At 52.0% G+C, this 51,896-nt stretch carries 53 protein-coding genes, 3 tRNA genes and 1 rRNA gene; 1 reads left to right on the forward strand and 56 read right to left on the reverse strand.

The window, feature by feature from the left end; translation table 11 throughout:
* Positions 1-52 precede the first annotated feature (52 nt).
* From GZ1_RS08585 to metG, 48 genes are all read right to left on the reverse strand, one after another.
* Positions 53-128 (reverse strand) — tRNA-Val (locus GZ1_RS08585).
* Between the two features lie 8 nt (positions 129-136).
* Positions 137-253: ribosomal RNA gene (gene rrf / locus GZ1_RS08590) — 5S ribosomal RNA — on the reverse strand.
* Positions 254-473: 220 nt separating this feature from the next.
* On the reverse strand, positions 474-1,958 hold the full coding sequence (lysS, locus tag GZ1_RS08595; protein WP_015373717.1) for a lysine--tRNA ligase: 1,485 nt from the start codon (positions 1,956-1,958) through the stop codon (positions 474-476).
* Between the two features lie 329 nt (positions 1,959-2,287).
* Positions 2,288-3,289, reverse strand: coding sequence for a tRNA dihydrouridine synthase DusB (gene dusB / locus GZ1_RS08600; protein ID WP_011229588.1), 1,002 nt, complete (start codon positions 3,287-3,289; stop codon positions 2,288-2,290).
* 16 nt (positions 3,290-3,305) lie between these two features.
* Positions 3,306-3,527, reverse strand: coding sequence for a helix-turn-helix domain-containing protein (locus tag GZ1_RS08605; protein ID WP_011229587.1), 222 nt, complete (start codon positions 3,525-3,527; stop codon positions 3,306-3,308).
* A complete protein-coding gene (gene folK / locus GZ1_RS08610; protein WP_025950929.1) occupies positions 3,479-4,006 on the reverse strand; it encodes a 2-amino-4-hydroxy-6-hydroxymethyldihydropteridine diphosphokinase in 528 nt (175 codons plus the stop codon). The genes GZ1_RS08605 and folK overlap by 49 nt, the downstream gene beginning before the upstream one ends.
* Positions 4,007-4,387 carry a dihydroneopterin aldolase gene (gene folB, locus GZ1_RS08615; RefSeq protein WP_013143971.1) on the reverse strand — a complete coding sequence of 127 codons (381 nt, stop codon included), beginning with the start codon at positions 4,385-4,387 and terminating at the stop codon, positions 4,007-4,009.
* On the reverse strand, positions 4,359-5,210 hold the full coding sequence (folP, locus tag GZ1_RS08620; protein WP_015373714.1) for a dihydropteroate synthase: 852 nt from the start codon (positions 5,208-5,210) through the stop codon (positions 4,359-4,361). The genes folB and folP overlap by 29 nt, the downstream gene beginning before the upstream one ends.
* Complete coding sequence (pabC, locus tag GZ1_RS08625; RefSeq protein WP_060788330.1) at positions 5,210-6,085, reverse strand: aminodeoxychorismate lyase; 876 nt, start codon at positions 6,083-6,085, stop codon at positions 5,210-5,212. Before pabC ends, folP begins: the two co-directional genes overlap by 1 nt.
* A 5-nt stretch (positions 6,086-6,090) precedes the next feature.
* Entirely contained in the window at positions 6,091-6,666 is a 576-nt protein-coding gene (gene pabA, locus GZ1_RS08630) for an aminodeoxychorismate/anthranilate synthase component II (RefSeq protein ID WP_015373712.1), read from the reverse strand.
* A gap of 5 nt (positions 6,667-6,671) precedes the next feature.
* Positions 6,672-8,093 (reverse strand): aminodeoxychorismate synthase component I, encoded by a 1,422-nt coding sequence (gene pabB, locus GZ1_RS08635; RefSeq protein ID WP_015373711.1) that lies wholly within the window; start codon positions 8,091-8,093, stop codon positions 6,672-6,674.
* Positions 8,094-8,208: 115 nt separating this feature from the next.
* Complete coding sequence (gene cysK / locus GZ1_RS08640) at positions 8,209-9,135, reverse strand: cysteine synthase A (protein WP_011229580.1); 927 nt, start codon at positions 9,133-9,135, stop codon at positions 8,209-8,211.
* Positions 9,136-9,221: 86 nt separating this feature from the next.
* Positions 9,222-10,112 carry an Hsp33 family molecular chaperone HslO gene (gene hslO / locus GZ1_RS08645; protein WP_015373710.1) on the reverse strand — a complete coding sequence of 297 codons (891 nt, stop codon included), beginning with the start codon at positions 10,110-10,112 and terminating at the stop codon, positions 9,222-9,224.
* A gap of 8 nt (positions 10,113-10,120) precedes the next feature.
* Positions 10,121-10,897 carry a type III pantothenate kinase gene (locus tag GZ1_RS08650; protein WP_011229578.1) on the reverse strand — a complete coding sequence of 259 codons (777 nt, stop codon included), beginning with the start codon at positions 10,895-10,897 and terminating at the stop codon, positions 10,121-10,123.
* A 126-nt stretch (positions 10,898-11,023) separates the two neighbouring features.
* Positions 11,024-12,922, reverse strand: coding sequence for an ATP-dependent zinc metalloprotease FtsH (ftsH, locus tag GZ1_RS08655; RefSeq protein ID WP_011229577.1), 1,899 nt, complete (start codon positions 12,920-12,922; stop codon positions 11,024-11,026).
* Positions 12,923-13,016: 94 nt separating this feature from the next.
* Positions 13,017-13,562 carry a hypoxanthine phosphoribosyltransferase gene (hpt, locus tag GZ1_RS08660; RefSeq protein ID WP_012820458.1) on the reverse strand — a complete coding sequence of 182 codons (546 nt, stop codon included), beginning with the start codon at positions 13,560-13,562 and terminating at the stop codon, positions 13,017-13,019.
* 11 nt (positions 13,563-13,573) lie between these two features.
* A complete protein-coding gene (tilS, locus tag GZ1_RS08665) occupies positions 13,574-14,968 on the reverse strand; it encodes a tRNA lysidine(34) synthetase TilS (RefSeq protein ID WP_015373708.1) in 1,395 nt (464 codons plus the stop codon).
* A gap of 67 nt (positions 14,969-15,035) precedes the next feature.
* Positions 15,036-16,010: a serine/threonine protein kinase PrkT gene (gene prkT, locus GZ1_RS08670; protein WP_015373707.1), complete on the reverse strand. Its 975-nt coding sequence runs from the start codon at positions 16,008-16,010 to the stop codon at positions 15,036-15,038.
* Positions 15,973-16,749: a vWA domain-containing protein gene (locus GZ1_RS08675; protein WP_020754013.1), complete on the reverse strand. Its 777-nt coding sequence runs from the start codon at positions 16,747-16,749 to the stop codon at positions 15,973-15,975. Before GZ1_RS08675 ends, prkT begins: the two co-directional genes overlap by 38 nt.
* A 29-nt stretch (positions 16,750-16,778) precedes the next feature.
* A complete protein-coding gene (gene spoIIE, locus GZ1_RS08680) occupies positions 16,779-19,259 on the reverse strand; it encodes a stage II sporulation protein E (protein ID WP_012820456.1) in 2,481 nt (826 codons plus the stop codon).
* Between the two features lie 197 nt (positions 19,260-19,456).
* Positions 19,457-19,528, reverse strand: a tRNA-Glu gene (locus GZ1_RS08685).
* A 12-nt stretch (positions 19,529-19,540) separates the two neighbouring features.
* Positions 19,541-19,617: transfer RNA gene (locus GZ1_RS08690), tRNA-Met, on the reverse strand.
* A gap of 173 nt (positions 19,618-19,790) precedes the next feature.
* Positions 19,791-20,189: a S1 domain-containing RNA-binding protein gene (locus tag GZ1_RS08695; RefSeq protein ID WP_011229571.1), complete on the reverse strand. Its 399-nt coding sequence runs from the start codon at positions 20,187-20,189 to the stop codon at positions 19,791-19,793.
* Positions 20,190-20,308: 119 nt separating this feature from the next.
* Positions 20,309-20,680 carry an FtsB family cell division protein gene (locus GZ1_RS08700; RefSeq protein WP_012820454.1) on the reverse strand — a complete coding sequence of 124 codons (372 nt, stop codon included), beginning with the start codon at positions 20,678-20,680 and terminating at the stop codon, positions 20,309-20,311.
* 16 nt (positions 20,681-20,696) lie between these two features.
* Positions 20,697-21,329 (reverse strand): spore cortex biosynthesis protein YabQ, encoded by a 633-nt coding sequence (gene yabQ / locus GZ1_RS08705; protein ID WP_012820453.1) that lies wholly within the window; start codon positions 21,327-21,329, stop codon positions 20,697-20,699.
* A complete protein-coding gene (gene yabP, locus GZ1_RS08710) occupies positions 21,326-21,631 on the reverse strand; it encodes a sporulation protein YabP (RefSeq protein WP_012820452.1) in 306 nt (101 codons plus the stop codon). Before yabP ends, yabQ begins: the two co-directional genes overlap by 4 nt.
* A 122-nt stretch (positions 21,632-21,753) precedes the next feature.
* Positions 21,754-22,035 carry an RNA-binding S4 domain-containing protein gene (locus GZ1_RS08715; protein ID WP_012820451.1) on the reverse strand — a complete coding sequence of 94 codons (282 nt, stop codon included), beginning with the start codon at positions 22,033-22,035 and terminating at the stop codon, positions 21,754-21,756.
* 13 nt (positions 22,036-22,048) lie between these two features.
* Positions 22,049-23,509 (reverse strand): bifunctional methyltransferase/pyrophosphohydrolase YabN, encoded by a 1,461-nt coding sequence (gene yabN, locus GZ1_RS08720; protein ID WP_011229566.1) that lies wholly within the window; start codon positions 23,507-23,509, stop codon positions 22,049-22,051.
* Positions 23,510-23,515: 6 nt separating this feature from the next.
* Positions 23,516-25,066, reverse strand: coding sequence for a putative polysaccharide biosynthesis protein (locus GZ1_RS08725; protein ID WP_015373705.1), 1,551 nt, complete (start codon positions 25,064-25,066; stop codon positions 23,516-23,518).
* A gap of 275 nt (positions 25,067-25,341) precedes the next feature.
* Positions 25,342-25,878 carry a stage V sporulation protein T gene (gene spoVT, locus GZ1_RS08730; protein WP_011229564.1) on the reverse strand — a complete coding sequence of 179 codons (537 nt, stop codon included), beginning with the start codon at positions 25,876-25,878 and terminating at the stop codon, positions 25,342-25,344.
* A gap of 208 nt (positions 25,879-26,086) precedes the next feature.
* Positions 26,087-29,620 (reverse strand): transcription-repair coupling factor, encoded by a 3,534-nt coding sequence (gene mfd / locus GZ1_RS08735; protein WP_060788331.1) that lies wholly within the window; start codon positions 29,618-29,620, stop codon positions 26,087-26,089.
* 89 nt (positions 29,621-29,709) lie between these two features.
* On the reverse strand, positions 29,710-29,940 hold the full coding sequence (gene fin / locus GZ1_RS08740; RefSeq protein ID WP_011229562.1) for an anti-sigma-F factor Fin: 231 nt from the start codon (positions 29,938-29,940) through the stop codon (positions 29,710-29,712).
* A 110-nt stretch (positions 29,941-30,050) separates the two neighbouring features.
* Positions 30,051-30,611 carry an aminoacyl-tRNA hydrolase gene (gene pth, locus GZ1_RS08745; RefSeq protein ID WP_011229561.1) on the reverse strand — a complete coding sequence of 187 codons (561 nt, stop codon included), beginning with the start codon at positions 30,609-30,611 and terminating at the stop codon, positions 30,051-30,053.
* Between the two features lie 60 nt (positions 30,612-30,671).
* On the reverse strand, positions 30,672-31,304 hold the full coding sequence (locus GZ1_RS08750) for a 50S ribosomal protein L25/general stress protein Ctc (RefSeq protein WP_020754006.1): 633 nt from the start codon (positions 31,302-31,304) through the stop codon (positions 30,672-30,674).
* A gap of 77 nt (positions 31,305-31,381) precedes the next feature.
* Positions 31,382-32,329, reverse strand: coding sequence for a ribose-phosphate diphosphokinase (locus GZ1_RS08755; RefSeq protein ID WP_011229559.1), 948 nt, complete (start codon positions 32,327-32,329; stop codon positions 31,382-31,384).
* Between the two features lie 12 nt (positions 32,330-32,341).
* The gene (gene glmU, locus GZ1_RS08760) at positions 32,342-33,718 is read right to left on the reverse strand and encodes a bifunctional UDP-N-acetylglucosamine diphosphorylase/glucosamine-1-phosphate N-acetyltransferase GlmU (RefSeq protein ID WP_011229558.1); all 1,377 of its coding nucleotides are present in this window, start codon (positions 33,716-33,718) and stop codon (positions 32,342-32,344) included.
* Between the two features lie 132 nt (positions 33,719-33,850).
* Positions 33,851-34,141, reverse strand: coding sequence for a septation regulator SpoVG (spoVG, locus tag GZ1_RS08765; protein WP_003247437.1), 291 nt, complete (start codon positions 34,139-34,141; stop codon positions 33,851-33,853).
* Positions 34,142-34,266: 125 nt separating this feature from the next.
* Positions 34,267-34,641 (reverse strand): RidA family protein, encoded by a 375-nt coding sequence (locus tag GZ1_RS08770; RefSeq protein ID WP_011229557.1) that lies wholly within the window; start codon positions 34,639-34,641, stop codon positions 34,267-34,269.
* Between the two features lie 43 nt (positions 34,642-34,684).
* Entirely contained in the window at positions 34,685-35,506 is an 822-nt protein-coding gene (gene purR, locus GZ1_RS08775) for a pur operon repressor (protein WP_015373702.1), read from the reverse strand.
* 55 nt (positions 35,507-35,561) lie between these two features.
* Positions 35,562-36,434: a 4-(cytidine 5'-diphospho)-2-C-methyl-D-erythritol kinase gene (gene ispE, locus GZ1_RS08780; protein ID WP_015373701.1), complete on the reverse strand. Its 873-nt coding sequence runs from the start codon at positions 36,432-36,434 to the stop codon at positions 35,562-35,564.
* A 222-nt stretch (positions 36,435-36,656) separates the two neighbouring features.
* On the reverse strand, positions 36,657-36,836 hold the full coding sequence (locus tag GZ1_RS08790) for a small, acid-soluble spore protein, alpha/beta type (protein WP_013143961.1): 180 nt from the start codon (positions 36,834-36,836) through the stop codon (positions 36,657-36,659).
* A 258-nt stretch (positions 36,837-37,094) separates the two neighbouring features.
* Positions 37,095-37,352, reverse strand: a complete 258-nt coding sequence (gene veg / locus GZ1_RS08795) for a biofilm formation stimulator Veg (protein WP_011229553.1) — start codon at positions 37,350-37,352, stop codon at positions 37,095-37,097.
* A gap of 182 nt (positions 37,353-37,534) precedes the next feature.
* Complete coding sequence (gene yabG, locus GZ1_RS08800; protein ID WP_011229552.1) at positions 37,535-38,434, reverse strand: sporulation peptidase YabG; 900 nt, start codon at positions 38,432-38,434, stop codon at positions 37,535-37,537.
* Positions 38,435-38,573: 139 nt separating this feature from the next.
* A complete protein-coding gene (rsmA, locus tag GZ1_RS08805) occupies positions 38,574-39,455 on the reverse strand; it encodes a 16S rRNA (adenine(1518)-N(6)/adenine(1519)-N(6))-dimethyltransferase RsmA (protein ID WP_011229551.1) in 882 nt (293 codons plus the stop codon).
* Positions 39,448-40,011 (reverse strand): ribonuclease M5, encoded by a 564-nt coding sequence (gene rnmV / locus GZ1_RS08810; RefSeq protein ID WP_014194568.1) that lies wholly within the window; start codon positions 40,009-40,011, stop codon positions 39,448-39,450. Before rnmV ends, rsmA begins: the two co-directional genes overlap by 8 nt.
* A gap of 256 nt (positions 40,012-40,267) precedes the next feature.
* On the reverse strand, positions 40,268-41,473 hold the full coding sequence (locus GZ1_RS08815; protein WP_015373700.1) for a G5 and 3D domain-containing protein: 1,206 nt from the start codon (positions 41,471-41,473) through the stop codon (positions 40,268-40,270).
* A gap of 200 nt (positions 41,474-41,673) precedes the next feature.
* Positions 41,674-42,444 (reverse strand): TatD family hydrolase, encoded by a 771-nt coding sequence (locus GZ1_RS08820; RefSeq protein ID WP_011229548.1) that lies wholly within the window; start codon positions 42,442-42,444, stop codon positions 41,674-41,676.
* Between the two features lie 136 nt (positions 42,445-42,580).
* The gene (metG, locus tag GZ1_RS08825; RefSeq protein ID WP_015373699.1) at positions 42,581-44,533 is read right to left on the reverse strand and encodes a methionine--tRNA ligase; all 1,953 of its coding nucleotides are present in this window, start codon (positions 44,531-44,533) and stop codon (positions 42,581-42,583) included.
* Positions 44,534-44,929: 396 nt separating this feature from the next.
* On the opposite strand from metG, the gene abrB reads away from it, so the two are divergent.
* Positions 44,930-45,229 (forward strand): transition state genes transcriptional regulator AbrB, encoded by a 300-nt coding sequence (abrB, locus tag GZ1_RS08830; protein WP_011229546.1) that lies wholly within the window; start codon positions 44,930-44,932, stop codon positions 45,227-45,229.
* Positions 45,230-45,245: 16 nt separating this feature from the next.
* On the opposite strand, the gene rsmI is transcribed toward abrB, so the two are convergent.
* The 8 genes from rsmI to GZ1_RS08870 all read right to left on the reverse strand — a co-directional run bounded on the left by rsmI (position 45,246) and on the right by GZ1_RS08870 (position 51,744).
* Positions 45,246-46,157: a 16S rRNA (cytidine(1402)-2'-O)-methyltransferase gene (gene rsmI, locus GZ1_RS08835; protein WP_060788332.1), complete on the reverse strand. Its 912-nt coding sequence runs from the start codon at positions 46,155-46,157 to the stop codon at positions 45,246-45,248.
* Between the two features lie 15 nt (positions 46,158-46,172).
* Positions 46,173-46,922 (reverse strand): tRNA1(Val) (adenine(37)-N6)-methyltransferase, encoded by a 750-nt coding sequence (locus GZ1_RS08840; RefSeq protein ID WP_012820433.1) that lies wholly within the window; start codon positions 46,920-46,922, stop codon positions 46,173-46,175.
* Between the two features lie 60 nt (positions 46,923-46,982).
* The gene (gene yabA, locus GZ1_RS08845) at positions 46,983-47,345 is read right to left on the reverse strand and encodes a DNA replication initiation control protein YabA (protein WP_011229543.1); all 363 of its coding nucleotides are present in this window, start codon (positions 47,343-47,345) and stop codon (positions 46,983-46,985) included.
* 15 nt (positions 47,346-47,360) lie between these two features.
* Positions 47,361-48,188, reverse strand: a complete 828-nt coding sequence (locus GZ1_RS08850) for a PSP1 domain-containing protein (RefSeq protein WP_011229542.1) — start codon at positions 48,186-48,188, stop codon at positions 47,361-47,363.
* A gap of 14 nt (positions 48,189-48,202) precedes the next feature.
* Positions 48,203-49,195, reverse strand: a complete 993-nt coding sequence (holB, locus tag GZ1_RS08855) for a DNA polymerase III subunit delta' (RefSeq protein ID WP_012820431.1) — start codon at positions 49,193-49,195, stop codon at positions 48,203-48,205.
* Between the two features lie 79 nt (positions 49,196-49,274).
* Positions 49,275-49,907, reverse strand: a complete 633-nt coding sequence (gene tmk / locus GZ1_RS08860) for a dTMP kinase (RefSeq protein ID WP_033006941.1) — start codon at positions 49,905-49,907, stop codon at positions 49,275-49,277.
* A gap of 26 nt (positions 49,908-49,933) precedes the next feature.
* Positions 49,934-51,367 carry an aminotransferase class I/II-fold pyridoxal phosphate-dependent enzyme gene (locus GZ1_RS08865; RefSeq protein ID WP_060788333.1) on the reverse strand — a complete coding sequence of 478 codons (1,434 nt, stop codon included), beginning with the start codon at positions 51,365-51,367 and terminating at the stop codon, positions 49,934-49,936.
* A 170-nt stretch (positions 51,368-51,537) separates the two neighbouring features.
* Complete coding sequence (locus GZ1_RS08870; RefSeq protein ID WP_011229538.1) at positions 51,538-51,744, reverse strand: sigma factor G inhibitor Gin; 207 nt, start codon at positions 51,742-51,744, stop codon at positions 51,538-51,540.
* Between the last annotated feature and the right edge of the window lie 152 nt (positions 51,745-51,896).

Here is a 51,896-nt window from a genome sequence, read left to right on the forward strand (position 1 = left end):
TAGATTCAAAGATGTAATACTCGTCACTGAACTAATGGCTCATAATAGGTGATGGTGGAGGATGACGGGATCGAACCGCCGACCCCTTGCTTGTAAGGCAAGTGCTCTCCCAGCTGAGCTAATCCTCCACGGGATTGCCTAGCGACGACCTACTCTTGCAGGGGCGCTGGCCCCAACTACCATCGGCGCTGGAGGGCTTAACTTCCGTGTTCGGGATGGGAACGGGTGTTTCCCCTCCGCTATCATCACTAGACAATCAACAGACAAGTCATATTATAATTAAATTTATTTATTTGTCAATAGGTCCTTGTTTTTGATTAGTGCTGTCATTTCAACGTGCTATCATAATATAACACGTTGGGAGTGGTTTGTCAACTCGACTTCCTGTGTTTGTTTTTCAACAAAACAACGACGACTATTTTTACATAAATGAAAAGCCCCCTGCTGCTTGTCTTTGCAGGGAGCGATCAAATTTATTTATGACGCATTTGCGGGAAAAGCAACACGTCGCGGATCGACGGCGAGTTCGTCAGCAGCATGACCAGACGGTCGACGCCGATGCCAAGCCCGCCTGTTGGCGGCATGCCGTACTCGAGCGCTTCAAGGAAGTCTTCGTCCATTTCATGTGCTTCATCGTTTCCTTGTTCACGCTCTTTCAGCTGCGCCTCAAAGCGTTGGCGCTGATCGATCGGATCATTCAATTCGGTAAAGGCGTTGGCATGTTCGCGCCCGACGATAAACAGCTCAAATCGGTCGGTAAAACGCGGGTCGTCCGGATTTTTCTTGGCCAACGGTGAAATTTCAACCGGATGGCCATAAATGAACGTCGGCTGAATGAGGTGAGACTCGACTTTTTGTTCAAAAAATTCGTTGACAATATGGCCAAACGTCATATGTGGAGCAACTTCCACTCCATGTTCTTTCGCCAGCTCCCGCGCCTCTTCGTCGCTCATCTGCCGCCAGAAGTCGACGCCGACATATTCCTTGATCGCATCGACCATATGGAGGCGCCGCCACTCGGGCGTTAAGTCGACGACATGCTCGCCGTATTGAATTTTCGTCGTTCCAAGCACTTCAGTGGCAATGTGGGCGATCAAGTTTTCCGTTAGTTCCATGATGTCACGGAAATCGGCGTACGCCTCGTACAATTCGAGCATCGTAAACTCCGGATTATGGCGGGTGGAAATGCCTTCGTTCCGGAAAACGCGGCCGATTTCATACACTTTTTCCAAACCACCGACGATGAGCCGTTTTAAATGGAGCTCGATGGCGATTCGCATATAAAGGGTCATATCCAATGCGTTATGATGCGTAATGAACGGGCGCGCCGCAGCGCCGCCAGCAACGGCGTGCATCATCGGCGTTTCAACTTCCAAATAGCCACGGCTGTCGAGATACCGCCGCATCGATTGGATGATGAAACTGCGGGTGATGAACGTCTTTTTGCTCTCCGGATTCATAATTAAATCGAGATAACGCTGGCGATAGCGTTGCTCTATGTCTTTCAAACCATGGTATTTTTCCGGCAGCGGACGCAACGCTTTCGTCAAAAATTCGTACGACGACACTTTGATGGAAAGTTCACCAACTTTTGTTTTAAACATTGTGCCGCGCACGCCGACGATATCGCCAAGGTCAGAGATTTTAAACAGTTCGTACTGCTGTTCGCCAACATCGTCTTGACGGACGTAAATTTGAATCTGCCCGGTGACATCCTGGATATGGGCGAACCCGGCTTTTCCTTTGCCGCGCTTTGTCATGATGCGGCCGGCGACGGCGACTTCAATTTGCTTTTCTTCAAGTTCCTCTTTCGACAAATCGCCGTACAGTTCGAACAGTTCTTGCGCTTTATGAGTGCGCTCGAACCGTTTGCCAAACGGGTCGACACCCAATTCCTCAATTTTTTTCAGCTTTTCCCTGCGGACGCGCAGTTGGTCGTTCAATTCTTCATGACTCATACCTCATTCACTCCATTTAGCGATTTTTTACGAAAAATACTGCCAGCGCTCGCTGGCAGTCCTCCGCTGCATGAACGTCATCTCCGTTGTGTGAACTACCCACACCTACGCTTCGCTTAGAGGTGGAGGCTTCAAGCGACTTGTGCGTGTTCGCCGAACGGTAAGCCACACACAAGAACCCTTTACGCTTCCCTTCGTTCCGAAGGTGTCCGTTCTAGCCATATTCTATCCTATTCGTTGGCTAACGCCAACCGACATTCATCTCCCACCTACTCACTGGGTTACACCCTTCGCGTTCCTTGAGGTGGGAGACTTCTTTCGGAAATCCGTTAAACGGCTTCGGCGTTCGCCGCTGCTTGGACTTCCGCTTCCTCCGCCACGCGAAGCAACAGTGCGGCCAGTTCGTCCCGCGTTTCACATTCATTGATGGCGTTCCGGATTTTCGCTGCGCCGCGAATGCCTTTTAAATACCAAGCAGCGTGTTTACGCATTTCTTTGACGGCGATATACTCGCCTTTTAAGGCAATTAATCGGTCTAAATGCAGCAGGCAGACATCGATTTTTTCCCTCGGCGTCGGTTCCGGGATGAGCTCTCCAGTTTCTAAATAACGGACAGTGCGATAGATCATCCAAGGGTTTCCAAGCGCCGCCCGTCCGATCATGACGCCGTCGACCCCTGTTTCTTCAAGCATCCGCTTTGCATCTTGCGGCGTTTTGACATCTCCGTTGCCGATAACCGGGATGTTGACGGCTTCTTTCACTTGCTTGATGATGTTCCAGTCCGCTTTTCCTTCATACATTTGCACCCTTGTCCGTCCGTGGACGGCGACGGCCTTCCCGCCGGCGCGCTCAACGGCTTGAGCGTTTTCGACGGCGTAAATGTGCTTTTCATCCCAACCGATCCGCATTTTCACCGTGACCGGTTTTTCAACGGCATCGACGATCGCGGCAACGACATCATAGATTTTATTCGGGTCAAGCAGCCATTTCGCTCCAGCGTCGCAATTCGTAATTTTCGGCACTGGGCAACCCATGTTGATGTCGATGATATCTGCATTCGTATTTTTATCGACAAATTTCGCCGCTTTGACGAGCGTTTCTTTCTCGCCGCCGAAAATTTGCAAGCTGATCGGCTTTTCCCGTTCATCAATATATAACATGTTTAACGTCTTTTCGTTGTTGTATACGATTCCTTTGTCGCTTACCATCTCGGCGCATACAAGCCCGGCGCCGAATTCTTTGACGGTCAGGCGGAACGCGGAGTTGCATACGCCTGCCATCGGAGCGAGCACGACGCGGTTTTTAATTTCGACATCGCCAATGCGAAACATCGCAGATGCCTCCTTTCTACTTGTTCGATTCGAGTTTCGGCGGCGCCAGTTCTTCCACCGATATATTCAGCCGTTCGGCGATTTGTCCAACGAGCGAATCGGACGGCATCCGGTTCCCCCGTTCAATTTCACCAAGGATCGATACGGAAATGCCTAGTTCTTTCGCCAGTCTTTCTTGCGTATATCCTTTCAACTTTCGAAAAGCGCGAATACGTCTTCCCCATCTTTCCGCTTCCATACATGAACTCCTTTTTTGTCAGGTAGTCGGCCAATGATGTCGATTAACGGCTCGGAAAGGTTCGGTATTGCCACGTGGGAGTTGACTTCAAACAACGGGATGAGCACGAACGCCCGCTCCGCCATGCGCGGATGCGGGATCGTCAGCTGCTCTGTTTCAATATTTTCATGATTATACAGCAAAATGTCAAGGTCTAACGTCCGTGGTCCCCAGCGAATTTCCCTTTTTCTTCCAAGACGTCGTTCAATTTGCTGGGTCACGTCAAGCAAGGCAAACGGCGACAACGTCGTCGCCACCTCGATCACCATGTTTAAAAACTTGCCTTGGTTGACATAGCCGACCGGATCGGTTTCATAAATCGATGAGCTCGATGTGATCAAAATTTCCTGATGATGATGAAGCGCTTCAATGGCAGAACGCAAATAGAAAACACGATCTCCGAGGTTGGAGCCTAAAGCGAGATATGCGATGTTTTCCATTTAACGACCCCTATCAATTTCGACTGCGACATGTTGATAATGGCCGCGAATCGGCGGATTCGGCTTCGTCACTTTGACAATGCAGCGCTCGACAACAGGAAAGGCAGCGAGCAAGTCGGCGGCGATCGCTTCAGCGACCGCCTCGATCAAGGCGAACGTCCGCTCCTCAACGATCGCCCGGCAGCGCTCGTACACATCGGCGTAGTTGACGGTATACTCAAGACAATCGCTCCGCCCGGCAGGCTGCAAGTCGAGCTCCAACGTCACATCGACCAAAAATCGCTGGCCGAGGATGTTTTCTTCGCGAAACACCCCGTGGTAGCCGTAAAACTCCATGCCTTGCACATAAATTTTATCGATGACCGCTCTCTCCCTTCCCAAGCATAGCATCCATCATTTTGGCCATGCGGGCAATCGGCAATACATCATGGACTCGGACGATGTGCACCCCTTTCATGATGCCGAGACAAACGGTCGCTCCTGTTCCTTCGACCCGCTCCTCGACAGGCACGCCGAGCACATGGCCGATAAATCGTTTGCGCGACGTGCCAAGCAAAAGCGGATAGCCGAGAGCGGCAAATTCATCAAGGCGCCGCATCACCTCCAAGTTATGCTCGACCGTCTTGGCGAAGCCGATCCCTGGATCTAAAATAATGTTCTCATCTTTCACACCCGCCTCTTTGACAATGCGAATGCTTTCTTTCAAATCGGCGATCATGTCGGAAATCAAATCGCGATAGGCCATATCGCGGCGGTTGTGCATTAAAATGATCGGCGCGCCGTACGTGGCGGCAACACCGGCCATATCAGGGTCCGCCTTGGCTCCCCAAACGTCGTTGATGATGTGCGCCCCGGCTTCCATGGCTTGCCGCGCCACTTCCGCTTTGTACGTGTCAATTGAGATCGGTACACTCACCGCCTTAGCAATCGCTTTTACCGCCGGAATGACGCGGCGCAATTCTTCATCAAGCGGCACTGGATCCGCCCCCGGACGAGTTGATTCACCGCCGATGTCAATGATGTCTGCTCCTTCCGCCACGAGCCGCTTCGCGTGCTTGACCGCGTTTTCCACGTCGTAAAACCGGCCGCCGTCGGAAAACGAATCGGGCGTGACGTTGACAATGCCCATGATCAACGTTTTTTTGTTTAAGTCAAGCTCATGCCCGCGGCATTGAAGCCGAAGAGGGCGCATCGATGTTGTCATCAGTCGTTCATCCTTTCCGCCAATTCGTTCCTCGTCCATAACCGATGGGTCAAGCGTCGGTAATGGTGCTGCAAGGCCCGGACCACCGGACCATTTTTTCCTTGGTAAACGCAATGGCCAATGCGGCAAAGGGGTACAATTTCCTGCACAGAGTTGGTGATAAATGCTTCATCAGCCTGCAACAAATGGGACAGCGGATATACCCCTTCTTCAACTGGGATGCGCAACTGCTTGAGCAAAGCAATGATGAATTGTCTTGTGATGCCGTTTAATATGCCGACAGCCGGCGCTGGCGTGTAGACGATGCCGCCTTTCACCCAAAAAATATTGGAAACGATCCCCTCCGCTACCGCACCATCTGAATTCAAAAAAATTCCTTCCGCATGAGGTCGATGTCCGAGCTCCCATTTCCCAATCATATTGTTTAAATAATGGTGCGACTTTAGTCGCTCATTGCCTTCCGGGCTGTTTCGCCTTGCCGCGAGCACCACCCCTTCTTTTCCTTCCGGAGGGACGGACGGCGGAAGCGGCTTCATATAGACGATGACGGTCGGGTTTCGGTAACGTTCGATCGGCAAGCCGAGATCGCCGACCCCGGCCGATACATTGAAGCGCACATAAGCGTCGCGCAAGCCATTGGCCTCGAGCAACTGCTCGATGATCGCCACCACTTCGGCGCGGCCGAACTGCCTTTCGATGTGAAGCTCAGACAGCCCTTTGTTCAATCGGGCCAAATGATCGTCAAGCAAAAAAGGGTGGCCGCTATACGTGCGGAATGTTTCAAATAAGCCGAGCCCATATAAAAAGCCGTGATCAAACGCTGATAACTGCGCTTCTTCGCGCGGAACGACCGCGCCGTTGATATACACGTACATGACTGTCACGCCTTTTTATACGTGTTGATAAAGTTTTTCAACAGCTGCATCCCATGGCTTGTCATAATCGATTCCGGGTGAAACTGCACGCCTTCCACCGGCAGCGTTTTATGGCGAATCGCCATCACTTCACCCTCTTCCGTCCAAGCCGACACGACGAAACAGTCCGGAAGCGTCTCTTTCTCGACGATAAGGGAATGGTAGCGCGTTGCCGTAAACGGGTTCGGCACGCCGCGGAAAATCGTCTCCCCATCATGGTAGACGGACGATGTTTTCCCGTGCATCAGCCTTGGAGCGCGGACAACGCGGCCGCCGAACGCCTGGGCGATGGCTTGATGTCCGAGGCAGACGCCGAAAATCGGAATTTGGCCGGCAAAGCGATCGATGACTTCCAGGCTGACCCCTGCCTCATTCGGTGTGCATGGACCGGGGGAAATCATAATAAAATCAGGGCGGAGTCGTTCGATTTCAGCCACCGTAATTTCATCATTCCGTTTGACAATCAGCTCTTCTCCCAACACGCCCAAATATTGCACCAAATTGTACGTAAATGAATCGTAGTTATCAATCATGACGATCATCATTCTCACCTCATGCTCGGAAATAATGCCTCTGCTTCGCTCAGCTCTTTCGCTTTCCAAAGGGCAGCCGCTTTCTTTAAACATTCCTTGTACTCATGCTCTGGGTTGGAATCGATGACGATGCCCGCTCCTGCCTGTACATGCGCCAATCCGTCTTTGACGACCATCGTTCGAATGGCGATGTTTAGCTCCATGTTTCCTTGAAAATCGATCCAACCGATCGAGCCCGTGTACAAGCCGCGGCGGACCGGTTCCAACTCTTCAATAATCTCCATTGTTCGCACTTTCGGAGCGCCGGTGATCGTCCCGCCGGGAAACATGGCGCGAATGACGGAAAACGCATCGTGCTCCGTCGTCATGGTGCCAGATACGTGAGAAACGATATGCATCACATGAGAATACTTTTCGACGGTCATCCATTCGTCAACTCGAACCGTCCCGTATGCACAGACGCGCCCAAGGTCATTCCGTTCAAGATCAACGAGCATGGCGTGCTCGGCCCGCTCCTTTTCACTCGCAAGCAACTTGCGAGCAATTTGTTCATCCTCTGCCGCCGTCCGACCGCGCGAACGTGTGCCGGCAATCGGCCGCGTCTCAAGACGCCATCCCCGCTTGCGGACGAGCAACTCCGGCGAGCCGCTGACGACTTGAAATTCCGGGGTATGCAAATACGCCATGTAAGGGGACGGGTTCAGCATCCGCAACTGCTTGTAGACGGCAAATGGATGCGTCACCAGCGGCTGCGACTGACGCACCGATAAGTTGACTTGAAACACATCGCCCGCCGCAATATAGCGTTGCACGCGGCGAACCGCATCCATAAACCTCTCTTTTGTCATGGAAACAGACGGCGCAGCTGTCGAGGCAGCAAGCGGCCAGACCAGCGCTTCATTCCGATCCTCGAGCCACATCCGTGCTTGCCGCGCAAGCCGCCGGTTTGCTTCGCTTTCCTCCCCTTCATTCGCGTAGGCAAGCAAATGAAGCTGTTCAGTTTGGTGATCATAAATCGCTACGTCGTCAAAGAGGAAAAAATACATGAGCGGCAGCCGCAAATCATCTTGCGCGAGCACCGGGAGCCGTTCCAGATAGCGAACCGCATCATAGCTAATGAAACCGATCAGCCCGCCTTGGCAAGGCAACGACTCCCCCTCATCCGGCACGGCGAAACACCGAAGCCATTGCCGGAGCCCTTCGAGCGGCGAGCCATCCAGCACCGTTTCAACCCCGCGCTGCTTGATGATGAGCCGCCGCTCGTCAGCGCGGATCACTCCGATCGGGTCAAGGCCGATCATGCTGTACCTTCCCCCTTGGCCGCTCTCAAGCAACACATGATGAGGCCGGCTATAGGCCAGCTGTTCGTACTGGCGGAACCAATCCCGTCCGCGATAATCGATAGTTCGTTTCAGTCGCCTGCGCCGCTGTTCCATCCTCGTCAGCTCCTTACGATGTCCATAGTTACTTTTATTGTACAATGATTGTCCGTCTGGGTCACCATCCTCGTAAAAAAAATTCGACAGGGTTGCCCCTGCCGAAAAAGTCTGCTTAGTCTTCAAATTGGTAAAGAGGCGTGCTCAAATAACGTTCGCCGTTGCTCGGGATGATGGCGAGCACTTTTTTCCCTTTGCCGAGCTCTTTCGCCACTTTCAATGCCGCATGAATCGCAGCGCCGGACGAAATGCCGCCGAGAATGCCTTCCTCGCGAGCCGCGCGGCGGGCCGCCGCAAACGCTTCTTCCGTCGTTACCGTAATAACCCCATCGTAAATGCTCGTATCCAAAATATCTGGAACAAAGCCAGCGCCGATCCCTTGGATTTTGTGCGGGCCCGGTTTTCCTCCCGACAAGACTGGGGAATCGGCCGGTTCAACGGCGTAAATTTTAATGTTTGGGTAAGCTTCGCGCAACACTTTGCCTGCTCCGGTGATCGTTCCGCCCGTGCCAACGCCGGCAACAAACGCATCAAGCTGGTCGCCCATTTGCTCCACGATCTCTTTCCCGGTCGTCAAGCGATGGATTTCCGGGTTCGCCTCGTTTTTAAATTGCTGTGGCATAAAGTAGCCGTGCTCGCGGACGAGCTCTTCCGCCTTTGCGATTGCTCCGCGCATCCCTTGTGCACCCGGTGTGAGCACAAGCTCGGCTCCATACGCCCGCAGCAGGTTGCGGCGCTCCAAGCTCATCGTATCCGGCATGACTAATACCGCCTTATATCCTTTCGCCGCCGCGACCATCGCCAATCCGATCCCAGTGTTGCCGCTTGTCGGCTCAACGATCGTGTCGCCCGGCTTCAGCTTGCCCGCTTTTTCCGCCGCTTCAATCATCGCCAACGCAATCCGGTCTTTGACGCTGCTGCCCGGGTTCATAAATTCCAGTTTCAAATACACATCCGCGCTGTCTTCATCAACGATGCGGTTCAGTTTCACGGCCGGCGTATCGCCGATCAATTCGGTTATCGAGTTGACTGTGCGTGCCATTGTTCCACCTCTAATCCCCATTAATTTTATCGACTTTGTCTCCAATGTATCAACTATTGGCGTAATTGTCAATCATTTTACTGTTTTCATTCTTTTTTTGCGAGTTGTTTCAACTGTTCCAGCTCCGCTTTGTCGAAATGGTACGTTTCATTGCAAAAATGGCACGAAGCTTCCGCCTGCCCTTCTTTGTCGATGATGTCTTGGATTTCCTCGGGCCCTAGGCTGATAAGGGCATCAGCGATCCGCTCGCGCGAACAGCGGCAGACGAATGACACCGGCATCGTCTCGAGCACACGGACGCCTCCATCTCCCAACAGTTGTTCGAGCAGCTGTTCCGGGCTGAGCCCTCTTTCGATCATGCGCGACACGGGCGGAATTTGTTTCAGCCGCTCTTCAATGCGAGTGATCGTGTTCTCCTCCGTCCCGGGCATCAACTGGATCATAAATCCTCCGGCGGCTCGGATGGTATGGTCGGGATTGACGAGCACCCCGACGCCAACCGATGACGGAATTTGTTCGGACGAAGCAAAATAATACGTAAAATCATCGCCAAGCTCCCCGGAGATAAGCGGCACTTGTCCGGTGAAAAAGTCGCGCAGCCCAAGATCCTTCACAACCGTCAACATCCCATTTTTGCCAACCGCCCGTGCCACATCAAGTTTCCCGTGCTCGTTCAGTTCAAAATGCACATGCGGATTCGTTACATAGCCACGCACTTCCCCTCTGGCGTTGCTGTCGACTAAAATGACGCCGATCGGGCCGCCGCCGTCAATTTTAATCGTCAACGTTTCCTCGCCTTTCAGCATCGCTCCCATCATAACACCGGCGGTCAACGCCCGGCCGAGAGCCGCTGAGGCGGTCGGCCATGTTTGGTGGCGGCGTTGCGCCTCGGCGACAGTTTCCGTCGTTCTTGCGGCATACGCTCTCACTTGTCCATTGTAAGCGAGTGCTTTGACTAAGTAGTCTCCCATCTTCATCAAGCCTTTCATCCTTTTTTCTCGGTGTTTTTCTCGTACAACAATTTTAAGCCAGTCAGCGTCAAAAACGGATCAACGACATCGATGATGTCCGATTCGCTGGCAATGAGCGGAGCCAAACCGCCAGTAGCAATCACCTTCGGCGGGATTTTGCTTTTCGCCTTCATTCGCGACACGATGCCTTCCACTTGTCCGACATAACCGTATAAAATACCGGCTTGCATGGCGCTGACCGTATTTTTGCCGATGATATCATCCGGGCGGGCGATTTCAATGCGCGGCAATTTCGCCGCCCGCGCAAACAGAGCCTCTGTCGAGATCATAATTCCCGGGGCAATGGCCCCTCCCATATATTGTTTATGTTCATTAATATAACAATACGTCGTCGCCGTGCCAAAATCGACGATAATCAGCGGACTGCCGTACAAATGGATGCCGGCGACCGCGTTGACAATCCGGTCGGCGCCCACCTCACGCGGATTGTCATATTTGATGTCGAGCCCGGTTTTAATACCCGGACCGACGATGAGCGGTTTGATATGGAAATATTTTAGACACATGCGTTCAAGAGCAAACATAATCGGCGGCACGACCGAGGAAATGATGATGCCTCGAATGTCGGAAAACTGCAAGCCGACATGGTTCAAGAGCGCTTTGATCATCATGCCGTATTCGTCTTCCGTTTTCGAGCGGCTTGTTTCAATGCGCCAATGATGTTTCAGTTCGTCCCCGTCATACACCCCTAACACCGTGTTTGTATTGCCGACGTCCAATACAAAAATCATCGCTTCATTCCTCGCTTTTCCTCGATAAATTCCCATTCTTTATCATATCATACTTACGGGAAAAAAACTGTCCTTCTTTCCCTGGGCCGCCGGCAAAAAAAAGATGCCTCCGAACAGAGACATCGATTACTCCTCTTTCTTTTGGATGTTGATTTTCACATCGCCGTCGCTTTTGCCGGACTCCTCGCGCCCGTTCCGGTCTTTGGGCAGCGTGCCATGTTCGAACAAATGTTTAATTTGCTCCGCATCGAGCGTCTCGACTTCTAACAGCGTGTTGGCGATCAAATCCAATTTGTCCCGATGTTGGGTCAAAATTTGTTTCGCTTTTTCATAGCACTCTTTAATGATGCGCTGAATCTCTAAGTCAATTTCATAGGCGATTTTGTCGCTGTAGTTTTGCTCGTTGTGTAAGTCACGTCCTAAAAACACTTGCCCGCTCGGTTGGCCGAATTGAAGCGGACCAAGCTTTTCGCTCATGCCAAACTCCGTCACCATCCGGCGCGCGATGTTTGTCGCCCGTTGAAAATCGTTGTGGGCCCCTGTACTCACTTCATTGAACACGATTTCCTCGGCAACGCGCCCGCCGAGCAGTCCGGTGATTTTATCCATCAGTTCGGCTTTCGTCATAAAGTAGCGGTCTTCTTTCGGCAGCATGACCGCATAGCCTCCGGCTTGGCCGCGCGGCACAATCGTCACTTTATGCACCATTTCCGCATCGGCGAGCACCATGCCGATGACCGTATGCCCAGCTTCGTGAAACGCGACGATGCGCCGTTCTTTTTCCGAAATGACGCGGCTTTTTTTCGCCGGTCCGGCAATCACCCGGTCCGTCGCCTCGTCGATGTCGCTCATATCAATTTTCTTTTTGTTGCGGCGCGCTGCAACGAGCGCCGCCTCATTCAGCAAGTTTTCCAAGTCGGCGCCGGAAAATCCAGGCGTCCGCATCGCGATCGTCTTCAAGTCAACCGATTCATCGAGCGGCTTGTTGCGGGCATGCACGCGCAGCACCGCTTCGCGCCCTTTGACGTCCGGGCGGTCGACGGTAATCTGCCGGTCGAAGCGCCCCGGGCGCAACAGCGCCGGGTCTAAAATGTCCGGCCGGTTGGTGGCCGCGATAATAATGATCCCTTCGTTGCCGTTAAAGCCGTCCATTTCGACAAGCAGTTGGTTGAGCGTCTGCTCACGCTCGTCATGGCCGCCGCCAAGGCCGGCGCCGCGCTGGCGGCCGACGGCGTCGATCTCATCAATGAAGATGATGCACGGGGCATTTTTTTTCGCCGTTTCAAACAAGTCGCGCACCCGCGATGCCCCGACCCCGACGAACATTTCCACGAAATCCGACCCGCTGATCGAGAAAAACGGCACGCCCGCTTCTCCGGCAACCGCGCGCGCCAACAGCGTTTTCCCGGTTCCGGGCGGCCCAACGAGCAATACCCCTTTCGGAATGCGGGCGCCAAGTTCCGCAAACTTGCGCGGATCTTTTAAAAACTCGACGATTTCCACCAACTCTTCCTTTTCCTCATCTGCCCCAGCCACATCGCGGAAGCGGACTTTCCGCTTGTCATCCGTATACAGCCGCGCCCGGCTTTTGCCGAAATTCATCACCCGGCTGCCGCCGCCCTGTGCCTGGTTCAAAAGGAAGAAGAACAAAATAAAAATAATCACAAATGGGATGATGGAAGTGAAAAACGTCACCCATCCGCTCGTTTCGTCCGCTGGCACGACTTCCACCCGCGTCCGCGCCGCCGCCGCATCGATGCGGTCAAGCACTTTGTCACTGTTCATGACGTAGGTGGAAAAGTACTGCCCTTCGCTATATGTTTTCAACTGGCCTTTGATTTCATATACGCCGCGCTCCGGCTTAATGGAAAACGACTTGACATCCCCGTTTTCCAGATGAGTGATGAACGCATCGTACGTCATCGGCTCCGTTCGCTGGTTCGTGCCGTTAAAAAAGCTGACGACGCCGATCACGACGAGGAAAATCAGCAAATAAAAGATGGTATTGCGGAAAATCCGGTTCATTTCTTGCCTCCTCCCATATGAAACACACTATACTCAATACTATCATAGAAATTTGTTTCAATACAAACAATTCGGCCGTCGCCCAGCAACCGTTCTACTTTTGGTACACTTCCGGCTTTAAGACGCCGATAAACGGGAGGTTGCGGTATTTTTCCGCGTAATCGAGCCCATAGCCGACGACGAATTCATCGGGGACGGTAAATCCGGTGTAATCGGCTTGAATGTCCGCCTTCCGTCCAGACGGCTTGTCAAGAAGCGTGACGATTTTGATCGAATTCGCCTTCCGGTAGCGAAACAAGTCGACCAAATAGCTGAGCGTCAGCCCGCTGTCAATAATATCCTCAATGATCAAAATATCCCGTCCTTCGACGGATGTGTTCAAGTCTTTGACGATTTTCACTTCGCCGGATGAAACGGTCGCATTGCCATAGCTTGATACGTCCATAAAATCCATTTCTAAATATGTATCAATATGTTTGAGCAAGTCGGCCATAAACGGCATCGCCCCTTTGAGAACGCCGACAGCGAGCGGAAAACGGCCTTCATATTCTTTCGTTAACAAACCGCCGAGTTCTTTGACTTTTGCCTGAATTTCCTCTTCCGTGATCAACACTTTTTGAATATCGTCTTTCATCCCCATCTTTTTTCCTCCTAGCTGTTCATCGCCTGATATTGCAGCAAAATATAGCGAGCTTGCCCAAGGTTTTGCGCTTCGAAAGCCGATTTTTTCAAGCCAGGCACCCAAAGGATGCGACCGTCGGCATCTTCGACAATCGGCCAGCGATCCCTTTCCATCCGCGGAATTTTTGCTTCAATGAAAATTTCTTTCAATTTTTTTGTGCCTCCCGTCCCCTTGAGCACCATCCGGTCGCCGCGCCGACGCGTCCGCACGCGAAGCGGCAAGGAGACGGAAGCAGGATCCACGACGAACCAATCATTCCCGGCCTGCTTTCTTGGATAGTGTTCCCCAAATTCACTGATGATTGCATAGCCGTTTGGGAGGGGCAATAGCGCCGGAACCGGCAGTTCAAACCAATAGCCTTTCTCGCCGCTTTCTGCGTCAAACGTAAACAAACAGCGGTCGTACGAGCGAATCACTTTGAGCCCTTTTGGCAAATCGATCATTCCGGAAGGGCGGCCGCGCTCACAAAGCATCAGTATATGGCCGATATGTACGGAAGTCAATGTCGGCGGAACGCCGTCATAAAGACGGAGAAGCAACAGCTGCAGCACCCGGCGCTGCAGCGGTCGCGGCAGCGCCAAAAATGGTCCGATGGAAAGCGCCGCATCGCGATGTTGTTTTTCCATTACTTTATTCAGCGCGTCCGCGGCTAATTCCTCCAAAAATTGCTCATCTTCCGCCATCATTTCGCTGTATTGCTGAAACCGCTCGTGCAGGCGCGGATTTTCCTGCCGCAGCAACGGGACAATATGATGGCGGAACCGGTTGCGCGTATAATCGTCTTTTTCATTGCTCGGATCGCGGCGTGGAGACAGCTCCATCTGCCGGCAATACGCTTCAATCTCCGCCCGGCTGACAGCCAAAAACGGACGGATGAGATAGCCGCCGTGAAACGGCCGTTTGACGGGGATACCAGCGTATCCTTTGCTTGTGCTGCCGCGCACAAGCCGCATTAAAATCGTCTCGACTTGATCGTCGCCATGATGGCCTACGGCGACGTACCCCGCTTGATGCTTTTCCATTAGTTCGGCAAAAAAGCGGTAGCGGCAGATCCGCGCCGCCTCTTGGGCGCCGAGACCTGCGCTGCGCTGAAAGGCCGGGACGTCGATTTGCGCAGTCTCACATAAAATACGGCGCTCCACGCAAAAACGTTTCACAAACTCCATCTCTTCTTCTGACTCCCGCCCACGAAACATATGGTCAACATGGGCCGCTATGACCTGAAGCTTCCATTCGTCGCGCAGCGACAAAAAAACGTGCAGCAACGCAAGCGAATCCGGGCCTCCGGAGACGCCAACGATGACGGCCGCTCCTTCTGAAAGCAGTTGATGCCTGTGGATAAAGGCGCGCACTTTGTCGATCATCCGAGCCAACCTCTTTGCGTTTCGTTCAGCTTCATCGTAACACGTCCGCCCTGTTTTCTCAAAACAATTACATCGCCAGCTGCCAATATATATAAAAGGCATAGGCGCCCAGCAATGCGGCGGCGATGACCACCGTTTCGACAATCCCTCTCGCTTGGCGGCGCCGTTTCACCTGCCGCCCCGACCGACGGCTTGGCACTGCCTTTCTTTCGTTTTCCGCCGATGTATGGCGGGAAGAGGCGGCCAATAAGTCGCGACGCATATCGGCCGCCTTTCGATATCGGCCGTCAAGCGCCTTTTGCAGCACCTCCTTGTATCGGGTTAAAAAGCGGTCCGTTTCGATGATGGACAACAGCTGCGCCCGACCGTCACCCTTTTTCTCAATCGGCCCCGGGCAGCAAGAAGAAATCATCACCATCGCCGCCGCAAACAAGTCGTAAGATGGCTCCGCTTTGCGCGATCCAAGCCCCCAATAGCCGCGGTCATACAGCTCAGTAAACTCTTTTACCGCCCTTCCTTGCAGCGTCGTCCCGCCCACATCAAGCAACCGAACCGACGGCGGCGACCCGGTAACGATCAAATTATCCGGCTTTAAATCCCCAAATACCCATCCTTCTTGATGAAGCCGATCAAGCACCGACAACAGCTGCATCATAAGCACGGGCGCCCATTCTTTTCCACGGCGGCGGATGAAAGCAGCGAAATTCTCCCCTTCAATATACTCCATCACATAAAACGGGATCGTCTCCCGCGCAAACGGGCTTTGCCAGTCATCGGCTTCCAGCAAAGAAGGCCCGAGGGCGGCTCCCTGGACCTTAGCAAAACGGCGCAATATATTCATTTCCGATGCCAATGACGCATAGTCATCGCTCAACTTGACGGCGACGCGAGTCCGGCCGTTCTCCGCCAAATAGACGACGCCGTTCGCCCCGCTGCCAAGCCGCCGCAGCAGCCGGTAGGAACGGCCATGCCATTTCCCAGTGATGACCGTACCAGGCGGCAAATTACAAAGACGATTCTTCGATGTATGGCTCATCGCCATCGCCGATCCAGCTCCTTAACGACCGTTTACGCTCAAAATAGGCGATTGCCTCACGCAGCGCCGGTCCGGTCGGCGTCAGCCCGCCCGACGCCAATTTCGGAAAGATGGTGGACAACTCTTCAATCCTTGGCGTCCAGTCGATCATTTTTTCGGCGTGCGCCCGTTTTCCCGGGAAGATGAACACCGAAAAGCGGTTTTCGCCCATGCGCGCATTTAAGCTGAGCGATAAATCGATGAGCGCCTCTTTGACGGTCGGCAGTTTTGTTTTCATGCTCCCGCTCGTATCGATCAAAATGAGCACATCAAGGGCAACCGTTTCCCCGAGTTCATCGACGACTTCCATCACTTGGCCGCGCTTGTCCGGCGGCAAGTCCTCAAGCGAAACGTCAGAACCAAAGATTTGTTTCAACTCGCGATTGACGAGCCCTTGCAACGTCTGAGTCATCGCTTGGCGCGTCACCATTTGCACGGTTTGCGACAGCTGTTTCGCGTACACGACTTGGCTCATCCCGCCGCCAGCCGCGGCGATCGCTTCAATTTCCCGCCGTCCGTTTTCATCCATCGCACCTTGATCCAAGATGCCGATCACGTTCACCGTAATGCCTTGCTCACGGGCTAGCGCCGCCATGGCGGCTGGGTCCTCACCATGGTTGGAGCAGCCATCGGTAATGAGCAAAATTTGCCGCAACGTTCCCTTTCGCACGTTCGTTCCCCTCCTTGGCGAATGTATTACCATCATCGCCGCAGGGGAACGTTTTTATACGCTAGCTATTGCGCCTTTTTCATATACATGTATGCCGGAATCGTCGCCCATTTCGGCGTATTGTGCCGAACTTTGGCGACAACGACGGTCATATCGTCTTCAATCTCGCCGCCGCATTGGCGAATCACTTCTTCCATGATCAAATCGGCGACTTCCTGCGGGTCGTTCGTCTTTAATTCTTGAATTTTCCGCTTCATCCAAACATCATGGTTTTCGACGTTCATCGGCCCTTCAAACACACCATCGCTCATCATAATGAGCAAGTCGCCCGATTTCAGCTGCTCGGTGACAACGTCAAATTCCACTTCTTTAATGATGCCCATCGGCAAGTTGCTCGCTTCCACTTTCATCACCTTGTCACCGCGCTTAATAAAGCTTGGCGTCGATCCGATTTTCAAAAACTTCGTCGCCGCGTTTTGCAAGTCGATGATGGCCAAATCGAGCGTCGCATACATGTCTTCTGTCGTCCGCAATGCCAAAATCGAATTGATCGATTTGATGGCAATCGACTCGTCCATTCCCGTCTGCAAAATCTTTTGCAACAGGCGCAGCGTCTCGCGGCTTTCGTCATGCGCCCGCTCCCCATTGCCCATGCCATCGCTGATGGCAACGGCGTACTTGCCGGTAGCAAGTTCAATCGTTGCATAACTGTCGCCAGAAATGAACCCCCCTCCTTTGGCGGCAAACGCGACGCCCGTTTCGACGACGAACGCTTTCGTCGAGCCGAAGGCGACGCGGCAGTAGCCGTTCGGGTAGGCGGCGCACTCTTCGCGCTTGACGACGATCGTCTCTCCTAAAATATCTGACAGCATCGGCGCGATCAGTTTTTCGCACTCACCCCGCCCTTCGCAGTAAGGAATGCTCATTTCAATATCGATATTTCCTTTTTCCAAACTGTAAATGTCGACATGGCCCACTTCGATGCCAAACTCTTGCAGCGCATGGTAAATTTGTTCTTCCTGCAAATAATGGTTTTCCTGTTCTTTCTGCATTTCTTTGGCGAAATCGTCCATCACTTGCGAAACGCCCAACAGCTGTTCAGCGACAAGCTTCCGGCTTTCGTGGATTTGCCGTTTGAGCTTGCGGTTTGCTTGATAAGCAACCATCTCTTTTTCAATCGCGTCGACGACTTTGCCGGCCTTGACGCAATACCGCTCCCACTCGCGCAGCAACTGATGGTTTTGCGACAATGTTTTTTCGTCCGCCTCGCCCATCATTTGCTTCATGTACGCATAGGTTGTACGAAAGTTGTCCGCCCAGCATTGCGTCTTCTTAAAGCACGTTTGGCACGTTTTTTCCGTGATGTCGCTCAAAAAATAGTCGACTTCACGGTCGCTGTATTCATTGGCATCCGGAAGCGGTTCGGGCGAAAAGCTTTCCGCCAGCGCCTGAAAGACGTTGGAAAACTGCGAGACGCGTTGCACCGTCATATCGCGGATTTTCCGGACGTATTGTTGTTGCTCATTGATATATTCTGCCGTGCCGGGAATGTATTTGGCGATTTTCTCCGTCAGTGAACGGGATGTACCAAAAAACAGCATAATTGCGATGCCGGATTCAAGCAACGTCGGCACAAGCTCACTCTTCCCTTCGCCGTATAAACCAAGCAACAACGTCGCGACGAGGAGGCCGAACGCCACCCCAAGTTTTTTCCCTTCCCTCAGCAACCCGCCAAGCAGCCCGGCGAAAGCAAGCAAACTCATTTCCGACAAGTTGCCGACATTTGCCAAGCTCAGTACAAGCCCGGTGACAACGCCGACGGTGGAGCCGGTCGCCGCCCCGGCGACAAACGCGAACAACAAAACGAGGTAGCGCGACATCACATGCTCAAGCGACAAACCGTACACAGCCCAACCGATCATCCCGGTCAACATCGAGGCGAGCAAAATGATCAACGAAATGATCTCTTCCGCTCGCAACGCATGTTTATGCTTCTGCACTGTCAACAACGGGATGCTTTGCATAAAAATCAAGGTCAATACAAGCGACAGCCCGGCTTCGACGACCGCCATGGCGGCGCCGTAGACCGATCGCTCTCCGAGCCAATAATAGGAGATCAGCCATTTGGCGGAAAGAGACAGCACAAACACAACAAATGGAACGATTTTCAGTGACTCACTGATCACCCTCCGCACCCATCCGTAAATAAAGAGAAAACCAAAAATGGAAATGCCGACAAACAGCGCCACATCAAGCGACAGCGTCAAAGCACCGGCCAACAGCGAGATCAACGCAAAAGCGGCCTTGTCGCGGCGCAGCATATAGACCGAAACGAAAAATGGCAAAGCGAACGGGGTCAGCTTCGATAAAATCAACGCTCGTCCAAGCAAAAAGCCGACAAGAAGAAGCAAAAAGCCTTGATGGATGAACAGATGACCAAGGCGCAGCTTCACATGGCGCATCCAGCGCGACACCGTTGCTTGCGTGTCATGAATCGGCACTTCCGAAATGCTGCGGCGCACCGTCCCTCTTTCTACTCTTTCCATTCCCGATCCTCTCCTTTACCTTTCTATTACCCCCTATTATATAGCTTGAATTGTCAGAAATTTGTCAAAACCACAGAGAAAAATAAAAAATCGTTCGACGTTTTCCACGGCAAAACGCGGTCAACAGGCTTGTTCCGACAGAAAGAGACAAAAAAGAAAAACGAGCATGTCGCTTGATGGCGCATGCTCGTTTGCGATGACCCGTACGGGATTCGAACCCGTGTTACCGCCGTGAAAGGGCGGTGTCTTAACCACTTGACCAACGGGCCATGTTTGATTGTTGGTGGCGGTGGAGGGGATCGAACCCCCGACCTCACGGGTATGAACCGTACGCTCTAGCCAGCTGAGCTACACCGCCGTGTGACAACAGTTTATATCATAACGGAGGAGATGACGATTGTCAATACATATAGGCGGAAAATGCAGAGGGGAAATATATCCTCTTATTCCATACAGAAACAAAAAAGCATCCATAGCGACGGATGCTTGTTTCCTAATTTGTCATCCTTCAAACAATCTTTCAGCAGCAAGTTACCCTCGTCTCGCTCCACGACCTCCCCGCTTCGACTCCGTATGACGGCGCAACGATGCCAATCGGTCTTCACTCTCTTTTAAGAATCGGCTGATTTTTTGTTCTAAGCTGTCCGCCGCGGAGCGGTCGTTTGTCCGATGGCGCGGCCGCTGCGAAGAAGGCGTGTCTTTTGCTTTGCGAATGGACAGGCCAATTTTTCCATCTTGACCGACGTTGATGACTTTGACATACACCATATCGCCGACTTTCAGATGATCGTTGATGTCTTTGACATAGTTATCGGCTACCTCGCTAATGTGAACGAGTCCTGTGACCCCCTCCGGCAGCTCCACAAACGCCCCAAATTTCGTAATGCCCGTGACCTTGCCTTGTAACTTGCTGCCTACTTCAATCGACATAAAAAAAGTGCTCCTCCTTAAAACGCTTTAAAGATGGTGTTTTTTTTTATTATAGCGAATGAAAAAAATGCGTGTCAATATGACGAATGCCCATAGAAAACGGGCATTCGCAGGCAAAATTATTTTTCCGGCAAGACGAAAATAATTTCTCCATCTTTCGATAAGTAATATTTTTTCCGCGCCAGCTCGGCGATATAGTCATCATCATGCAACTTTTTCATTTCCTCTTTCAGTTGCTTTTCCTTCCGTTTAAGCTCCGCAAGCTGCTCTTTCAGCTTTTGCTGTTCCGCCGTTTTTGCATCGATCGCCTTCGCTTGCGAGTGCAAGGTGTAGACAAGAGCGGAGGCGAACATCGCAAACAACAACGACCAGACAACCAAACGGACAGCGACAGCCCGCCGTCTTCTCGCCGCCTTCTGCTTTTTCTCCTCATGCTCAGCTATGTACGTCGACGACAGCTTCGTCACATTCGTTCTCCGGGGCACGTTCATCGCGTTTACACCTCTTTTACTCGCGCCATTTCGCAAACCACATGCTTATTTTCTCTTTTGTATTCTTGATTTGTCCAGCAAATCCTTTTAAACGTCGAAAAAATTTTTCCACCCCGGCTCGTCTTTGCGGCGGCACCCGCCGCCAAATCATGATGCCCGTCCAACGCAGCGGAGCAAGCAAAAGGCGGATCATCTTCCAAACAGCCAGCAGCACAAACCGAACGATCCACAACAAAAGCCGCCAAGCGAACAATAGAAGTGCCAGCGCCATTTGCCCAAGGAGGATGAGCGGGCGCATGACCATGAGGCGGAACAGCTGAACGAGCGTCTGTCCGAGTCTTACCGCAAGCCCAATGAACCACTCGAGCACCCGAACATAAAAGGAGCGGAGCAAGCTTTGATAAGCGGCATATCCGCATAAAAGCGCGAGAAACAAATAAAAGCGAAGCTCGCCTTCATTGACGAAAAGAAGCACATAAAACACGATGAGCGCCTGCACCGCCCAAAACAGCACGTCATTCACAAAGACGAGCCAGTGCGCCCGCTCATGCCGTTTCAACATCCGACTGTACGTATCCCACGCCAGGCCAAGCCAGCCGCCCATGCCAATCATCGCCAGCATGGTGTACAGCTGTATGCTGACATTCATTTGAACAACTTGCTAAAGAATCCTTTAGCCTTCTCCTGATGGTCATCTAAATAAACGAGGTCGAAAATGCGCCCTTTAATCGAAACAACGCCTTTGTCGACATCTAAGTTTTTCATCTGCAAGTTTTGCCCGCGGATGGCCAAAAAGCCCATGACCGTCTCAAGCAAAAACTCCTCGTTGTCAAAGCTCTCGACTTGTTTCACCCCGGTGATGTCAAGAAGGCGCCGGCCGCGCATGATCACATCATGTTCCTGGACCGGACCTTTGTTCGTGCTTCCGCCAAATTCATCGTGTCGACTCATGTTCATCCCCCGCATTTCCATTTAGTATAGAAAGCCGGCAAGGCCAACCGCCTTTTCTCATCCGTTGTTTGTACCATATGTATGTCAGCGGGGGATGGTTTAGAACAAGCCTGCAGGACAAATTAGACGTCGTCTTGTTCCGGCGCCGGGGTGGTCCGTTCTTCGCGGATCAATTCGTACAGCCCGGTTGCCTCCTCTTTTTTCGTTGTTTCTTTTAGATCCGTCACTTTTACCGTTACCCGCTTTTGCCCAAATTGAATCGTCAATTCATCGCCGACTTTCACATCAGAGCTCGCTTTGGCGACATGGCCGTTGATCCACACTCTCCCTTGATCGGCGATTTCCTTCGCCAACGTGCGGCGTTTGATGAGGCGGGACACTTTTAAAAATTTATCAAGGCGCATTGCATGATCCCCCTTACCGTTCGTTTTCTTTGGCTTCTTCCCAAAAACGATCGAGTTCGGCAAGCGAAAACGAGGTGATCGATCGGCCGCTTTTTCGCACTTGTTCCTCGATATAAGCGAAACGGCGGGCAAATTTGTCGTTGGCCATTTGCAACGCTTCTTCTGGTTGAATCCCGTAATAACGGGCAAGGTTGATGAGCGCGAACAATAGATCGCCAAACTCGCCGACAAGCCGATCGCGACGGCCGCCGGACGTTTCGGCTCGAAACTCGGCCATTTCTTCTTCGACTTTTTGCCATATCGGCGCGGCATCATCCCAGTCAAACCCGACTTTCGCCGCTCGTTTCTGCAGCTCGTACGCCCGCATCGTCCCCGGCAGACTTTTCGGAATGTCGGCAAGAATCGATTCCGAAAGCCCGCCCCCTTTTTCTTTCTCCTTGATCTTCTCCCAGTTGGCAACGACTTGTTCGGCCGTCTCGGCCGTGACATCGCCAAACACATGCGGGTGGCGTCGGATCATTTTCGCCGTCAGCGTGCGGATGACGTCGTCGATCGAAAACAACCCTCGGTCGGCGCCGATTTGCGCATGGAGCATCACTTGCAGCAATACGTCGCCGAGCTCCTCGACCATATGATCATCGTCACCCTCGTCAATCGCCTCGAGCAGCTCATACGCCTCCTCAAGCAAATAGCGCTTCAGCGACGCATGCGTCTGCTTCCGATCCCATGGACAGCCGTTCGGCCCTCTCAGCGTGGCGATGACGCGGCGCAGCGTCTCAAACCGGTGGTAAAGCAACGGCTCGTCCTTCACCGGCGGCACGTAGACGCTTGTCAAGTTGTCAAGCTCCGTCTCGCGGTCCAACTCATAAAGCGGCACGCGCTTTACTTGCTCGTCCTTCGTGCCTGCCGCGGTGACAATGTAGATCGGGTAATCGTCGGGAAGCTGCTCCATCAAAGAAAGCTTCACGTTCGAGGCCACAAACGAATCGTACACTTGACAAAAAACAGCATGCAGTGAAGGCGACCATTCTTCTCCTCGAAAAGTCGTCGCATCAAGCAATTGAAACCCTTCAATTGGATCGATGCGCACCGCCGTAAACAGCGCATCCAAAAAGCTTTGACCACCTTCGATCACGATTCGGCAGACGCCGCGCCGCTCAGCTTCGAAAAGAAGCTGCACCGTCCGCTCGGCAACAAGCGGATGGCCGGGAACAGCGTAAAACACATCGCCGCGCTTCGCCTGTTCCGTCAATTGATCGACGATGTCAGCGTACACATCAGCAAACTGCTCGTGTTTTTCATACACTTCATCAAATGACGTAAACGCAATCCCTTCCTCCGTAAGCCATTTGACCACCGGGTGTTCTTTCGTCCGCAAAAAGAGCGGATGCGCCCGCTTTAGCTTTCGGTACACACCGATCGGCAGCTGTTTTACATCTCCGGCGCCGAGGCCGAACACATAAATCGTATTCATCGCCGATCACCTGCCTCCTAATCGTAGACGGAATTTATTAGCCAATGGGAAAGCTGCCAACTCCTGTTCAGAAAAAACATGTCCTTTCACAATACACGCAAGGTAAACGACAGCACCGATGGCAACGCCGCCAAGCGCCTCGGCAGCCGCCCATAGCCGCCCCTCGCTCGAGCTGTCCATCAGCCACCTATACCCATGCAAGACGACGGCCATCATAGCGGCCGCTTTCACGGTTGGGTACATGTATTTCCGGCCCGCCGTCCGATATTCACGCGGCAAAAAGGCGCATAAAAAGCCTGCCATGAGCGCATAAGCACCCGTCGTCGCCGCGGCGGCGCCAAGCGCTCCAAACCGCGGAGCAAGCCAATGCATAAGCGCGGCCTTCCCCGCCACTGCCAACGCCACGCCGGCAGCGGCCGTCCATTCCCTCCCCATTCCTTGCAATAATGCAGAGGCGGTCAACGCGATCGTAGTAAAAAAGACAGAGGAGGACAAGACGGCGAGAACCGACGAACCGTAGTCATTCTCGAACAACATCGCATTGATCGGTCGAATGAGGCAAATGAGCCCTAACGAAGCACCAAGCCCAATGACAACGGCAAGCCGGATGGACAGCGCTCCATAGGCGAAAACGGCACCTTGGCGGCGCGCTCCGGAAAGAAGTGGAACAAGCGCCAATGAAAACGACGTGCCGACGACCGTGCCGAGCTGAATGAGCGGCTGACCGCGGTCGTACACTCCTTTTAGCCGCTGCACCTCATCGAGCCTTGCCCCCGCTTCCTGTAGAAGCGGAACGAATAAAAATGAATCGACGAGTGGAATCAGCGTCAACGCCATATTCGTCAAGCAAATGACCGTCCCCGCCGTCAATAAACGCCGGCCCACCTGTCGATCCCAAGCTGGCGGCGTGCGGCCCGACGTTTTTAGGCGCCGACGCCGGGACAGGAAGAAAAGCAAAATGAAAAGCGCCGCCGCCATGCCTATTAGCGTCCCTGCGACCGCTGCCATGCCGCAAGCATAGACGTCGGCGCCGCGCTGCACCGCTCCATACGACAGCCCTAAAATCGCCGCCACCCGCACGAATTGCTCGCCAACTTGGGACGCCGCCGTCGGCGTCATATCATGCCGCCCTTGGAAATAGCCACGCAACAACGCGATGGGCGGAAACAGCAAAAACGAAAATGAAAGCAAGCGCACGAGCGGCGTAAGCCGTCCATCGCCCATCGCCGAGGCAATCACCCCCGCCCCTAGATACAGCGAAGCAAACAGGATGACGCCAAGGACGCTTAACACCAACAAGGCGACGCGCACACTAGCGGCAGCGCCCGCTTCATCCTGTCCCGCCAACCGCTCGGCGACAAGCTTCGAGACGGCAACCGGGTAGCCGGTCAGCGAGAGTGCGACGACGATGCCATAAATCGGGTATACTTGTTGGTAAATATAAAAACCAATGTCCCCGACCATATTTTGATACGGAACACGGTACAAAGCGCTTAATAGTTTTGCGGCCAAAGCGGCGGCCGTTAAGATCGCCGCCCCTTTCCATACGTTTCCCATCCAGTTTCTCCCCTCGCATAGACAACCCACTCAAACCTAGACGCCGGAGGGCAATAGAAGCCGCCAAGCGCCATGATGGCTACGCTCGATATTATAGCGCAACTTCCGCCTGTTGGACAAAGGTGATGGTCAACTCGCACGGCTTCATGCGCTGTTCCGCAAGCCAGGCGGACGAAAAAAGCAGGATGTGGAAGCGATTCCGGGATTCAAGGCATCTCGCCCCCATTTGCCGGGCGGAAAAAAAGGCAGCCTGTGAAGCTGCCTTGTTGTTTCGCCTATTGTTCCATTTGTCGAGCCAAAAAGCTGGCGGCTGTTTCTACTGCTTTATGCTCCACTTCACCAAGCGTTTTCTCCCGCGATAAAATGATGACGGCTCCGATCGGATCGCCGTTGGCGACAATCGGGCCGATCGTATACGATTTCAACGTTTCCGTCATCCCGTCAACGAGCTCGACTTCCCCTTCCTCCGTATGGAGGATGGAATTGCGGTCTTCCATGGCTTTTTCCACCAACGGGCTGACGCTTTTGTTCATATACTCTTTTTTCGAAACGCCGGCGACAGCGATGTATACATCGCGGTCGCAAATGAGCACAGGCTGGCCGAGGCTGTCAAACAGCGCTTCGGCGTACTCTTTGGCAAAGTCGCCTAATTCACTGATCGGCGAATATTTTTTCAAAATGACTTCTCCATCGCGGTCAACAAATATTTCGAGCGGATCTCCTTCGCGAATGCGCAACGTTCTGCGAATTTCCTTCGGAATAACAACTCTCCCTAAATCATCAATGCGACGAACAATACCGGTTGCTTTCATGCCTTGTATACCCTCACTTTCATCTAGGATTTGAAGGATACTCCGATGAACCCTTGCAATGGGGAATTCACCATTGTTGTCATTAGTATCCTTCACAATCCACGTTCTATACGTGATGAAAGTGATTTTGGCCATTTTAGATAAAATTGCCCATCCTTCATTATCGCCACATGCAGGAAACGATAAACATCATAAAACTTTTTCTTGATTATGCCGTCACCGACTTCTCTTTTTCCACCCCAGACAGCCGCCGCAGCGTCTCTTCTAAAATCATCAGCCACTCGTGCGGCTTCATTTCCTTGATATAGAGCACAATTTTCAACTTCGCTCCGTCCATGCCAAACCCGAATAAGCGGCCATGCCGGCGTCCAATGTCAGATAGACGCTGGATTTCCACCGTTTTCGATGCCGGTTCAGTAAACAAGATGTCAATTTGCTGCTTATGTTGCTTCATCGATTCGACGCCAAGCTGCTTGGCCAACACCTTCAACTCCGCAATTTGGAACAAATACGCAACTTCATCTGGATAATCGCCGAAGCGGTCGACCATTTCCTCACGCAGCTCCTCAATGTCTTCGAGCGTCTCCACTGCCTTAAATCGCTTGTACATCTCGATCTTTTGCAATTCGTCTGCAATGTATGTGCTCGGAATATAGGCGTCGACTTCGACATCGATGACGACATCCGGCTGCTCGTCTTCTCGCTTGATGCCGCGCCGTTTCTCGATCGCTTCTTTCAACATTTGCGAATACAAATCGAATCCGACCGAGTCGATAAAGCCATGCTGTTCGGCGCCGAGAATGTTGCCCGCGCCGCGGATCGACAAATCGCGCATGGCAATTTTAAAACCAGAGCCGAGCTCGGTAAACTCTTTAATGGCTTGCAGCCGCTTTTCTGCCGCTTCATTGAGCACTTTATCTTTCCGATAGGTGAAATACGCATAAGCGACGCGGTTGGAGCGGCCGACGCGCCCGCGCAGCTGGTACAGCTGCGACAATCCCATCCGGTCGGCGTCATAGACGATGAGCGTGTTGACATTCGGAATATCGATGCCCGTTTCAATGATCGTCGTCGTCACCAGCACATCGTATTGCCCTTCCAAAAACGCCAAAATGGTCGATTCGAGCTCCGTTTCCGACATGCGGCCATGCACGTAAGTGACGCGCGCTTCCGGGACAAGCTGTGCGATTTCTTCCGCTTTCAAATCGATGTCTTCAATATGGTTGTAAAGGAAAAACACCTGCCCGTCGCGGGCGAGCTCACGTTCAATCGCCTCTTTGACGAGTTCGGGCGTATATTCCATGACATACGTTTGCACCGGGAATCGGTTTTCAGGCGGCGTCTCGATGATCGACAAATCGCGCACGCCGATCATCGACATATGCAACGTACGCGGAATCGGCGTCGCCGTTAAGGTGAGCACGTCGATGTTCGCCTTCAGCTGCTTGATTTTTTCTTTATGCGCCACGCCAAACCGTTGCTCCTCGTCGATAATGAGCAAGCCTAAATCTTTAAACTTCACGTCTTTCGACAGCAGCCGATGCGTGCCGATGACCATATCGATCGTGCCGTCCTTCAACCCTTTGATTGTCTCGGCTTGCTGTTTTTTCGTGCGAAATCGGTTTAACAGACCAACCTTGATCGGAAACCCTTGAAACCGTTCGCGCACCGTTTCGTAATGCTGTTGGGCTAGGATCGTCGTCGGCACAAGAAAGGCCACTTGTTTGCCGTCCATAATGGCTTTAAACGCCGCCCGCAACGCCACTTCCGTCTTCCCGTAGCCGACATCGCCGCAAAGGAGGCGGTCCATCGGTTTGTCGCTCTCCATATCACGCTTAATTTCCTCAATCGACCGAAGCTGATCTTCCGTCTCTTGATACGGAAACGCCGCTTCAAATTCGCGCTGCATCTCGGTGTCCGGCGAAAACGCATATCCTTTGCTTGCCTCACGCTCGGCGTACAGCTTGATTAAATCTTCAGCAATATCCTGGACGGATGATTCCACTTTCCTTTTGACCTTTTTCCATTCCGAACCGCCGAGTTTGTAAATTTTTGGCTCTTTTCCTTCCGAGCCGACGTATTTTTGCACTTGATCGATTTGGTCGACCGGAACATACAGCGTATCGCCGCCTTGGTACTGGATATGAATATAGTCTTTATGCACCCCGTTGATTTCTAACGTCTCGATGCCTAAATATTTCCCGATGCCATGGTTGACATGGACGACGTAGTCGCCGACTTGCAATTCGGCGTAGCTTTTGATCCGCTCGGCGTTGGACAGCTTTTGCCGGCGCACCGGGCGTTTGACCCGTTTTTTGAACAGCTCTTCTTCTGTGATGACGGCAATTTTTTGCAACGGCAATTCAAACCCGGTATTTAAATCTCCTTCAAGGAGCTGGCATTTGCCATGCAGCAAAGCCGCATCGCGCGCGAGCGGCAGCGCGTCAATCTCATAATCTTGAAGCAATGATTGCAGCTTTTTCACCCGCTCTGCATTTGGCGCCAAAAACACGACCGCATAGTTTGCCTTTGTCCATCGCTCGACTTCGGATTGAAGAAGCGCCATTTGCCCATGGAAGTTTTGCATCTGTTTGCACGTAATATTGACGACGTTTTGTGGGTGGGCATACGGAACATGGCGCAAAAACAACGATAAGTATACCCGCTGGAATCGATGTTTTTGCAATAATTCAGAAAACGAATGCGAAAGCGGCACGCCATGAATCATTTTCCCGCCGTCAAGCAAACTCGTATACCATTCCGCCTCTTCGCGGTCCAACCGTTCCGCCGCCTCTTGCAGCCGGCTCATTTCATCCATGAGCAGCACGCCGTCTTCTGGCAGGTAATCTAGCAAACTCGCAACCTTTTCATAAAAAAGGGACATATATTTATATTGTTGCTCGATTTCCTGCCCCTCGCGCAATTGCTCAAGCTCAGCGTGAATATGTTCATACATCCGCTGTTTGGCGGCCTCATCTTTCATCGTCTCCAAACTCGACGCAAGTCCCGCTTCAATCCGCTCGATTCCTCGGCGCCGCGTCTCACCATCGAGAATGATTTCATCGGCCGGCCCGATCATGATGCGCTCGATTTGCCCTTGCGAACGTTGGTCGTCAGGAGTGAACGTCCGAATCGATTCGATTTCCGTATCAAACAGCTCGATGCGGTACGGAAGCTCAGCGGTCAATGGATAAATGTCGATGATGCCGCCGCGGACGCTGAACTCTCCGGGGGCGGAAACGGTGCCGACCCGTTTGTACCCCATTTGCACAAACTTCTGTTTACAACGTTCTACATCGAACTCTTGTCCAACGGAGAAGGTGAACAAATACTGCTTCCAAAGCGACGGCGGCGGCAACAAACGCCGCAAGCCGGCGACCGGGCAGACGACGACTCCTTTTCCGCCTTGCACCCAATGGTTCATAATCTCTAAGCGCTGTGCCTTCAGCTCCGGGCTGGCGACCGCCATCTCAGCGGCGATCACTTCGTTCACTGAATAAAGGAACACGTCTTCCGGCCCGAGCAACGAAACGAGATCGTCATACATTTTTTGCGCCTGAAACAAATTGTGAGACACGACTAACAGCGGCCGGCCTGTCTCCTTGTAAAGCGTGGAAATAAAAACAGACCGGGCCGATCCGGACAGCCCGGCGACAAGCTGTTCCTTCAAACGGACATGGAGCCCTTCAATGATCGTACGGACATCTTGGTTTTCAGCTAAATAGCGATGCAACGAAAGCACCCCTATTCTCCCTCCTCTCAACGCCAGTTTCTTTCCGTCTCACTATTCTTTCGCAAACGCAAAAACGCTTTGGTCGCCCAAAGCCGCCCTTAATGGATGAATTTTTCGTATTGATGCCATTCCGGGTTTCGCGCCAACGCCTCTTGACAGTCTTCGCAAATCGTTTTCACATGAATGTCACCGTTCGGTTCATACGAAATCATCTCGAGCCGTTCCTCTTCCGTTAAGTGGTGGAATCCCAGTTTCTCGCTGTATATCGGCATTTGCTCAATCGTTCCGACTTTTGCACCGCAATGGCGGCAATAGTAATGTAGCGCCATTCAAGCCAACCTCCTCACTGGGCACCTGCTGTTCCGTCCACAAGGCAGGAAAAGCCGACGCTTCGGCCGCCTCCCGTACTCACATTGTGCACCAGTTCAGAGGAAAATATTCACTCGTTAAAATCATTCATCACTTGAATAAATGGCGCCTTCACCGCCTGTTCACACGCATCGGCCGCCCGCAGCACCGCTTTGTCCACCGCCGGTTTCTCCTCTTCTGTAAATCGGCCTAGCACGTAGTCCGTGACCGGCTGACCGCCGGCCGGCCGGCCGATGCCGATGCGGATGCGCTTAAACTGCTCGGTGCCAAGGTGGTGAATGAGCGATTTGACGCCGTTATGGCCGCCGGAACTCCCTTTTAAGCGAAGGCGGATTTTCCCTGGCGGGAGATCGAGGTCATCGTAAATGACGATGACATCATCGATGGCAATGTCGTAGTAATCCATAAGTGGGCGAACACATTCTCCTGATAAATTCATATATGTCAACGGCTTGCATAATGCTACTTTTTCGCCAGAAACGGACGCCGTTCCAAACAAGCCGCGAAATTTAGCGGTTTTTAACGATACATTCCAGCGCTTCGCCAGTTCGTCGATGACGAAAAAGCCGACATTGTGCCTTGTTTGCTCATACTCCTTGCCCGGATTGCCGAGCCCGACAAACAGCTTCAATCCTCGCGCTCCTCTCTTTGCATGATACTACAAAAGACGTAACCGAAACGGTTACGTCTGTCACTCTTCTGGCGTCGTTTCTCTTCCTTCCGCAGCGTCAGGCTGTCCTACCTCTTGCTGTTCGCCGCTATCGATTTCTTCCTCTTGTTGCGGCGGCAAGATCGTGGCGATCACCTCGGAAGGTTCATGATTGATTTCAAATTTGCCGTCCGTTTTCACATCGCCCACGGTGACGGTATCGCCCACTTGCAGGCCGGAAATGTCCACTTCAATCACTGGCGGGATGTTCGCCGGCAAGACGCGGATCGACAGCTCATGCAAGTTTTGCTGCAGCACACCGCCGTCTTTCACGCCAGGCGCTTCACCCACCAAGCGGACTTCCACATCAATATCGACCTCCGTTGACATGTCAACCGCTTGAAAATCAGCGTGAAGAAGATGACCGCGCAACGGGTCGCGCTGCAGTTCGCGCAACAACACGGAATGTTCCTCACCGCCGACTTTCAGCGTCAGCAAGCTTGTGCGCCCGCCCTCACGAAGCGCTTTCTCCAGCTCTGCAGTGCTGACGAAAATCATTTTGTTTTCGACTTTTTTGCCGTACAAAATCGCTGGAATGCCGCCTTGTGAACGAATGCGGTGCAATGTTGAACGTTTTTTGTCTGCGCGTTCCTTCGCTTCCAACACAATCGCCATGTTTCCTCACCTTCCTGAATTAGAATCTATTGTCTACTTTATCCTAAAACAAGAAGGGCTAAACATGTTTTCCTGCGTTAGTCGAACAGGACGCTGACAGACTTCATTTCATACACGCGGCTAATGGCCTCGGCAATGAGCGGCGCCACCGACAGCTCTACAATTTTATCAATTTTTTTCTCTTCTGGCAAGGCAATTGAATTGGTGACGACAAGCTCCTTGATTCTGGAATTTTGGATGCGCTCAATCGCCGGACCGGACAGCACCGGATGGGTGCAACATGCATACACTTCTTTCGCCCCATTCTCGGCGAGGGCGTTGGCTGCAAGGGTAATCGTGCCGGCCGTATCGATAATGTCATCAATCAAAATAGCCGTTTTCCCCGCCACTTGCCCGACAATGTTCATCACTTCCGCCACGTTCGGCTTCGGCCGGCGCTTATCAATAATGGCGATCGGTGCTTTCAAACGGTCAGCGAGCTTGCGCGCCCTTGTGACACCGCCATGGTCCGGAGAGACGACGACAATATCCTCCAATTGTTTGCTTTTGAAATAATCCGCCAAAATGGGCACACCCATCAAATGATCGATTGGAATATCGAAAAATCCTTGAATTTGAGGGGCATGCAAATCAAGCGTGATGACGCGCGACGCCCCGGCCGTCTCGAGCAAGTTGGCGACCAGCTTCGCTGTAATCGGTTCGCGCGAACGCGCTTTCCGGTCTTGACGGGCATAGCCGTAATACGGCATCACGATATTGATCGTGCGGGCCGAGGCGCGCTTTAACGCGTCGATCATGATAAGCAGCTCCATCAAATGCTCATTGACCGGCACGCTCGTCGATTGAATGACGAACACATCGTCGCCGCGGATGCTTTCTTCAATGTTGATTTGAATTTCCCCGTCGCTGAAACGGGAAACGGAACATTTGCCGAGCTCGATTCCCATGACTTCTGCAATTTCCTTCGCCAACTTCATGTTCGAGTTCAGAGCGAACAATTTTAATTGATGCTGACAGTCAGACATGATAGACCTCCGCTAAGATTTTTTCTTGCCTGGCAGGCGATCAACATAATGTTCTTTATTGACTTGCCGGGCGCGGGCAATGGCAAGTGCGCGGCCGGGAACGTCGTCTGTAATCGTCGATCCCGCGGCGACGTAAGCGCCTTGACCGACCGTAACAGGGGCGATCAAATTGACGTTGCAACCGATAAACGCCCCGTCTTCGATTTTGGTCATATGCTTATTCACGCCGTCGTAGTTGACCGTAATCGACCCGCAGCCAAGATTGACATCGGCGCCGACTTCAGCATCGCCGATATAACTCAAGTGCGACGCCTTGCTTCCTTTGCCAAACGTCGATTTTTTCACCTCGACGAAATTGCCGATCCGCACCTCATCGTCGATTTTTGACAGCGGACGAATATGGGCGAACGGGCCGATCGTCACATCCGAACCAATCTCGCTGTCATGGGCGACCGAATGGCGAATCGATGTGCGATGGCCGATATAGCAATTTTTAATTTCCGAATTGGGCCCAATGACGCAATCCTCACCGATCACTGTCTCGCCTTCAATCACCGTGCCGGGGTAAATGACTGTGTCACGCCCGATCACCGCCTCGGCGGAAATATAAGTGGAAGCCGGATCGATGATCGTGACTCCGTTTTTCATATGTTGACGGCAAATGCGAGCACGCATGATCCGCTCCGCTTCAGCGAGAGCGATGCGGTCGTTTACACCGATCGTTTCTTCAAACGACGGCGCCTGATAGGCGGATACAACGCCGCCGTCCGCTTTGATAATTTCAATCACATCCGTTAAATAATATTCGCCTTGAGCGTTTTGATTCGTCACCTTTGTAAGCGCTTGAAACAGTGTCTCATTGTCAAAACAGTACGTTCCTGTGTTAATCTCGCGGATGTTCCGCTCTTGCTCGCTCGCATCTTTATGTTCGACAATTTTCTCGACATGGCCAGCCTCGTTGCGGACAATGCGGCCATATCCGGACGGATCATCAGCGATGGCCGTCAACACGGTCGCCTTCGCCTTGGCGGCCATATGATGCTCGATGAGCATCTCCATCGTCTCAGCGGTGATGAGCGGCGTATCCCCACAGACGACAATCGTCACTCCTTCAAGACCGCGCAAATGCGGAGCCGCCTGCATGACTGCATGCGCCGTCCCGAGTTGCTCCTCCTGCAGGGCATATTCACACTGGGAGCCGAGCTGTTCTTTCACTTGTTCCGCTCCAAATCCCACTACCGCAATCGCTTTTTCCACCCCAAGCTTTGACACTTGGTCGATGACGTGCTGAACCATTGGCTTGCCGCAAATGGGATGAAGCACTTTATACCGCTTCGATTTCATCCTCGTCCCTTGTCCGGCCGCCAAAATGACCGCATATCGTTTCATGTGAAAGGCCTCCAATTACCCTTTTATCCATAATTGAATATATATGAATCAGTGGCACTTTTCAAGGAAACAATACGGCTTTCAAAAAAATAGAGAGCTTGGTGAATTTCACCTAAGCTCCCTTTCATATGTTTACGAAGCGCCAGCTTCTTCAAGTTCTTCTTCCAACTTCCCGAGGCGGTGATATTCAGCGAGGATCGCCTCCTGGATTTTCCCGCGCGTGGCGGAATTGATCGGATGAGCGATATCACGGAACTCCCCATCTGGTGTGCGCTTGCTCGGCATCGCGACAAACAGCCCATTGTTTCCGTCGATGACGCGGATGTCATGGACGACGAACTCGTTGTCCAACGTAATGGAGGCGATCGCTTTCATCCGTCCTTCGGTATTGACGCGGCGTAATCTTACGTCTGTCACTTCCATTTTGCTCACCACCTTTTCCCCTATATGAGACTCGATGTAATGAATTCCACGTGTTCGAGTCATTTCCTTCTTTTTTCGAAAAATTTTTTATAAATTTTTATGTAGGGAAAAAGTGGGGCTAATCATTACGGAACGAGGGCAACGACTTCAATTTCGACAAGGACATCTTTCGGCAGCCGGGCTACTTCCACGCATGAGCGCGCCGGCTTATGGTTCGGGAAGTATTGGCTGTACACTTCATTCATCGCCGCAAAATCATCCATATTTTTTAAAAATACGGTCGTTTTCACCACTGTATCGAGCGAAGCTCCGGCCGCTTCCAATACGGCTTTCAAGTTTTGGAACACTTGATGCGTCTGCGCCTGAATGTCGCCTTTCACCAGTTCCCCTTCTGGGGTGAGCGGGATTTGCCCCGAGCTGTAAAACATGTTGTTGACGATGATGCCTTGCGAATACGGGCCGATCGCTTGCGGCGCCTTCGTTGTCTCTACTTTTCTCATGAGCCAGTCTCCTTTCTTGATTTTTATGTCAAGCAGCAAGCTGCTACAAAAACGCTTTGTAATTGCCTTCCTTAACAGAGATCCTCTTTTCTTTTACATCCACCTCGGACAGTTTGACGAGCGAAATGTATTCATCGACCAATCGCTCTTTTGCCTCTTCCGACTCCACGAGCACGCCAATGCCGGAGACATTGCCGTTAAACTCCTGAAGCAAACTGATCATGCCGTTGATTGTACCCCCCGCCTTCATAAAATCGTCAACGATGAGCACATTGGCTCCTTCCGCTAAGCTGCGCTTCGATAGGACCATCGTTTGGATGCGTTTGGACGAGCCGGATACGTAATTGATGCTTACCATCGGTCCTTCTGTCACTTTATTGTCATGGCGGACGATGACAACGGGCACATACAAAAAGTTGGCGATGGCATACGCGAACGGAATCCCATTGGTGGCGATCGTCATGACGACATCCACCGGACGGTCGGCAAACATCGACGCATAAAGGCGGCCGATTTTGTTCATAATGCGGGGATCGCCAAGAATGTCGGTCATATACAAATATCCGCCGGGAAGAAGCCGATCCGGACGCGACAGTTGTTCACACAAATACGCAACCACTTCTTCCGCTTCCTCAGCATCCATTTTTGGAATGTATTGCACGCCGCCGGCAGCGCCGGGCAGCGTCCGAACGGTTCCGATTCCTTGCTGCTCGAACGTCTGCTTAATGATGGCCAAATCTTCGCTGATCGACGATTTGGCCGATTCGTACCGCTCGGCAAAAAATGTCAGCGGAATGAGCTGATGTGGCCGTTCAAGAAGATAATGCGTCATATCAACTAAACGGCCGCTTCGCCTTAGCTTCATAGCCGACCTCCTGAAACCGAATATTATAAATATATTTTAACAAAAATGTACGTGTTTAATCAAGAGAATGTCGTTCTCCTAACATTCTCACCGCAAACACTTGGTCACAAAAGCCGCGCAACCCATTGTATACCCGCTGCATTCTGGAATCGTGCTCGATCAGTCCAAACACGGTCGGCCCGCTGCCGCTCATCAGCACCGCATCAGCGCCAAACCGCTTCATTTGTTCTTTAATATGCGCGACTTCCGGATATTTTTTCAACGTCACTTCCTCAAGAACATTGCCGACCAACCGGCAGATCGCCGCATAATCTTGCCGCTCGATCGCTCTCACCATCGCATCGACGTCCGGATGGCTGACACGCTCAAGTTCCAAGTTTCGGTACACTTCCGCCGTCGATACACCGATCGGGGGCTTGGCCAGCACAACCCAGCACGGCGGCGGTGAAGCGATCGGAGTGATGACTTCCCCGCGCCCCGTCGCCAAGGCGGTTCCGCCGTAGACGCAAAAAGCGACATCCGAGCCGATTTTCGCCCCAAGCTCTGCCAGTTCATCGAGCGTCAATCCGAGTTGCCAAAGCTTGTTCAACCCGCGCAGCGTCGCCGCCGCATCGCTGCTTCCTCCCGCCAATCCGGCGGCCACCGGAATATGCTTCGTAATCGAAATGGCCACCCCTTGGCGGATCGAAAACGTCTCTTTAAGAAGCTTCGCCGCCTGATACGCCAAGTTGCGGCAATCATCGGGCACAAAGCGGTTTTGCGAAACGATGCGGATCGCATCTTCCTCCGGCAACGCGACAAGCTCAATGCGATCGGCCAAATCGATCGTCGTCATCACCATTTTCACTTCATGGTAACCATCCGGGCGCTTATAAAGAACGTCGAGTGACAAATTGATTTTCGCCGGCGCTTTTATCGACAACCTCACTCATCCTCACCTACTTCCACGCGCAATCATGAATAAGCGGATCGGCATCCATCGGCTGCTTTCCGTCTCCGCCGTCTTTGCCCCGTCTCATCCGCCTTTCTTTCGTCAACCCATTTTATCATATTACCATGTTCTGGCGACGACGCCAAACAATATATGTATGCAAAAAAAGGGCGCCCCGTTCGCGGGACACCCTCGCCGCAACACGCCCCGCTGCCGGCGCTATTCCGTTGTTCCGGCCAGCTGCCGCTCCGCCCGTTCAATCGCCAATCTGACCATGTTTCCTGCGTCTTTCGCGCGGATGGCGCCCCACCCCTCACGTTGCACGACATCGTAAAAGCCCAACTCTTTCGCCAGCTCTTCTTTCAAGCGTTGCGACATAATCCCGCGGCGTCGACCCAATGTCAGCAACCCCTTTCCATGTTCATTGGCGCTATGGCATGAAACGTTTGGCAACCCGCCGGCGCATCAACAAGCCGGCTTTGCATTTGGCCGGGCAAAAGGCGGCTGCGGCAGTTTTAGTATGAAATAAAGGGGGCGGTTTTATCATAGTTCCGAAAGAAAACTCCCGCTTCAAGCAAAGCGAAGTGGGAGTCGTTCACGTCACCTATTTATGACAAAACAAAAAACAAAAAGCAAAAAAGCAGCAAACAAATCTGTCTACTGCCCCCCTGCTTGCTCATCATCCCAAAACGTCAACTTTACCGTCTCTGTCAATACGTCGGCGTAGCTGAACGATACGCGTTCAAACGAATTCTCTTTTTGATCCAGCTCAATGACAAATACGGATGGATATGTTTCCGCCAAAATACCACAACGCTCAATCATTTTTCTGCGTCCGCCGTTGGCCCGCAGCGTCAACCGTTTCCCGATATTGGAATCCAGCGTTTTTTTAATATCGGATAAAGTCTTTGGCATTCATCATCCACCTCACTATTTGTAATTATAACAAAGATGATGTCTAAAGTCAAAAAATAAAAATTATATCAGGGCATTTTTATTTCTGTCAATGTATATTTTTCTACAATATCCTTCTTTTTATGTGTGATGTGGAACTTTTTTGTAAAAAAATGCGACGGACGTATAGAAAAAACCGCCCATCAACTGCGGCGGTTTTCCTCTCGATCCTCAATGAGGCGAAACGGCATCCCGGTGCGGAGCACGCCTTTCGTTTCCACCCCACCAAGCCCCTTTTCCCCGGTTAACGTGTTGCGCAACACATCCCATACGTCGACCGTTTCGGTGAACGGGGTGAAGCTGAGGCGCGAAACGATATAGACGGGGTCCAGAGCATGAATGTTCACCCGCGCTGGTGAACTGGCAAAATTCGCCCCAGCGCGGATGAGCGACTCAAAGTGCGACTGGCAGGCGCCGGCGAAAATGATCAGTTGGTCCAAATGGGGCACTTTTTTGCGCGCCTCTTTCACCGTTTGCACAAAATGGCGCGAATGGCGGTACGCTTTTAACTCATGCACCTTTCCTTTTGACTTCGAATACGAATCATGCCCGGTGATGACTAAAATATCAGGGCGAAACTGCTCGATCCAGTAGCCAACTTTTTCCGGCATTTCGCTTTCCTCGCAGTAAATGCCGTGCACCGGCACGCCGATCCGCTCATACAAATCCATACATTTGCGCAAATATAACGGGTCGCCATCCAAATGGAGGACGCGCCCCGGAATTTGAAAAAAATCTTTCTCCACCCGGTATCCGCCGGTCGCCCGATATTCGACTTTTTGCTTGATCGCCTGATAATCTTGGCGAAAAAGCCGATACGATTGTTCGATCAGCTCGATTTCCCGCTTTTTCCGTTCCTGTTGCTCCTGCTCATCGATGACGACTAAATCGCTGCACGGAGCGTCCGCGACGAGGCGCACATCTTCACCATACAAAATCGCTTCCCACTCGCCGTTTTTTTCTTTCATATCAATCACTCGGAACAATAAATCACATTGGTAAGACTTGCGGGCGACAATATCGCCGATTTTAATGACGTCCATCACCGCTCACTCCATTGCATAATCGTTGTCATCCATACGATATGCACGTGCGGACAATAGGTGATAGACGCCTGTTTGGACGGCTTTGGTTGACGAAAAGACCGCTGCCCCCCAGAGGAGCGCTTTCTTTACGACTCCTTCATTTGCCGAAAAGCGGTGCCAACGCGTTGCTTAATGAAGCAAACTCAGCGATGTCAAGCGTCTCTCCGCGTCGGCGCGGGTCAATGCCCAAAGCAACGAGCACTCGTTCAATTTGCTCTTTGTTCTCTTTTCCTCCCGGCAAATTGTTTGTTAAGTTGTTGAACAGCGTTTTGCGGCGCTGGGCGAAGCTTGCCCGCACCACTTGGAAAAACACGCCCTCATCGTCGACAACAACAGGCGGATGCTGCCGCTTTACGAGCCGGATGACAGCAGAATCAACGTTCGGCTGCGGCATAAAGACGGTGCGCGGCACCGTCATGATGACTTCCGCTTCGGTATAATACTGCACAGCGATCGTCAGCGAGCCGTAATCTTTCGTCCCTGGCTTAGCGGCAAGACGGTCGGCGACTTCTTTTTGCAGCATGACGACCATGCCGCGGATCGGCAACCGCTCGGTAAGCAGCTTCATAATGATCGGTGTCGTCACATAATAAGGTAAGTTGGCGACGACCATCCGGTCGCTTACATCAGCCAATTCCTCGGCGATGACGGCATGCAAGTCGGCCTTTAATACATCTTGGTGAAAGATGCGCACATTGTCATAAGGAGACAGCGTGTCGGCCAAAATGGGCAACAGTCGGCCGTCGATTTCGAAAGCGACGACTTTTTTCGCCCGCCGCGCCAATTGTTCCGTCAACGCTCCGATGCCTGGTCCGATTTCAATCGCTCCTGTATCAGGGGAGATGTCGGCAACATCCACGATTTTCCGCAAAATGTTCGCATCGATCAAAAAGTTTTGCCCAAGGCTCTTTTTAAACGAAAAGCCATATCGCTCCAAAATTTCTTTCGTCCGCCCCGGTGTTGCAATATCTTTATACATCGTCCGCCTCCTCCTGCATCACGTGCGCTAACGCGGCATAAAAAGCATCACGGGAAATGCGGAACACTTGCAGCCGCTTATGAAACTGCCGACCGTTCGCATAGCCGATTTTCAGCTCCTCGCCAAGACGCTGCCGCCGCCGGCGCGCCATCGCGCCGCCGATCAACCCAGCCTCGATCAGTTCAGCAAACGTAATTTCTTCCTTCCAATCCGACGCCTCTTCATACACGTTGGCGAGCGCCCGACGGATTTCGTCAGGGGACGCGTGCTCAACCCCGATGCCCTTGCCGTTTTTCGCTTTGGCCGCCTCGCGCGGCAAAAAGGCATGCTTGCACCCTGGCACCTGTTCGGCAATCGTGCGGCGAATTTTTTCGCCGGGAAAATCGGGATCGGTAAAAATGATCACGCCGCGGCGCTCTTTCGCCAGCTTGATCCGCTCAATGACATCCGCGCCCACTGCTGCTCCGTTTGTCTCGATTGTATCGGCATCGACGGCGCGCCGGATCGCCGCCGTATCATCTTTTCCTTCCACAACGATCACTTCTTTGATCTTCATCCTCCCATTGCAGAAACAACGGAATCGTCCCTTTTTCCTATTTCTGCAATGCCTCCTTTCCGGTAAAATCAAAAGTAAGGCGAATCATCGCCGAAAGCCGCTTCATTCCCTTATTATTTTTTGAATTTCGCTGAAACTTTTTTCCGTTTGCATCGTCTAATTTAGCAGAAGCGGCGCGCATTGTCGCGGCACAATGCCATTATAGCGAAAAAAAGCAGAGGGAAAAAACCCTCCGCTTCGTTCTCCCATCGCATCTCTATGGCAATACCCGTATTTTCACGCGCTTTCTGCCCCAACGAAACGCATCCGACCGTTCCGGGAAAAACACATCAATTTTATATCCGCGGATGCCTGAGCCGGTGTCAGCGGCAATGGCATATCCGTATCCTTCCACATACACTCTCGACCCAAGGGGGATGATGGACGGGTCGACCGCAATCACTTTAGCGGAAGGATTTTTGCGCAAGTTGATGCCCGTGCTTGTTATGCCTGAACAGCCTGCACAATAGGCAGTGTAGGCGGTGGCGGTGACGTAAAATTCCTTCGCGGCATGGTCCGAGCCGCGCGAGGACGGGCGGTCGGGCGCGGCAGCTTGGCGCACCGTTTTCGTGCCGATGGCGACAATGCGCGCCTTGCTTTCTTTTAGCGTTTTCACAGCGATTAGTTTGCGCGCCGTTTCTTTGCCGTTTTCCAATGTCACCTCATACGTTTTTTGAACCATCCCTTTTTCTCCAGGCTGAATGACGCGCCGCTCTCCTTTCGGCAATGAGTCATCCCGTTTTGTCACCACGGCAAAGTCGACGGGTTCTTCCACTACATCGGTGACTTTTTTTACTCGGATCACGCGAATGGTCATCTGTTCTTTGACCGTTTCATGCAAGGAGGGCTCTATCCGATCGAGTTGACCTAGCTGAATCCCTTGCTGCTTCAAAAAGTCAGCGACCGTAGTCGAAGTTGTCCATACCTGCTGTTGTTTACCGCCGACATTGACGTGGACTGGAAACGCCTTTTCAACGCCGATGTCCATGCCTTTTTGAATTTTCGCCGAAAGCGCCGGCGCCACTTTGTCATACGCCCCGACCGCCACGTGCTGCGAACGGAGCAGCTCCGCGACCGTATCGGCTGTCGTCCATATCTTTTTCTTTTTTCCATTGACTGTCAGCGTCACTTCTTTGCTTGCTTCCCAAACAATATGGAGATCGTCGGTGATCGGCGAATGCAAGGACGGATAAACATAATCTTCTTTGCGCGGCTGAATGTTTTGCTCCGCAAGCAGCTCTTTCACCGTTTTCGCATGAGTGCGAATTTCTTGTTTGTTTCCGTTTTTGATCAGCGTCACATCGTCTTTGGCCATCTCATATCCAGCAACCCCTGTCGTCGCGGAGATGGCGAGAAACCCGCCCGCTGTGACGGTCACGTTTTTCCTCCATAAGTCCAGCCATTTCCTCCCATTCGGCAACATCAGATGAACGCCTCCTTTTTCTACGGAATTCCCCTCTCCCTTTAACATGTACGCACGAGCATACTCTATTATGCAGAAAATTCAGTGAAAAAGGAAGGAAGACTTGTCGACACGCGGTTGGCTCATATCGGCTGAATTTGTAGAATTTTATCGTCTTCGCCGCACCTTCGACAAGCTTCCCCGCTGTTCGACGCCTAATTTTAGCGGTCGATGGCGAACAATTTTTTGGCATTTTCCGCCGTTGTTTCCGCTACTTCGGCAAAAGAAATGTTTTTGATCTGTGCGATCGCTTCGGCAACGTATTTGACATAGCTCGGCTCGTTTCGTTTGCCGCGGAAAGGGTGAGGCGTTAAATATGGACAGTCGGTTTCGATCAATAAATGGCTGAGTGGAATCTCCTTCGCCACTTCCTTCGGTTTTTTCGCATTTTTAAACGTGACCGGTCCGCCAAGGGAAATGAGAAAATTCATGTCCATGCACTGTTTGGCCACCTCGACGCTGCCGCTGAAACAATGCATAATCCCGCCGATTTCGGCGGCGTTTTCCTCTTGCAAAATTTTTAAAATATCTGCCGTCGCCTCACGGTTATGAATAATGATCGGCAACTTCACCTTTTTAGCCAGCCGGATTTGCTGCCGGAACACCTCTTGTTGCACGTCTTTCGGCGATTTATCCCAATGGTAGTCAAGCCCCATCTCGCCGAGCGCCACGACTTTCGGGTGAGCGGCGAGCTGTTCAATCATCTGCAAATCATCGTCCGTCATCTCGATCGCATCAACCGGATGCCAGCCAACCGCCGCATAAATAAACGGATACCGCTCGGCCAGCTCGATCGCCCGATCGATCGTCGGACGGTCAAACCCGACGACGACAATGTGTGAAACCCCTTCATCGCGGGCGCGTTCAATGACTTGTTCCAAATCTTCTTCGTATTGGACTGCATTCAAATGTGCGTGCGTATCAAACAGCATACGAATGCCCTCTTTTCCACCTTGATGTTAAGTGTAGCATAGAAATTGGTTACATACGTCACATTTCGTTAACATTTCCATTACAAAATAGCGACAAGGAGGTGTCAAGCGCAACACCCCCCTGCCAAGCAAACCGTTATTTGATTTTCGTTCCATTCGGCACGTGTTGATCAACCGTCGCCAGCGAAAATTCCCCGCCGCTGCCTCCGGCTAGAATCATGCCTTCCGACCATTCGCCGCGAAGCTTGGCTGGTTTTAAATTGGCGACGCAAATGACTTTTTTGCCGACGAGTTCTTCTGGTTTGTAAAACTCAGCAATGCCGGAGATCACTTGCCGCTTCTCGCCGCCAAGGTCAAGCTGAAGCTTCAACAGCTTATCGGCGTTTTTCATACGTTCCGCATGGATGACTTCAGCGACGCGCAAATCGACTTTGGCGAACTCGTCAATCGAAATTTCCGCCGCCTCCGCTGCTTTTTTTTCCTCTTTTACCGGTTCGGCGGCCGGTTTGCCCCCTTGCATATGCGCCTTAATGTACTCCACTTCCGCTTCGATGTCGAGGCGCGGGAAGAGCGGTTCTCCCTTTTGCACTTTTGTCCCTTCCGGAATGAGGCCGAAATCGTACAAGCTATCCCATTCTTTTAATGAATGATCCGTGATGCCGAGCTGAGCGAACATGCGCTCCGGCGTGCGCGTCAAAAACGGCTGGAGCAGCACTGCCGTATGGCGAAGCGATTCAGCCAAGTGGGTCATGACGGCGGCAAGCTCATCCCGTTTCTGTTCGTCTTTCGCCAATACCCATGGCTGCGTTTCATCGATATATTTGTTCGTCCGGCTAATCAACTGCCAAACAGCGGCGAGCGCGACGGAAAACTCCATTCCCTCCATCGCTTCTTCATATTGACGCACCACTTCGCGCGCCGTTTGCACCAACTCTTGGTCAAACGGTGTTTTCGGCCCGCGGTATGGCGGAATAACGCCGTCGAAATATTTCTCGATCATCGCCACGGTACGGTGCAACAAGTTGCCTAAGTCGTTGGCCAAGTCATAGTTGATGCGCTCAATAAATCCTTCCGGCGTAAACACGCCATCAGCGCCGAACGGCACTTCCCGCAGCAAATAATAGCGGAGCGCATCAAGCCCATACCGGTCGATGAGCGTCACTGGGTCGACGACATTGCCTTTCGATTTGGACATTTTTCCATCCTTCATCAGCAACCAGCCATGGCCGAATACTTTTTTCGGCAACGGCAAGCCGAGCGCCATCAATATAATCGGCCAATAAATCGTATGGAAACGGACGATTTCTTTGCCGACCAAATGGACGTCCGCCGGCCAATATTTGCGGAACTTTTCATCGTTGTCCGTGCCGTAGCCGAGCGCTGTGATATAGTTGGCAAGCGCGTCGATCCAGACATAGATGACATGCTTCGGATTGCCTGGCACTTTAATGCCCCAATCGAACGTCGTCCGGGACACAGCCAAATCCTCAAGCCCCGGCTTAATGAAGTTGTTGATCATCTCATTTTTCCGCGATTCCGGTTGGATAAAATCGGGATTTTCTTCGTAATATTGCAACAAGCGGTCGACATATTTGCTCATCCGGAAGAAATAGGACTCTTCTTTCACTTTCTCAACAGGCCGGCCGCAGTCCGGACAGTTGCCGTCCACAAGCTGCCGCTCAGTGTAAAACGATTCGCACGGCGTACAATACCAGCCTTCATATTCGCCCAAATAAATATCGCCTTGTTCGACAAGACGGGTGAAAATTTGTTCGACGACTTTTTTATGCCGCTCCTGCGTTGTGCGAATAAAATCGTCGTAGGAAATGTCGAGCTTCTTCCATAGCTCCTGAATGCCAGCGACGATCTCATCGACGTATTGCTGCGGCGTTACTCCTTTTTCTTCCGCCTTGCGCTGAATTTTTTGCCCATGCTCATCGGTGCCGGTCAAATACATGACATCGTAGCCGCGCATCCGTTTATAGCGAGCCATGGCGTCCCCCGCCACCGTTGTGTAAGCATGACCGATATGCAGGCGGTCGCTCGGGTAATAAATCGGCGTCGTCAAATAAAACGTTTTTTTCTCCATCGGTTAGGCCCTCCCTCGTACTGTTGAGCACAAAAGCCCCCGTCCGGCGACGAGAGCGGCGTTACTTCTATTTTACATAATTTTTTCATTCTACAAAAACATCTATTTCTCGTGGGCTGAAAAAATATACCCAAACCGGCAAAAATACGGCCGCGTTTTCAACCATCGCTGCGAATTTGTTATACAAGGATAGAGTTTAGATGGGCAAATTCATTCGTTTTCTCCTTTCTTTCTAAACAAACTTTTTTTTGAAATAACAATATACATTTTTTTTAAATTTTACATATTAAAGGATTGACGCTTAATGGAAACACTGATATGATTAGGTTGTAGGAAATTTGTCGAATATTGACGAATAAACGACAAAAAACTTTTTTGCGGAGAGGAGAATCGACGATGAAATCGACAGGGATCGTGCGTAAAGTCGATGAGTTAGGCCGCGTCGTCATTCCAATTGAGCTGCGACGTACGTTGGATATTAACGAAAAAGATGCGTTGGAAATTTATGTTGACGATGACCGCATCATTTTGAAAAAGTATAAGCCGAACATGACGTGTGTCGTCACCGGCGAAGTGTCGGACGACAACTTCAAACTGGCCGGCGGCAAAATCATTTTAAGCCGCGAAGGCGCGGAAATTTTGCTGCAGGAGATCCAACAGCATCTAGAAGCAGCAACAGACAAAGAAAAAGAATAAAAAAGTTTCTCTGGCTTCAGAGAAACTCTTTTTTTTCTTCTTCTTGCTGTTGATGATACTGCCGATAAACGTCGCGTTTCGACATATTTCGATCACTGGCCGCCTGTTTCACCGCCTCCTTGACGGAAAGGCTGTGCTCGCGAATATAATAATCGACATGTTCGACAAGCGAAAGCGGCTGCCACCATTCCTCTCCCTCTTGCTCTTGTTTATTCCCGTCTCGCGCCCCTTCGACAATGAGGCAAAATTCACCGCGGGTGTCATGTTCTTCCGCCCAGGCGACCGCATCGCTTAAATCGCCGCGGATGAACTCCTCAAACCGTTTCGTCAACTCGCGGCCAAGAGCGATGCGCCGATTGCCGAATATATCATACATAAGAGCGAGCGTTTCTTTCAAGCGGTGGGGCGCCTCATAAAAAATTAACGTCTCCGCCGCTGTTTTTAATGACAGCAGCTGCTCTTTTTTCTCTTTTTTCGCCCGTTCCAAAAAGCCGACAAACAAAAAGCGGTCCGTGGGCAGCCCGGAGGCGACAAGCGCTGTCAATGCCGCGTTCGCTCCAGGAAGAGGGACGACGCGGCAGCGCTCGGCAAGCGCCGCAGCAATAAGCTCATAGCCCGGATCGGAAATGCCGGGCATCCCGGCGTCGCTCACCAATGCCACCGTTTTTCCTTCCTTCAGCCATTCGACAAGCTGCCGGCCGCTCGCGTATTTATTATGCTCATGGTAGCTGACGAGCGGCGTATGAATGCCGAAATGAGCGAGCAGCTTTTTCGTCTGCCTTGTGTCCTCGGCGGCGATGACATCAGCTTCCTGAAGCGTCCTAACCGCACGAAACGTCATATCCTCCAAATTGCCGATCGGCGTCGGCACGATGTACAGCGTCCCTTGCTCCGTTTGTTCGGTAAAACTTTTTTGCTGCCAAAGCATCCTTGTTCCGCCCCTTTAAGATGAAATAATGCCATATAAGATCCGCTTCGTCTCCTCGGTATATTCGTTATTCTCATCATACACGACAAGCGGAGGCAACACTTTTAAGTCCGGGCTTGCATCTTTTGTCCCTTCAATTAAAATCATGTTCGCCTCTTTGCCCTCTTTCGGGTACACAAAGCGGAGCCGTTTCGGCTCAAGACGGTATTGGCGCATGAGCGTCACAAGGTCAAGCAGCCGCCCGGGCCGGTGGACGAACGCCGCCTTCCCTCCTTGCTTCAACAGCTGGCTGCTGACTCGAATCACATCCTCTAGGGTGCAATAAATTTCATGGCGGGCGATGGCGATATGTTCATTTTTGCTCAGTTCGTCTTTGCCGACTGCCGGAAAATACGGGGGGTTGCACGTGACGACATCGTACCGGCTGTAACCGATCCGTTGCGGCGCTTCTTTAATGTCGCCGTGTATGATCTCGATTTGTCCTTCAAGCCCGTTGTATTGCACGCTTCGCCTCGCCATGTCGCAAAGCCGTTCTTGAATTTCGATGCCGATGATCGTCCCTTTTGTTCGCCGGCTCAACAAGAGGGGAATCACCCCGTTGCCCGTGCACAAATCAACAATCTGCCCCTTTTGAATCGGCATATAGGCAAAATGAGCAAGGAGCACGGCATCAAGGGAAAACGAAAATACAGATGGACTTTGAATGATGCGGAGCTCTTCGTTAAACAAATAATCGAGCCGTTCATCCTCGTACAATTCCACCATGACGCACGATCCTCCATTGAAAAAAATAACCTTTCCGAAACGGAAAGGGTGGCGCTGCCTTTAGTTTTTGTTCAAAAACGACAAGCAAAACAAACAATCGCCCTCGGTGCGAATGCTTCCGTAATGGATGTGACAAATATGAAACCCTTCTTGGTAAAGGCGGGCTAAATTGTCATACCCTTCGCCAATGTCGATGAGTTTTTTGCCATGTTTGTCCCCTTTTCGTTTGCCTTCTTCCCATGCTTCTGACAATTGTTCAAGCCGACGGCGCAAATGAGCATTTTCGATTTGCAGCTGGTGATTCTCTTCTAACAGCTCCGTTACGCGCTGTTTCAGCTGTACCAGCTCGCGGTAAAAATAACTAAGTTGCTCTTCCATATTGGCCACTGATCGAAACACTTCTTTTTTATCTACTTTTTCCACTGGCCCCACCCCAAATTAATCTGCGACGCGAATGGACAACGTCCCGTTTTTCATCAGCTCATCGAGTGTATATTCGACGACCCGTCCGAATTCTGGAAGCTCGATTTGCAGCACCCGCTCTAAAATGTTCAAGCCGACGACTTTGCCGAAGCCGTGCGGTGTTTCGACATATTCCCCTAAATCCGGGAGTTGTTCTTTCGCCGTCTCATACTCTTCGTTTTCATATTTCAGGCAACACATCAGCCGGCCGCACAACCCGGAAATTTTCGTTGGATTGAGCGACAAGTTTTGATCTTTCGCCATTTTGATCGACACCGGTTCAAAATCGCCTAAAAACGTCGAACAACAAAGCATGCGGCCGCACGGCCCGATGCCACCAAGCATTTTCGCCTCGTCGCGCACCCCGATTTGCCGCAGCTCAATGCGCGTGCGGAAAATCGACGCTAAGTCCTTCACAAGTTCGCGGAAATCGACGCGCCCATCGGCAGTGAAATAAAAGATCACTTTATTGCGGTCAAACGTATATTCCACATCGACGAGCTTCATTTCCAGCCCGTGCTCCTCCACTTTGCGCAAGCAAATGTCATACGCCTCGCGCGCCGCCTTTTTGTTTTCTTCCACAACCCATTTATCTTTCTCATTCGCCACGCGGATCACTTTTTTGAGCGGCAGCACGATGTCGTTTTCGTCGACTTGTTTATTGGCGATGACGACTTTTCCGTACTCAATGCCTCGGACCGTCTCGACAATGACGAATTCGCCGACGGGAATAACGGCATCGCCAGGGTCAAAATAATAAATTTTCCCTGCTTTTTTAAAACGGACGCCGACTACCGTATACAACGGCTCTCCCTCCTTTACCGCTTTAATTGAAGAACGAGCTGCTCAACAAGCAACGCCGTGCTCATATTTGTTGTATTTAAACGCGTTTTCGCTTGTAAAATCGCTTCCATGCCAGCCAAAATCCGCCGCTGCGGGCAAGCAAGCGCCCATCGTTGCAGGCGGTCCAGCTGATCGCGGTATAACACGCCGTCCATCTGCCCGGCTTGAATATGCAACAAATCGCGGTATAAATATAAAAGCAAATCAAGTCCAAGGTCAAGCTGATGGCTTTCCAAAAAATGCGGAAACAAGCGGTCGTGGATGAAAAACAAAAGCTGCAGCTCCGGCTTGCCTAGCATCTCATACCATTGTAGCACTAATGTTCGCGCCTCGGCAAACCAACTATCTTTGGCAAGCGCCAGTGCTTCCTCGAAGCTGTTTGTCAAATGGGCAGCCAACAGCGCCAACGGCAACGGCACGTGCTCCTCGACAAGTCCCTGAGCGAGCTCTGCCGGCGGCAACGGCCGGAACGAAAGCACTTGACAGCGGGAAACGATCGTCCCTAGCAGGCGGTGGTATTGCTCAGTCAGCAATACCGCCACCGTCCCCGGATGCGGCTCTTCCAAAAATTTCAGAAGGCTGTTGGCAGCGCTTGTCGTCATTTGATCGGCGTGCTCAACGATGTACATTTTTTTATCCGACTCGACCGCTGTTTTCGAGAACTCTTGCTGCAGCCATTCGATTTGTTCCTTTTTGATTGATCCTCCATCTGGGCCGATCACCCGGACGTCAGGGTGGTTGCCGGAGTCGATGCGCCGGCAGTTGCGGCACTCTAGACACGGGGAAACTCCGATTGGGGACAGACAAAACAAACGTTTCGCCAACAACAAACTGGCCGCTTTTTTGCCCGTCCCCCGCTGCCCCTCAAACAAGTACGCATGAGAAATCCGCCCTTTTTCCAAGCCGCTTTGCAGCATTTTCGCCACCACCGGCTGGCGTTTCGCTAGCTGTTCCCATCGCATCGCCATCACTCTTCCTTGATTTCTTATTTCTATTCTATCATGTCCGCTAGGAATCATCACGGTCGGATTCATGGAAATGGCGCTGTCATCTTCCTTTCAAACGGGAAAGCACCGCGGCTGTTGTTTCGGCGAATACATCATCAAGCGGGCGGTTCGCGTCGATGACGACAATGCGGTCGGCAAACCGTCTAGCGAGTTCCCGATACCCTTCTCGCACCTTCTCATGAAAAGACAACGTTTCAAGGTCAAGCCGATTCACTTCCCGGCCGCGGTTCCGTCGGATTCGTTCAAGCCCAATTTGCGGATCGATATCAAAATAAATCGTCAGCGACGGCATATACCCATCAATAGCGAACTCATTAATTTTCCATACTTCCTCAATGCCAAGCCCGCGGGCAAATCCCTGGTAGGCGAGGGAACTGTCAACAAACCGGTCGCAAAGGACGACGCACCCAGCCTCAAGCGCCGGCACGATTTTCTCAAGCAAATGCTGTCGGCGCGCCGCCGCATACAAAAGCGCCTCCGTCCGCCCGTCCATTTCCGTATAATCACAGTTTAAAATGATGGAGCGAATCGCCTCGGCAATGCGCACCCCGCCCGGCTCCCTCGTCGCCACGACGTCAATCCCCCGCTCACGCAACAACGACTCCAATTTGCTGATCATCGTCGTTTTGCCGGCTCCTTCCGGCCCTTCAAACGAAAAAAAGCATCCGTTCATCACTCGCGGCATCCTTTCCATCCTTCCTATTCGTATACAACCAACTGACCATCTTTCAGCCGGCTTCCGCCTTGTATGTGCGCCCGCTGACAAAGAAGCTGGCGGATCTGTTCAATATGGCCGCTGCCGATCCGTTCTCCGACCCACACGAGCGGCACCCCAGGCGGATATGGAATGACCGTTTCCGCTGCTATATGTCCTTCAGCTTCCTCGAGCGCCACAGCTTTTGTCCGCAAATGGCGCAGTTCATTATACGGGACTAAAACCGATAGCAGCGGTCCGAGAAAAGGCGAAGCGTCACACACCGGCGCCTCGCCATCTGGCAAATCGCGCCACGCTCGTTTGATTTTCTCCGCTGCTTCCTGAAGCCGCCCGGTTACCGCCAGCGGGCAAACGAAAAGCACGTTCATTCGATCAGCAAGCTCGACAAACACCCCTTCGCGCTCAAGCCAACGTTGCAGTTCATACCCGGTCAAGGAACAGCGCGTCTGCACCGTTACTTTCAGCGGGTCGGTCTGTACGCCAAAATGGCGGGAACAAACGACTGCCACCCCGTCAATATCGGCCAAGGCTGCTTTAAACTTCTCAATTTCTGCCACGATCGCCGCCGCATCGCTTTTTGAAAGCTGGGCGACATAACTCCGCGCCAAATCGAGCGACGCCATAATCGGGTAAGACGGGCTGCTTGACTGAAACAACTGCAAAAAATATTTCAACCGCTCAAGATCAACCCGCTCGCTGTTTACATGCAAAAACGCTCCCATCGTCATCGCCGGCAACGTTTTATGCGCCGACTGCACGACAACATCGGCGCCATAGCGAAGCGCCGATGTCGGAAAAGGGGGGCCGACAACGAAATGGGCGCCATGCGCCTCATCAACCAGCACCGGAATGCCATGTTCATGAACTAGACGGACGATTTCTGTCAAATCGGCGGCCATTCCATAATAATTTGGGTTCGTCAATACAACCGCAGCAACATCATCATAAAGCGCCAACGCCTCTTTGACCGCTTCAGGACGAATGTGCGAAGCGACACACACATCACGATCAAACTCGGGAGCAAGTAGAACAGGAGTGGCTTCCATGAGTTGCAATGCATGCATCACCGATTTATGGCAATTGCGTTGTACAATCACTTTCTTCCTCTTTCCATCACACACGGCGGCGATCATTGCCAAATTTCCTGCCGTCGAACCGTTCACAAGGAAAAACGTCTCCCTAACGCCATACAGCTCCGCCGCCAGCGCCTGCGCCTCGGCAATCACCGACTCAGGCTGATGCAAGTCATCCAAGCCGGAAATTTCCGTCGCATCCAACGCCAACAGCGGCGCAAACATATCTCGCCCTCGTTTCGAAAACAAAGCGCCGTATTTATGTCCCGGCACATGAAACGAAACCGGGCGGCGCGCCCAATGGTGCACGAGAGCGTCATATAAAGGAGTTTTCGTTTGATCCATCATCATCCTCTTTCCTTGCTGTCTGTCCCAGAACGGCCATCATCCGGGCAGACTGCCGAAATGCATGGGATATGCAGGAGAAACATCAAACATATAGTATCACAAACGTCCGAAAAAACGCACGAGTCGCGTCAATCGCAAATAAAAACAGGCCCAAATGCAGGCCCTGATTACGAGTGAATTTTCGATGTAAACATTTTGCGCAGCTGCCGCACATAAAACGAGTAGTTCGGGTCGTCCGTATTCGTTTGCACAATCGCCCGGTTGCAGTCCAAACAAAGAAAATGGCCAAAAAGGAAAATCCCTTCCTTTTTTTCCTGTTCACAAACGATGCATACATGTTCGCGTTGATTCCGGTCTGCTATTGATGTCCTCACGCTCTCCACCTCCCATCCTCTATGTTTCCCACATTGCTAACATTCTATACTAGTAGATGAAAGGAAGAGAGACATTGAGCGGGTCCTTATCGTTTTTTCCTCAAAAAACGAAAGCAGCCAATTGCACCAATGCAACTGGCTGCTCGTTTATT

Origin of the sequence: Geobacillus zalihae NBRC 101842, from assembly GCF_001544135.1 — a bacterium.
GTDB classification, from domain to species: Bacteria; Bacillota; Bacilli; order Bacillales; family Anoxybacillaceae; genus Geobacillus; species Geobacillus zalihae.

What these genes read in the sequence shown, in the direction of transcription:
- GZ1_RS08820 (WP_011229548.1), bottom strand. Translation starts at nt 42,444, where the DNA reads ATGCTGTTTGATACGCACGCACATTTGAATGCAGTCCAATACGAAGAA.
- folK (WP_025950929.1), bottom strand. Translation starts at nt 4,006, where the DNA reads ATGGAAAACATCGCATATCTCGCTTTAGGCTCCAACCTCGGAGATCGT.
- GZ1_RS08755 (WP_011229559.1), bottom strand. Translation starts at nt 32,329, where the DNA reads ATGTCTGACTGTCAGCATCAATTAAAATTGTTCGCTCTGAACTCGAAC.
- fin (WP_011229562.1), bottom strand. Translation starts at nt 29,940, where the DNA reads ATGGCGCTACATTACTATTGCCGCCATTGCGGTGCAAAAGTCGGAACG.
- GZ1_RS08715 (WP_012820451.1), bottom strand. Translation starts at nt 22,035, where the DNA reads ATGCGCCTTGATAAATTTTTAAAAGTGTCCCGCCTCATCAAACGCCGC.
- folP (WP_015373714.1), bottom strand. Translation starts at nt 5,210, where the DNA reads ATGACAACATCGATGCGCCCTCTTCGGCTTCAATGCCGCGGGCATGAG.
- ftsH (WP_011229577.1), bottom strand. Translation starts at nt 12,922, where the DNA reads ATGAACCGGATTTTCCGCAATACCATCTTTTATTTGCTGATTTTCCTC.
- abrB (WP_011229546.1), top strand. Translation starts at nt 44,930, where the DNA reads ATGAAATCGACAGGGATCGTGCGTAAAGTCGATGAGTTAGGCCGCGTC.
- hpt (WP_012820458.1), bottom strand. Translation starts at nt 13,562, where the DNA reads ATGGGGATGAAAGACGATATTCAAAAAGTGTTGATCACGGAAGAGGAA.
- yabN (WP_011229566.1), bottom strand. Translation starts at nt 23,509, where the DNA reads ATGAATACGATTTATGTGTTCGGCCTCGGCGCCGGAGATGTAAAACAG.
- lysS (WP_015373717.1), bottom strand. Translation starts at nt 1,958, where the DNA reads ATGAGTCATGAAGAATTGAACGACCAACTGCGCGTCCGCAGGGAAAAG.
- cysK (WP_011229580.1), bottom strand. Translation starts at nt 9,135, where the DNA reads ATGGCACGCACAGTCAACTCGATAACCGAATTGATCGGCGATACGCCG.
- rsmI (WP_060788332.1), bottom strand. Translation starts at nt 46,157, where the DNA reads ATGCTTTGGCAGCAAAAAAGTTTTACCGAACAAACGGAGCAAGGGACG.
- GZ1_RS08750 (WP_020754006.1), bottom strand. Translation starts at nt 31,304, where the DNA reads ATGGCGATTGTGTTGGAAGCGAAGGAACGCGCAGACAAAAAACGTTCA.
- purR (WP_015373702.1), bottom strand. Translation starts at nt 35,506, where the DNA reads ATGAAGCTAAGGCGAAGCGGCCGTTTAGTTGATATGACGCATTATCTT.
- GZ1_RS08865 (WP_060788333.1), bottom strand. Translation starts at nt 51,367, where the DNA reads ATGGATCAAACGAAAACTCCTTTATATGACGCTCTCGTGCACCATTGG.
- pabC (WP_060788330.1), bottom strand. Translation starts at nt 6,085, where the DNA reads ATGTACGTGTATATCAACGGCGCGGTCGTTCCGCGCGAAGAAGCGCAG.
- pabA (WP_015373712.1), bottom strand. Translation starts at nt 6,666, where the DNA reads ATGATCGTCATGATTGATAACTACGATTCATTTACGTACAATTTGGTG.
- GZ1_RS08650 (WP_011229578.1), bottom strand. Translation starts at nt 10,897, where the DNA reads ATGATTTTTGTATTGGACGTCGGCAATACAAACACGGTGTTAGGGGTG.
- rnmV (WP_014194568.1), bottom strand. Translation starts at nt 40,011, where the DNA reads ATGAAGATCAAAGAAGTGATCGTTGTGGAAGGAAAAGATGATACGGCG.
- GZ1_RS08770 (WP_011229557.1), bottom strand. Translation starts at nt 34,641, where the DNA reads ATGAGAAAAGTAGAGACAACGAAGGCGCCGCAAGCGATCGGCCCGTAT.
- holB (WP_012820431.1), bottom strand. Translation starts at nt 49,195, where the DNA reads ATGGCGATGCGATGGGAACAGCTAGCGAAACGCCAGCCGGTGGTGGCG.
- GZ1_RS08675 (WP_020754013.1), bottom strand. Translation starts at nt 16,749, where the DNA reads ATGATGGTAATACATTCGCCAAGGAGGGGAACGAACGTGCGAAAGGGA.
- yabP (WP_012820452.1), bottom strand. Translation starts at nt 21,631, where the DNA reads ATGAGTCGACACGATGAATTTGGCGGAAGCACGAACAAAGGTCCGGTC.
- spoIIE (WP_012820456.1), bottom strand. Translation starts at nt 19,259, where the DNA reads ATGGAAAGAGTAGAAAGAGGGACGGTGCGCCGCAGCATTTCGGAAGTG.
- prkT (WP_015373707.1), bottom strand. Translation starts at nt 16,010, where the DNA reads ATGGCGATGAGCCATACATCGAAGAATCGTCTTTGTAATTTGCCGCCT.
- veg (WP_011229553.1), bottom strand. Translation starts at nt 37,352, where the DNA reads ATGCCAAAGACTTTATCCGATATTAAAAAAACGCTGGATTCCAATATC.
- GZ1_RS08840 (WP_012820433.1), bottom strand. Translation starts at nt 46,922, where the DNA reads ATGGTGGAATTGTACGAGGATGAACGGCTCGATTATTTGTTTAACGAA.
- hslO (WP_015373710.1), bottom strand. Translation starts at nt 10,112, where the DNA reads ATGAAGATGGGAGACTACTTAGTCAAAGCACTCGCTTACAATGGACAA.
- dusB (WP_011229588.1), bottom strand. Translation starts at nt 3,289, where the DNA reads ATGTTTCGCATTGGCGATGTCGAAATTAAAAACCGCGTCGTGCTCGCT.
- tilS (WP_015373708.1), bottom strand. Translation starts at nt 14,968, where the DNA reads ATGATCGACAAAGTGCGCGCCTTTATCCACAGGCATCAACTGCTTTCA.
- yabG (WP_011229552.1), bottom strand. Translation starts at nt 38,434, where the DNA reads ATGGACGTCATTAAAATCGGCGATATTGTCGCCCGCAAGTCTTACCAA.
- GZ1_RS08605 (WP_011229587.1), bottom strand. Translation starts at nt 3,527, where the DNA reads ATGGAAGCGGAAAGATGGGGAAGACGTATTCGCGCTTTTCGAAAGTTG.
- GZ1_RS08700 (WP_012820454.1), bottom strand. Translation starts at nt 20,680, where the DNA reads ATGAACGTGCCCCGGAGAACGAATGTGACGAAGCTGTCGTCGACGTAC.
- metG (WP_015373699.1), bottom strand. Translation starts at nt 44,533, where the DNA reads ATGGAGAAAAAAACGTTTTATTTGACGACGCCGATTTATTACCCGAGC.
- spoVG (WP_003247437.1), bottom strand. Translation starts at nt 34,141, where the DNA reads ATGGAAGTGACAGACGTAAGATTACGCCGCGTCAATACCGAAGGACGG.
- GZ1_RS08695 (WP_011229571.1), bottom strand. Translation starts at nt 20,189, where the DNA reads ATGTCGATTGAAGTAGGCAGCAAGTTACAAGGCAAGGTCACGGGCATT.
- GZ1_RS08815 (WP_015373700.1), bottom strand. Translation starts at nt 41,473, where the DNA reads ATGTTGCCGAATGGGAGGAAATGGCTGGACTTATGGAGGAAAAACGTG.
- GZ1_RS08725 (WP_015373705.1), bottom strand. Translation starts at nt 25,066, where the DNA reads ATGGGAAACGTATGGAAAGGGGCGGCGATCTTAACGGCCGCCGCTTTG.
- pabB (WP_015373711.1), bottom strand. Translation starts at nt 8,093, where the DNA reads ATGGAACAGCGGCGCAGGCGACTGAAACGAACTATCGATTATCGCGGA.
- yabQ (WP_012820453.1), bottom strand. Translation starts at nt 21,329, where the DNA reads ATGAATGTCAGCATACAGCTGTACACCATGCTGGCGATGATTGGCATG.
- tmk (WP_033006941.1), bottom strand. Translation starts at nt 49,907, where the DNA reads ATGAACGGATGCTTTTTTTCGTTTGAAGGGCCGGAAGGAGCCGGCAAA.
- spoVT (WP_011229564.1), bottom strand. Translation starts at nt 25,878, where the DNA reads ATGAAAGCAACCGGTATTGTTCGTCGCATTGATGATTTAGGGAGAGTT.
- glmU (WP_011229558.1), bottom strand. Translation starts at nt 33,718, where the DNA reads ATGAAACGATATGCGGTCATTTTGGCGGCCGGACAAGGGACGAGGATG.
- rsmA (WP_011229551.1), bottom strand. Translation starts at nt 39,455, where the DNA reads ATGTATAAAGATATTGCAACACCGGGGCGGACGAAAGAAATTTTGGAG.